Here is a 57,671-nt window from a genome sequence, read left to right as displayed (position 1 = left end):
AGGCTACCCAGACAGCCGATCTCGCCTTCTACTGAAACGCCACATGCATGTGCCATTTGTACAGTACGGCGAGTCACATCAACGTTGTATTCATATGAAGTTGGTGTTTTACCGTCTTCACCCAAAGAACCATCCATCATCACTGATGAGAAGCCTAACTGGATAGAACGTTGACATACGTCAGGGCTGGTACCGTGGTCTTGATGCATTACCACTGGAATGTGTGGCCATTCTTCGATTGCTGCCAAAATCAGATGACGCAAGAACGGTGCACCTGCGTACTTACGTGCACCCGCAGATGCCTGTACGATTACAGGTGAATTTGTTTGGTCTGCTGCCAACATAATGGCACGCATTTGTTCTAAGTTGTTTACGTTAAATGCTGGTACGCCATAAGCATGCTCGCCGGCGTGATCCAAGAGCTGGCGCAATGAAATAAGAGCCATAATATCCTCCCAGTGAATGCCACATATTCTACATGCACAAAGGTTTCAATTCAGCAACAAATAACACTATTTAAAAAAAATCCCTGCATTTGCAGGGATTTTGTCTCACATTGACCTAATTAAGGTGCCACAGCTTCCGAAGTTGCTGCGACTGAATCGTCTGCAGTCGCTGCATCTGCNNGCATCAATCGCTGCTTGCTGTTCTGGCGTTACAGTCTCATCTGCAACGGCTGCCGAAGCTTCTGCTTCAGCTGCTGGGGCATTTTCCTGTTTCGCACATGCAGTCAGTGCCAATGATGCTGCCAATAATGCCGCTAAAGTTAACTGTTTTTTCATCACGTAATCTCGTCATTTGGTGATTTAATGTCTGCATCTTATGACAGATTTATTGCATTTTAATGACGGAGCCATGAATGGTAAGTTTCTGCTGTCAAAAAAATGACATAAAAAAGCTGGCACTTGGCCAGCTTTTTTAGGCTAAAACATGCAATTAAGCGCGTTCTAGGAGTACCGCAACTGCAGGAAGGGTTTTGCCTTCGACAAATTCAAGGAATGCACCGCCACCTGTAGAGATATAGCCAATTTTGTCAGCAACGTCGTATTTATCAATCGCAGCAAGCGTGTCACCACCACCTGCAATCGAGAAACCTTCCGATTCAGCAATCGCTAACGATAGAGTTTTCGTGCCTTCACCGAATTGATCGACTTCAAATACGCCCACTGGACCATTCCAAAGAATCGTTTTAGACGTTTTCAAAATTTCAGCAAATGCTTTTGCAGTTTCTGGACCTACATCAAGGATCATATCGTTGTCAGCAACATCTTCAACTTTTTTCACAACCGCTTTAGCAGCAGCCAATGAACCTAGGAAGTCATCAAAGTTGATTTCAGATGCATCAGCAACCACAACGTCCGTTGGAAGCGGAACAGAAACTTTTGCTGCAATTGCTTTAGCTGTGTCGATCAAATCACTTTCACACAGTGATTTACCTACATTGTAGCCAGCAGCTGCAAGGAACGTGTTTGCGATACCACCACCAACAATCAATTGATCACAGATGTCAGACAATGAAGTCAAAACATCAAGCTTGGTAGAAACTTTAGAACCCGCAACGATCGCAACCATTGGTTTTTCAGGTGTTTTCAATGCACGACCCAATGCATCCAGTTCAGCCGCCAATAAAGGACCTGCTGCTGCTACTTTAGCTAAACGAGCGACACCTTCAGTTGATGCTTCTGCACGGTGTGCAGTACCGAACGCATCCATCACGAATACGTCACAAAGGGCTGCATATTTTGCTGCAAGTTCAGGATTATTTTTCTTTTCACCTATGTTGAAACGGCAATTTTCCAGTAAAACCACTTGACCCGGCTGAACTTCAACACCATTTAGATAGTCTGTGAAAAGTTTTACTTCCTGACCCAATGCTTCAGTCAGATAAGCTGCTACAGGTGCAAGAGACTGTTCAGCCTTCGGCTCACCTTCAACTGGACGACCAAGGTGAGAATACACCATGACAGCCGCGCCCTTTTCTACTGCAGCTTTAATTGTTGGTAATGCAGCACGTAGACGCGCATCGCTAGTGATTACACCATTTTTAACCGGTACATTTAAATCTTCACGGATCAGAACACGTTTACCCATCAGGTCAAGGTCAGTCATACGCTGAAAGTTCATTGTAGAGCTCTCTTTATAGATATTAAAAACGAGGCGATTTTAAATGATTATGCAGAAAAAGGTTAGCATCTTTTGCAGAAAACATTATGAATGCCAAAGTTTTGTTATGATAGAAAAAAGCTTCTTCCAGATTCAGTACCTATGTCGATACATCCTGATCCTAATCTTAACCGTCTCAATGTTCTGGGCGAGCCTTTGGCGAGCTGTTGTTTTGATCCTATTACTGGGTATTTCCGTAATGGCTTTTGCCATACCGCACCTACCGATCTGGGACAGCACACTGTCTGTGCACAGATGACCTCTGAATTTCTGAATTTTTCCCAGAAAGTGGGCAATGACCTGATTACACCATTACCAGAACTGGGATTTCCTGGACTGCAACCTGGTGATTTCTGGTGTATCTGCGTCACACGCTGGGTAGAAGCTTATGAAGCTGGACAAGCACCACCGGTCAAGCTGCAAGCCTGTCACAAAGCTGTCCTTGCTTATGTTCCTCTCCATATTTTAGAAGAATACGCTGTCTAATGAATACCGCAAAAATCATCTTGGCTTCTTCCAGCCAGACCCGTAAAGAACTGATGAACCGTCTACGTCTTGATTACGTATCGGTCGTCCCGGACATAGATGAATCACCCCAAGGTGAAAATCATGCGGATGAATTAGCTAAACGCCTAGCTTTTAAAAAAGCTCGTCATGTCGCTGAGCTACATCCTGATGCGATTGTAATTGGTTCTGATCAGGTAGCTTGGCGTGAAGGCGCACCAGATATCTTTATGGGTAAGCCCTTAACTGCTGAAAAAGCAGTTCGCCAGTTACAGGCCAATTCGGACAAGATTGTGTACTTCAGTACAGCACTCAGCGTTCAGCAGAAATCTACCGGTTTTGAACGTACGCTGGTAGAACATTATAAAGTCAAATTCCGCAAACTGTCTCAAGCAGAAATTGAGCGTTATGTAGAGATCGAACAGCCCCTGCATTGTGCCGGTAGCTTTAAATGTGAAGGTCTTGGGATTAGCCTATTTGAAACCATGATCGGGCAGGATCAAACTACCCTGATGGGTATGCCAATGATTCAGCTATGCAATATTCTGCGTGAGCTAAAGATTTTAGTTCCTTAATCTCCTTTATTTTAGGCTTTATTTATGTCCCTACCTCTAGACGTTTTAGGCGGTATTACCGCTGAACAATTCCTTGCCGAATACTGGCAGAAAAAACCGCTGTTAGTACGTAATGCCATGCCTGAAATCGCAGGTCTGCTAGAGCCTGATGATGTCATGGAGCTGGCACTTGAAGAAAATGTCACTGCACGTCTAATCAAGCAGAAAGATCGTGATCCAAATCAGTGGTCGGTAAAGACATCTCCTTTATTAAAAGCTGATTTCCAGAAGATGCCTAAGCTCTGGACTTTACTGGTTCAAGCTGTGGATCACTATTCGTTCGACCTGTCTGAACTCTGGAAAAAGTTTGCCTTTATCCCTCAATGGCGTCGTGATGACATCATGGTGTCTTATGCGCCTCAAGGCGGTTCAGTCGGTCAACATTTCGACTTTTATGATGTTTTTCTGGTTCAAGGCTATGGTCATCGCCGCTGGCAACTGGGGCAAATGTGTGATGCCGAGACCGAACTTGTACCGGGACAGCCATTAAAATTATTGCCAGAAATGGATGTGAATTTTGATGAAGTCCTTGCTCCTGGTGATTTGCTGTATGTTCCACCCGGCCTTTCCCACTACGGCGTAGCAGAAGATGACTGTCTGACTTTCTCTTTTGGTTTCCGTATGCCAAATGTCAGTGACATGATGGACCGTGTAGGCGATAAATTTTCGGAAAATGAAGTCTTACGCAATCCATTGACTGACATTATTCGTGATCAAATTAGTGCTGCGGGTGAAGTCACAGGCAATGAACTTGAATATCTGAAAGGCAAAATTATGGAGCAGTTGCATAACTCCAATGTGCTTGAAGACGCCATCATGAGCCTGATGTCAGAACCAAAATATGAAGAGAATATCCCAGAAGCCGAAGAAATTGGTACAGGCGATCTGGAAGAAGCACTTGATCAAGGCTATAGCCTGATGCTCGAACCCGCTTCACGCCTGCTCTATACAAAAGAAGACGGTGAAACCTTGTTCTGGGCCAATGGTGAAGGAATCTGTATTTCTGAAGCATTTACCGCAAAACTGAAGCAGATTGCTGATGGTGAGCGTGTCTTACTGGATGAAGATTTCGCTGACGAAGATATGCTGGAGGATGTTGCTGAGCTATTGAATGATTCTGTACTGATGCTAGTGCCACCGGCTGAAGAAGAGTAAGTTTTTATATCTTGGTCATTTAAATCTATAAAAAAAGGAGGATCATATGGTCCTCCTTTTTTATGTCTGGATAATTTTGAGATGATTAAGGCTGATAGAGTTCCATCACCACGTGTACGCAGGTATTACCTTTTACAGACTGAATATCCAGCATTCCACCCATACGTTCAATGCGCATTTTCATACTGCGCATACCAATACTCATGCCGTTTTTCTGCACCATCTCTGGATTAAAACCAACCCCATTGTCCTGAATTTTTAAAGTCAGTTGATGTGGTTGTGTATATTCCATACTCACACTCACTTTTGTGGCCTGACTATGCTTGATAATATTGGTCAGGCTTTCTTCTACCACACGAATCAGGGTCAGACATTGCAAAGCTGTAGGTTCACGCTGCCAGACTTTGGGAAAAGTCCATTCTACGGCGATATCCATTTCTTCCAGCAACTGGGTAAATCGGTAACGTACTGGCGCAATCCAGATCACTGGCGTTTCAGGCACTTTATTGTCAATAGAAGAACCGCTATCGATGATTTGACGCAGGTCATCCCTAAGCAGCTTCAGCATGGATAAAAACTGCCGGTTAGAAATATTTTCGGTACTTTGATCCACCAGAATCATGGAACGTACAATCGAGCCCCCCAGTCCATCATGCAGTTCATGTGATAGATTAATCCGTTCCTGCAAACGCACATTATCCAGTTCCAGCTTATGCTGATCACTCAAGCTTTTATTTAGATCAGCACTGACTTGCCGTACTTTGGATTCTAACTGCGTATTAAATTTTTCGATCTTTTTGATATTACCATTCAGTCGTGTCCCCATAATTAGCACAACAAACAGGATAATAATCGGTGATGTATAAGGTGATAAGGGTGAGAATTCACTAACCGCCCTTTGACCCAGAATGATCAAATCTATAATGACACACAGCAAAATTCCCCACAGACAAAGCATCAGGAACAGATATTCCCCATTGCGGGTTTTAATGGCCCAGTAGCTGACATACATGACGCAACTAATATAAAGCAGCACATATGAGACAAAAGCGACACTGAGCACCGCTTCTAAATACTCTAAAGAACTGGCTATGATGAATACACTGAATAAAGCAGTAACCCCGATAAGTCCCCGCTCCAAACGCTGAAATTTCTGCTTTAAGAACCGAATTAGATACAGACAAAAACAGTGCATATAGAGGATAAAGAAAATCAGATTGGCTTTACTCGCCCAGATACTTGATGAGAAGGGAAAGTTTTCTGTTGTTAACACATTGGAGATAAACAAAATCCATAATAATGAACTCAGCGCGAGCCAGCCAAAAGTGGTTTCTGAACGTCGGAATAGCCAGATAATCAGGCTAATGACTCCAATCGTACCGGATAGAATCATATTGATCTGAAAGAGCGTACGGCGATCCCAGATCTTTTTTGAGTAATGCTGGTCATTGGCAATAACATTATGGAATTCAATTCTGCCAAGCCCTGCACCCTGAAAACTATAACCTCGTACATAAATCAGCAGTTCATTGTCTGTCTGCTTCAAGCCTGCAATAGGCAAAATCCAGTAACGTGATACATTCCAGCTTTTAGACAAAGGCTCTTGCAGATTTTGATCCGACCACAGCAGATCATCATTTAGGAAAACAGCTCCAGCAGAATTCAGATAGTCAATCCCAAAAACAATCGGTTCAGCCAGACGTATATTGTCCCGACAAGACTAACCCCAGCGAATTTTATACCAGGCACCCCCATTATATTTCGGCCAGTTATTTTTCCAGTTATCCGGCAATGTCACAGGTTGCCAGCCTCCCTCCGGAATTTCGAGATGGCTCGACACTTGAACTTTTTGTTGCTGTTCAATGTTCACCTGACAAAGCTCGTTAATCTGAAAATTATTCTGTGCCAGACTGATGCAAGAGAACAGGCTCAGCCAGCTCCCTATCATCAATAGAGCGAAGAACCTTAATCCTTGTCTAAACATCTTGCTAACAGACAGCATTCGCACTAAAGAATACCTAAATGCCGGGCCGTGCTGACTGCTTTGGTCCGCTTGCTGACACAGAGTTTGCGGTAAATATGCTTGATATGACTTTCAACGGTATAACGTGACACACAGAGTTCATCAGCAATTTCACGATTGCTGAGCCCCTGTGCCACCAATGAAAGAATTTCTTTTTCCCGTTGGGTCAGGCTTTCCTGTTCAGGATCAGGTACGATCTGCTCCAAGGAGGAAGATGGCTCTGAACTGGAAATCTGCTTGAGAATTTCACGCGCAATAAAAGGATCAATGGGTGCGCCGCCGCACAAAATACTGCGAATTGCCAGACTCACTTCTGTATCATCGCGTTCCTTGAGTACATAACCAGTTGCTCCTGCTTTAATTGCTTTTAGCAGACTGTCCTGAGTACTCCAAGCGGATACGACGAGTATCAAAGTTTGTGAACCGAGCTCATGTATTTTTTCAATAATGGAAATGCCATTTCCATCTGGCAATCCAAGATCAATCAGTGCTAAACAGAAGGGTTCTTGTTGCAGAAGATATTCGGCTTCCCTGACATTATTGGCGAATAGCAATACCTCATCGCTATACCCTAGATCCTTTAATATGTTCTTTAAACGGCACTGAATGACATATTGGTCTTCAACAATTAATACAGGTACCGGTAGTACGGCGTCTTGTGCTGTCATAAGCACACCCCTTATCGTTATTCTTATTACCCCATTGAAATTAAAATATAAACAAAAAAAGAAGAAAAATCATGAGTTTTTTTAACTTTATTATGAGCAGGCATAAGTATGAATAATTTTGGAAGCAGAGTTCTTGTTCTTGGAAAATTCAAATTTATAAACTATAAAAATGCCATCTATTTTAAGATGGCATTTTTTTGTAGCTTCTAAATATTAAACAGCAGTTTATTTTTTGCTTTTCTTTTCAGAACCGTATTGCTGCTTCAAATACTCCACAATATCTTTAGATTCGAACATCTTGACACCAGTATTTGGATCAACCAGATAAGGAACCTGGATATTATTCCCCATTACTTTTAAGACTTGTTCACGTTTACCCCCTGGTAAGGGTTCATATTTCCCCGGTTTTAAACGCAGTTTTGCTAGACCTTGATCCTGCCAGCGTTCTTTCGCCACATTATGGTAGATATAAGGGATTTCAAGCTCAGACAATACGCCTCGGACAATACGGGTATAAGGACTAGCTTCAAAGCCCCATAGTTCAAGAAGCTGTTCAGGTGCAGAGGTATTCTTCGACAACGGTTTAGCCATGCCACCACGTAGCCCATTCACCATCGTACCTACAATGGCAGCAACCGGCACTTTGGGATAATTTGAATATTTGGCTGGTGTTTTACCCGTCTTGCCATAATGCTTAAACAAGTGATGAATAATATCCTGAGATTCGTATAGCTTATCTCCAGTATTTTCATCTATTAAAAATGGAAACTGAAGCTTGCCACCCTGCTGTTTCACTTCGGGACGAAAGCGTTTACCGCCTCGTGGGCATGGATACACTTCATAATCGAGATTCAGTAAAGTCATGACCTCACGGACACGACGACAAAAAGGTGATCCTTCATATTCATAAAGCTTGAGAGGCTTTTCAGGCTGATTCGGAAATGGTGTACCGGTCGTACCACGTCCACCTTCCAGAAATGCGGATGCCAATGCCTGTGCTACTTTAATCTGATGGCCTAACATATCGTCTGTCCTCTTTATTATTTTCAAACCGTGAAAGCAGCAATCTAAACTGCCTAACTTCCACGGTATAGCTTGTTTTTGTATATTTTCAATAACCGGAATTAGTCCACCAATTGTTCTTTGGACAGGACAATACCATTGTTATCGGCATAAACGTATTCACCCGATTTAAAGGTCACACCACCAAAATAAAGCGGCACATCTACTTCCCCAATACCTTTACGATTGCTCTTCTGTGGAATTGAAGCCAGTGCATGCACACCAAGATCCAGCTCTGCAATCGCATCGACGTCACGCACACAACCGTAGATAATCACGCCATTCCAGTGGTTTTTCACCGCAGATTCAGCAATCAGGTCACCCATCAATGCACAGCGCATAGAAGCACCACCATCTACAACCAAAACCTTGCCGGTACCGTCTGTCGCCAATAACTCTTTTACTCGAGAGTTATCTTCAAAACATTTTACGGTCACAATCTGGCCGCCAAAGCTTTTACGTGCGCCATAACTTCTAAAGAATTTGCCATCCATGCATGGGGCGACTACCTGCAGGTCTTTATCCGGATTATCATCAAGCAGGTCACAAGTTACAAATGGTACGCTGGACATGATTTTTTACCCTCATTTCATTTTTTGTATAGCTAAATTATCATAAATTTCAAATTTCACAGTCTGATTCAGCGCTGCATATACCATAGTATGAGCCACCTGCTCTGCTGTCACTGGCTTGTATTTAAAAGAATCGGGGATAAAATGCGAAAACTTGTCAAACAGGTTCTGTGCCGCGTCTTCCAGTAAACGCTGATGATCCCGCTCACCAATCAACAAAGACGGTCGGAACAAGCTGATACGCTCCAGAGACAAGCTCTGGATATAATCCTCTAATTCACCCTTTACCCGGTTATAAAACAGTCTGGATTTTGAATTGGCACCCATCGCACTAATCAACAGATAATGAGCATCCGTTTGCTGCACCAGTTCGGCAAAATGGGCATTGATGGTGTAATCGGTATTATAAAAAGCTTCTTTGGAGCCGGCTTTCTTTAAGGTAGTACCCAGACAGCTAAAGGCATGGGTATGGCCACTGACATCCTGGTCATTGAGCATTAAAAAGTCCTCAATGACCACCTGTTTGACCTTGTGCCATTGTTCAAATTCTGGTTGATGTTTACGCACGATGACGCTAATACGCTTACAACTTGGTTCATTTGCCAGCTGTTGCACCAAAGTCTTTCCGACCAAGCCTGTAGCGCCAATCACGATAGGATATGTAATGGTTTTAGTCATTTTTTGTACGATCTCCCTGCTTAGATACTAATCTAACGTTTTCTTTAGAATTTTTCTGCAACTAAAATGTTGTCAAAGCATGTCAAGACTTGACTTAAGCCCATAGTTTCCTCAAAATATGGCACTTGTTTACGGGCTGGTGATAGTTCTTCTGATGTGGTTTTCAGTTGAGTTTCAGCCCGCCCAGACCAATCTATTTCAAGGAGTGCACGAGTGGCAAACTCTGCTCAAGCAAAAAAACGTGCTCGTCAAAACGTTAAAGCACGCAAACACAACGCAAGCTTGCGTTCTATGGTTCGTACATATCTTAAACGTACAGTAGCTGCTATTGCTGCTGGCGACTATGCTGTTGCTACTGAAGCTTACAAAAAAGCTGTTCCAGTAATCGACCGTATGGCTGACAAAGGTATCATCCATAAAAATAAAGCAGCTCGTCATAAGAGCCGTTTGAACGCGCAAGTTAAAGCATTAGCTTCTAACTAATCGCAAATCAAAAGAAGCCCTTTTAGGGCTTTTTTTGTGCCTAAAATTTAATACCAAATCAACAATAAAGAATGATGAATACCAGATTATTCCCAATTCTAGTCATAGAAATCTTTTACTTAAATAAAAATAGAATACATTATTCATCCTTATCCATAGAATGAGGTGTTGTGGTCTGATCTTGCTGCGCATTGTCTGTATCACGCTGACAGGCAGTTAATCCCAGCATAACAACCAGACTTAAAATTGTGATTATTTTCATGATGACTCCTATGCTTTCAAAATTGGTTTAAATATCAGCATAGTGATATTTCATCGTTACTCTATTTCACTTTCATACGATAAATGTAAAAAAGCTCAACCTAAATGATTGAGCCTTTGAATTATTTATTTACCTTTAATTCGGCATTCTGAAATTGGGAAATATCCAGCTCATGCACTTTGCCACGCCAAATCCATTTTAGTTTAGATTCCTCAAATACATCGCCTTCAAACCAGACAAATAGACCTTCCATCATTTTCGGCCAGTCTTCACGACTGACTTCCTGATGCCCAGACATCACTGCAATCATCGCTGCCAGAATGGTGTCATGGCTGACCGCCAGACTGAGTCCATACGGCGTTTTCGGATGAGTGTTGTAAATTAATTCAAGCACATCTACTACGCCATTAATTGGATGTTTCATTCCAGGCAAAGCATTATTGACGAAGCTATTGATAAAGCCTAATGCCCCCTGTTTTTTGAAATATGGCCCTGCTTTTTGAATATCCAGTACAAAACTGCCTGGCTCAACCAGCAAACCCTGTTCCACGATTTCAATCTTATGGGTATGCGGTGCTTTATCCGTTGCATCTGCCCCTTCGATCATCAAGGCTGCGGTATCTACACAGCGCTGAATCGGACTCGATATACAATGCTGGATATGCCGATCTGTTTGATTGACCAGATAAGCGCCCCATTCCTGCGCCAGATCACGTCCTTGCGGCGTCAACTGCAAATCATAACCTGCTAGTCCCTGACCAGCGACATCTTCACGCAGAGAATGCCGCGTAAACAGAGTCACAGGTATCTTGGTATCAGGCAATAAATCTATTGCACTGAGCATACTTGGTGGAAGCAGTTTTAATGCCACAATCTTGCCAACTGATCTATCAACGGAATCTTCCTCACTATACCATGAACGGCTATGAGCTTAATCATTGTCTTGCATGTCCGCCAGTGCCTGTAAAGCCAGTGCTTTCATGGCTTCATTCTTATAGGCGATAAACCCGCCATTCAGTAAGGTCTTGCGCTGGTTGTAGATGAATGGCCGACCTTCCAGATCAACCAACCCTCCACCAATCCGCTCAAGCATGCATTGACCGGCACTGGTATCCCACTCAGAGGTTGGATGGAAACGCGGATAAATATCTACCCGGTCTTCAAGGATCATGCAGAATTTATAGGCACTTCCTGCCTTGAACTCGGTGTACGCGCTAAGTTTAGCCAGACTTTGCAGATACTCGACATATTTTGGCTTTTGCTGACTGCTCTGACTCAGACCGACAAAGACATCCTGATGATCAGTAGCTGCCTCATAGTCAAACCATGCCTGATCCTGAATATCGTATTTTAAAGGCATGCCCTGTTCAGGGCAGAAATAGATCAACTGCTGCGCAGGAACCGCCAAAATAGCAAAGGTAGTCAGACTGCCTCTGACCAGACTAAGATTAATCGTAAATTCCGGGCGCTGGTGCAGAAACTCTTTAGTGCCATCCAGAGGATCAAGTAACCAGAAATCTGTCCAGGCATGACGCTGATCCTGCTGCCCCTCTTCTGACAGTAAAGGTAATTCTGAAATTTCTGCCAAAGCCTGGGTTAAATAACTATTCACCCGATAGTCTGCCTGGGTCACAGGAGAATCATCACTTTTCTTGACAATATCAAACGCAGCACCTGAACAATAACGCTGATATTCTTCTCGCAAAATTTCACAGGCCTGTGTCAAAATGGGCACAAACTGCAAAATCATCGGATCTTGTGGTGCTATTGTCGCTTTAAACATAGAAAACCTTATATGTCGAATTGCTCAGAAAAACCGCCTGTCATCTTTGATATGGACGGAACTTTACTTGATCTTGCCTACGATGATTTCATCTGGAACGAGTTATTACCGATCCGTTATGCCGAAACACATGGCTGTAGTCTGAAACAGAGCCGCGAAACGCTTTATGCATTCTATCAGCAACATAATCATACCCTAAACTGGTACTCTTCTCGCTTCTGGACGGCTAAAGTCGAAGTCGATGTTCTGGCCATGCAAATCGAGCATAAAGATAAAGTTAGCTTACGCCCTTATTGCCTCGAATTACTCGATTATCTTAAAAACAATGGCTATCCGATCTGGCTTGCCACCAATGCCGACTGTGCCGGTCTAGCCTTTAAACTGGAACATCTCAATCTCAAAAATTATTTTGATGTCATTGTCAGCTCGGAAAGCATTGGGCATGCCAAAGAATTTGTAGAATTCTGGCAAGGCCTGAATGCCCTGCATTCCTTTGATCCTGAGCAGGTCTATTTTATTGATGATACCGAAAAAGTCCTGAATGGCGCCAAGGCTTATGGCATCCAGAACCTGTTCTGCATCCAGCAACCATCTTCCAGTAAAGTTGCGCGCCAGACTTGCAATTACCCGATGCTGCACCAATTAACAGATTTAATCACTCATTTAAATCAGTCTGAGGTAAACAAGCAATATGCGTAAATCGTCTTTACCCGAAGATGCGGTAGGCATGCGTATAGATAAATGGCTGTGGGCGGCACGTTTTTTTAAAACCCGTTCAATTGCCAAGAATGCTATTGAGGGCGGTAAAGTCCATCATAATGGTGAGCGTGTAAAAGTATCTCGCGAAGTCCGTGTGGGTATGGAGTTGACGATTCAGCAAGGTATCGACAAAAAAACCGTAGTTGTAAAAGAACTTTCTGATGTTCGTGGTCCTGCACCTGTGGCACAGAAACTGTATGAAGAAACTGAAGTCAGTATCGCTCGCCGGGAATTGATTGCATCGCAAAGAAAGTTGCATAATCTAGCGCGTCCCGATCATCGACCAAGCAAAAAAGATCGTCGAGACATCAGTCGATTCAAGAATGAAAATAGTCAGAACTTTGATCAACATTGGTCATATAATGATGATTAAATTCAAGCGTCAGCATGTGTCGTAACATTGCTGGATTTTATAGAACACAAGGGAAATTTCTGTCACTATATTCCTGTGGAACGAAGCTCTAATGTAAGACATCCACTTGAGTACTAAGTTTGTGACATCGTATTGAGGTTGTAAGATGGATGAGAATAAAAACAAGGCGCTCAACGCTGCCTTAAGCCAGATTGAAAAACAGTTTGGTAAAAACACAGTGATGCGTCTTGGTGACAATACCGTGCAAGCAGTTGAAGCTGTATCTACGGGTTCTTTAACGCTTGATATTGCACTCGGTATTGGTGGTTTACCGAAAGGCCGTATTATCGAAATTTATGGTCCTGAATCTTCAGGTAAGACCACAATGACATTACAAGCAATTGCTGAATGTCAAAAAGCTGGCGGTACATGTGCATTCATCGATGCCGAGCACGCACTTGATCCTCAATATGCCCGTAAACTCGGTGTAGATATTGATAACCTGCTGGTTTCTCAGCCAGACAATGGTGAACAGGCACTTGAAATCGCTGACATGCTGGTACGCTCTGGTGCGATTGACCTGATCGTAGTCGACTCTGTTGCTGCATTGACGCCTCGCGCCGAAATTGAAGGCGAAATGGGTGACTCACATATGGGTCTACAAGCACGTTTGATGAGCCAAGCACTGCGTAAAATTACCGGTAATGCCAAGCGTTCAAACTGTATGGTGATTTTCATTAACCAGATCCGTATGAAGATTGGTGTAATGTTCGGTAGCCCGGAAACGACTACTGGTGGTAATGCACTGAAATTCTATGCTTCTGTACGTCTGGATATCCGCCGTATCGGTCAGGTGAAAGAAGGCGACGAGATCGTAGGTTCTGAAACCAAAGTCAAAGTTGTGAAAAACAAAATGGCGCCTCCATTCAGAGAAGCTCTGTTCCAGATTCTGTATGGTAAAGGCGTTAACCATCTTGGTGAACTGATTGACCTTGCAGTACAGCAAGAAATCGTTCAAAAAGCGGGTGCATGGTATTCATATCAAGGCGACAAGATTGGCCAAGGTAAGAACAATACCATCCGTTACTTGGAAGAACACAAAGAGCTGGCGGATACCATTGAAAAACTGATCCGTGAGCAACTGCTTACTACAGGCAAAGTAGTCGAAGATAAAGACGAAGAAGAACCAGCAGACTTTCTGGATGCATAATCCTTAAACATCATAACAGAGCGCCCTAAGGGGCGTTTTTGTTATTATGGAATAGATATTTTAATCGAGATCAATATGTCAGACGCAAAATTCAGCAAACTTTTGGACTATGATGCGATTAAACAGCAGTTTGGTGATGCTGAAGATTCAGTCACTCCTGCACCTGTTGAGTCACAGGCTTTGCCAGAATTTGATCCGGAAGATAGCTTATTTGGTAACTCTAATAAAGAGCAAAAGAAACCCGGTCTAACCGGCTCCCGTTTGCGTTCTTATGCCTTTGCTGTACTGACTCGCAAGGAATACTCCAAAGCTGAACTCATCGAAAAACTGGCACTTTATGCAGAAGATCGCAATGAAGTGGTCACTTTGGTTGAAGAACTATCTAGAGAAAACTATCAAAGTGATCAACGTGTCGCTGAAATCATGTTGTCGAGCCAAAAGCGTAAAGGCAAAGGCCCCAATCAGATTAAAATGAAGCTAAAAAGCAAAAAGATTGATACTGCCCTGATCAGTGAAGAACTCAAAGAAACGGACTGGGTACAACAGGCTTATGAACTGAAGCTTAGAAAATATGGTCCAGAAGTGACGAAAGACCCAAAACTTAAAGCCAAACAGATCCGTTTTCTAATGTATCGTGGTTTTGAAATGGATGCGATCATGAAAGCGATCAGCCGCAAGGCCAAGGCCGAAGCTTAATTCTTTTGTATTTGTGAAAAAATATGCTTAGGCTATTTTTTATTTTCCTCTTTGCCATCCTGCTTAAATAGTTTCCCTTATTACAATTAATCTCAAACAGCAAAAAGCTTTCAAAAGCTCAAATTAAGATAATCTATTTTCATGATTGAATTTTAATGTTCCAAACAATTCAAGTATCCAAGGAAGTGGCATTAGATAGAAATTTAAAAGTAAACATTAAAGAAAGGGAAAATAATGAAGATTAAGATTTAAAAATAAAGAGAGAATAGAGAAATTTTATAATTATAAATCTGGTGGCAACCCTACCAGCAAAGCTCCGGCACATCATAGATCTACTACCGTTGCTACCTTCCGGTCCTGGCGGGGTTCATAGAGTACAATTGCGAAGTAACCGGCAGGGCTACCATTACAGAAACAGAGTATAGAGATTTTTACTGAAGTTGCAAGGGCTGTATTTCAAATTTTCGGCATAAGCTATCCGTTTGATTATTTTAAAAACAATATGCCCCAAGATGCTGGTTTTTTAATATTCTTCACAATTAATTCATGAATATCGAAATTCACATGATCTTTGTAAAACCTTGTTGCAATTTCTAAAAATGCCGTTTTAAATGTGAAGCTATTAAACGGGTTATCTCTTTTAGAATAAATGAGCTGCGGATACATAATCTCGCCAAAAATCATGGAACTTATATGATGTTTAAGAAACAGGTATTGTGTGCCCTCACTGCACTCTGTACAACCTCTCTTTTTGCTGCGATTCCTATCGAATCACGTGGACTCAGCCAAGGTGCTCAATCAAATAATATCAGCTCTCAATCTGCCATTGCTACAGGTGCAGATGCACCTCAGACCAATACCAGTTGGCAGCTCATGCAAAAAAACCAGCAGCTTGAAAATGATCTACGCAGTTTACGTGGAAAAATCGAAGAACAAGAAAATGAGATCGAGAGATTAAAAAGCGAATTAACCAACCGCTATGCCGATCTGGATCAACGTCTTGAACTGTTGCAGCAAAAAATTGAACCTGCTGAAGATACTCCCGCGGAGGATAACCAACAGGATATTTCTCCCAGTTTAAGCTCTAATGCTCCAGTAGCGACTAATCAGACATCCACAACGCAACAGTCGAGTGAGCAGGAAAAAGCGGCTTATACTATTGCACTGGATGCCTATAAAAATGGTGGTGCAGCTAAAGCCATTGCGCCCATGCAGAATTTCATCAAGAATAACCCAAATAGCGTCTATATCAGCAATGCTCACTTCTGGTTAGCCGAATTCAACCTGTCCATTGATCCACCGAATTTTAATGAAGCAAAGAAGAATTATCTGATTGTGGTTGACCGCTATCCGAATTCTGCAAAAGCCTCTACTGCCGTTTATCAGCTTTATAATATTAGTAAGGATGTAGAAAAGAATGCTACTCTTGCTTCGCAATATAAAGCGAAACTACTCAAGAACTATCCGAAAGCTGAAGAAGTTAAATTTCTTAAGTAAAATATAAAGCCTCAAAATAAAAAAGACACCATGCAGGTGTCTTTTTTAATTCCAACTTCACTTCTATAACTTAACGCACAATGCCACGCTTTGATTGTTCAAGTGAATCAATCAGACGTTGGGCTTCAGAAACTTCTGGAAGAATCTCGTTACGGATTTTCTCAATAGCTTCCTGAGTCGTTAAGCCAGATTTATAAATCAGCTTAAAGGATTCACGTAAACCATTAATCACGTCTTTTGACCAGCCTTTACGACGCATGCCTTCAATATTCATGGCAAATGCATGGGCCGGGTTACCCGATACCATCACATAGGCAGGAACATCTTTCAGAATCAGTGAAGCACCACCAATCATGCTGTAAGAGTCAATTTTACAGAACTGGTGAATACCTGAGTTACCACCAATCACGACATAATCGCCTACGTGTACGTGACCCGCCACACCGACATTATTTGCAAAAATGTTATGATCACCAACCATACAGTCATGTGCAATATGCGTATTTACCATTAACAGGTTATGACTGCCAATCTTGGTAATACCTTTGTCCTGAACCGTACCACGGTGCAGACTGCAGTGTTCACGAATCTTATTATAATCACCAATTTCCAGCCAGGTTTCCTCACCTGCATATTTCAGATCTTGGCAGACTTCACCAACACTGGCGAACTGAAAAATTTCATTATGTTCACCAATACGTGTGAAACCACCTACCACGACATGTGAATGCAGTTTGGTACCAGCACCAATCGTGACATTTGGCCCAATAATACAATAAGGGCCAATCTGTACATCTGCAGCAATTACTGCAGATGCGTCAATGATGGCAGTTGGATGAATTAGGGGATTATTGCTCATGCCTGCTCGACTTTCAGATGGGAAACCATAATTTCCGCGGTTGTTGCGACAATGCCATCTACTGTGGCAATACAATTATATTTATAAATGCCACGTTTTTGCATCACTAATTCAGATTTAAGTACTAATTGGTCGCCAGCAACCACTTGTTTTTTAAATCGAACCTTTTCAGCGCCAGCAAAAAGGAATAATGAACCTTCTTTTGGAGTTTCATTATTCATGACAAAACCAAGGATACCTGAGATCTGTGCTAATGCCTCGACAATCAATACGCCTGGCATGATTGGATAGTTCGGAAAATGGCCTTGCAGAAACTCTTCATTAATTGAGACGTTTTTATAACCAACAATGCCATTTTCGGTAATATCGACAACGCGATCTACCAGCAGAAATGGATAGCGATGGGGCAAATATTCACGAATCTTTTGAATATTCATTGGCAATTCAGGCTTCGTGAATGTAGGCAAATTCGACTCTGTCATCATAATTATTTACGCAACTTAAATGTTGATTCAATGGACTCAATTTGAGATTGCATATGATCCAATCGTTTTACCAACTGGGTCAATGGCACATCTGCTAATTGTCTTAAGCGAACCACTGTGCGTTTCCATTGCTGATTTGGCAACAATCCCATGCCTGAAGAATAAGTACCTTCTTCAGTAATGTTATTTGTCACCATTGACATTCCTGTCAAGGTCACATTATCGGTGATATGTAGGTGTCCTGCTACCCCACAGGCCCCCGCGAGAATACAGTTTTTGCCAATCGTGGTACTACCGGCAATCCCGCATTTGGCTGCAATCGCAGTATTTTCACCAATCTTGACGTTATGGGCGATTTGCACAAGATTATCAATAATGACACCTTGTTCCAGAATTGTGTCATCCAGTGCACCCCGGTCAATACTACAGTTTGAGCCGATCCGGACATCATCTGCAATACGGACTGAACCCAACTGGGCAATCCGATGCCATTTACCTTGATAAGGTGCGAAACCAAAACCTTCACTACCAATCACGGTATTGGCATGGATACGAACACGATTACCAATTTTTGTAGCACCTGTTAAAGTCACATGTGCATCAATAAAACAGTCCCGACCAATTTCAACCTGGTCGTCAATCTGAACGTGTGACTGGATAATGGTATTTTCACCCACCACACAATTCTCACCAATGACGGCATAATGGCCAATATAGGCGCTGTCAGCAATGATGGCAGATGGATGAATTTGTGCGGTACTTTCAATTCCCTGAGTCGTATGCTTTTTCTCAAAAACGTGAGTCAGAATTGCAAAAGCCAGATAAGGATTGGCAACGACAATGAAGTTCTGCTGGGAAATTAGCTGCTCTTTTAATTCAGCAGTCACAATTAAAGCACCTGCCTTACTCTGAGCTGCCTGTTCCAGATATTTATCTGCATTGACAAATGCAAGGTCATGAGAGGTTGCATTTTCAAGACTTGCCAAACCTCTCAAACATAAATCCGCCTGACCTACATACTCACCTTGGACAAGACGAGCGAGGTCAGCTAACTGAAGTTTTTGATGATTCATCGATTATTTAATTGCATTAACCTTTTGAATCATTTTATCAGTTAAATCATACTTCGCGTCATAAGCAAGTACGGAATTTTTATTTAAAACCACATCTAGCTTGTTTTCTTGGCGCAATTGTTCAGCAGCACGCTTCAAATTCCCTTCAAAAGCCTTATTTACACTTTGCATGCGCGTTTGTACAGTTGCCTGTACCTGTTGCTGTACACCTGCCAGTTGAGTCGCTTTCCCTTCAAATTCTTTAGCTATTTTTTCACGTTCTGCCTGTGTTTTTGCAGTCTGGCCTTTTTGCTTGATTGCAGCAAGGTCTTTTTGAAACTGTGCAATCTGGGCAGTTTGCGGCTTGATTTCATTTTCCAGAGTGGCATTTTGCTGCTTTAAATAAGTACTGTTTTGTACTACTTTTTCCAGATCAACGATCCCATAATCATCCGCATGTGACAATGAAGTTAAACCCGCTAAAGCAATACCCATTGCCATCATCATTTTTTTCATGTTTTTACCCATTCAAAAAATTTTGCTCACAAAACCTGATGGTTTCATGAGCAAAATTTGTATTTAAGATCAAAGTCTTCTTAGAAAGTACGTCCAATTTCGAACTGAACATTTTGAGTTTCATCACCGTCTTTATCATTCAACGGGTATGCATAGCTCAGTGATAATGGACCAATCATGGTAATCCAGGTGAAACCAGCACCTACGCTATAACGCATATTGCCTGCATCGAAACCAAAGTTATCTTTACAGTACTGTTTACCACTCACCGAGCTGCCATTCACGAAAATATTATCATTAGATACATCACACTGAGTATCAAATACTTGAGCACCTTCAGCAAAGAGTACCGGACGAACCTGACGCGCCCAATCTCCCTTAAATGGAACAGGCAGAACCAACTCAGTACCAAACTGAACTAAAGCATTACCGCCCACTTCTTCTGGGGATGGATCAGTCCGGCCGATGTCAGAGAAATATACGCCTGGATATTTAGGACCTAAGGTACTGTTTTCATAACCACGTACTGAACCATAACCACCGGCATAGAAGTTCTTATAGAAAGGCAAGTCATTACCATAGCCCAACTTACCATATCCACGCAGAACAAAATCTTTGCCTAATGGGAAGAAAGCCTGAGCGTCATAAGTGAGCTTTTGATATTCCACATCGCTACCTGGCAAAGCAATTTCTGCATTGACACGATGTGACATACCTGTGGTCGGGAACATTGGACGGTTCAAAGTATTATAAGACCAACCCAGATTCAGGTTATAGGTCAAGAAATCACCCTTAAACTCTTGACCATATGAAATAGTATCAAGTGGAGCACCATTTGCATCTACACAGTTGCCTGTTGCAGATTCAACCTGACCTGGACAGAAGTCACCACGCTTGGTTTCTTTACCACCATTACGTTCCAAATAGTCAGCCACATATGTAGATACATATGGCCCTGTGGTCACTTCAGTCTGGTCTATATTCAGACCCAGGCTTATACTCTGGTTCTCATCAATTGGATAACCAAAGTTGATACCACCACCCAAGCTGTCTGTAACATAGTTGTTTACGTTATAGTCATCATCCAGCTTGGTTTTACGGTAGTACATATTATAGCCGCGACGTACACCATCAATCGTGAAGTACGGGTCCATTACACTCAAGTTATAATAATCTTGAGTTTCAGAACGTGACAGATCAATCGAAACGCTGTTCCCTGTACCCAGGAAGTTAGTCTGACTTAATCCAGCCTGGAACGTTACACCACCGCTTTGCGAGAAACCAACAGCTAGAGTACTTGTACCTGAATGCTGCTCTTCAACTGCCACATTCAAATCAATTTGATCTGGTGATCCTGGAATACGAACAGGTTTGATATCAACTGTTTTGAAGAAACCAGTACGTTCTAAACGTACTTTAGACAGATCAATCTTCTCATTGCTTGCCAGTGCACTTTCCATCTGGCGCATTTCACGACGCAATACCTCATCGGCAGTTTTAGAATTACCTGTGAAATTGATCCGACGTACAGTCACTTGTTGACCTGGATTAATATAGTAGTTCAGATCAACCTGTTTAGTTTCATTATTGATTTGAGGTACAACATTTACTTCAGCATAATAATAGCCAGCATTACCATATTTACGTAACAATAACTGTTTAACCGCATTCACTCGTTCCTGAGAGTAGGTGTCGCCTTCTTTATACAACTGCAAAGCTTGTAGCTCTTCAGGTTTATAAAGCGCATCACCCAGGAATTTGGTTTGTCCAAACTTAAACTGTTCGCCTTCATTGACTGAAACTTCAATAAAGACATTCTTTTTATCTTCACTCAGGTTCAGACTTGAATTGGTAATATTGAAGTTGATGTAACCACGGTTCAGATACATCGCACGTAAGGCTTCCAGGCTCGCAGCCATTTTTTCACGTGCATAACGGTCATTACGCGAGATGACCGAGCTCCAGCCACTTTCTTTAACAGCGAATGCCTGTTTGATATCTGATTCTTTAAAGACAGTATTGCCTATAATATTGATATCAAAAACTTTAGCGGCTTTACCTTCAACAAAATCGATCAGCACTTCAACACGGTTGTTTGGTCGCGGTGTCGTTGTTACCGTAATATCGGCATCATAACGACCTTGCTGCATATATTGCTGTTCCAGCTCGGTTTCGACTGTTTGCAGTGCAGATTTCTTCAGTACCTCACCTTCAGCCAGACCCATTTTTTTCAGGCCTTCTTCCAGCGCTTCCTTCGGAATCAGCTTATTGCCTTTCAGCTCGATTTTTGAAATTACCGGACGTTCTACCACCTGGAATACCAAGGTATTGCCCTGCTGAACGGCTTTAATGTCATCAAATAGTCCAGATGCATACAAGCTACGAATCGCATTGGCAATGATCGGATCATTCACCCGGTCACCACTGTTGATTGGCACCAAGCCGTACACATTTTCTGGAGTTAAACGTACCAATCCATCAAATTTTATATCTTGTACAATGAAGTCTTCTGCCGCATATACTTGTTGTGCTACTGCCATTGCACTAACGAGTGCCAAAGGCATAAATAAATGTGTGTGCTGCATGCCAGTCTTTTCCGCTGTTAATTATTCCATTTACGTTATTATAAACGCATAAAGTCATTAAATAATGCCAAAAGCATCATACTGCCGAGCAGTACCATACCAATTTTTAATCCAACCAATTGTATTTGTTCAGAAACAGGTTTACCACGAATTAATTCGATAAAATAATAAACCAGATGTCCGCCATCAAGCATTGGGATTGGCAATAAGTTTAATATCCCTAAACTTACACTCATTAGCGCCATAAAGGAAATAAAAGTTTTCCAACCCATTTCCGCGCTTTGTCCCGCCACTTTGGCAATGGTAATCGGGCCAGAAAGATTATCCAGACCAATCAGACCACGTACCATTTTGACGATCGAGTTCAAAATCATTGAAGACAGATGTGCTGTCTTGTCAAAGGCCATCACCATCGCCTCAACAGGCGTATAGTGAATCGTCTGTTTATATTCAGCAGGAATTGTCACCTTGCCCGGATCACTTTGAACTCCGAGCATACCGGTTACATTCCCCATATTGTCACGTTTGCCTTGCGGCATGACTTGAAGATGTACCACCTGGTTACCACGCAATACATCTATCTTAAGTAATTTTTCTGGTGATGCCTGTACAACCTGTACCACATCGAACCAGTCTTTCATCTGTACACCATCAATGGCCAGAATCTTATCGCCTTCTTTAAGACCCTGACGAATGGCTGCACCATCTTCACTCAGTTTGCTCACCACAGCCGGAATTTCCGGACGATATGGCAAGAAACCTAGTGTATCAAGAGGTGACTGACTTTGATCTTTAAGAAAGTCTTGAATTGGTAACTGGAATATCTTGTTTTCACCCGCACGGTCTGCCTGAATCGAGACCACACCAGTTTCACCCACACGATCCACCAAGGCATAACTCAGTTTTTCCCAAGTTTCGACTTGCGCACCATCTACAGCGACAATCTTGTCACCCGGCTGCATCTGTACTGCGGCTGCCGGTGTGTTTGGTAAGACCTTGCCTACGCGAGTATTAAGCTGTTCTTGTGCAGGTAAAAAAAGCACCCAAAACAGGACAACGGCTAAAAGCAGGTTAATGAGAGGACCCGCAGCAACGATGGCAATACGTTTCCAGGGATGCTGACGGTTAAAGGCTTTAGGCAAGTCTTCTTCTGCCACACTGCCTTCACGCTCGTCTAGCATTTTGACATAGCCACCCAAAGGCAAAGCTGAAAGCTGATATTGGATACCGGATTTTTTAGAAGTCCATTTTAGGAGGGTTGGCCCAAAACCAATGGAATAGACCAGTACTTTAACGCCCAGTTTACGTGCCACAATGTAGTGACCAAACTCGTGAATCGCAATTAAGGGACCGAGTAATAGGATTGCGGCTGCAATAATAAACAAGGCGTTCATGTCTTAACTTCCTTTATTCACAACATATTGCTGTGATAAACCTCGTGCTGTGTGATCTGCATGCAGAATAGTATCCAGATCATGTGCTGGTTGATTGTCCATCTGATTCAGGACAGTTTCAACCACCTGAGGAATTTGGGTAAATCTGATTTGCTGATTTAAAAATGCAGCAACTGCAATTTCATTGGCCGCATTCAAAATTGTAGGCGCAATTCCACCACTCTTCATGGCTTGACGTGCTAATTTCAGTGCCGGAAAACGCACCACATCCGGTTCCTGGAAATTCAGCTGTGAATGCTTAAACAAATCCAGAGCCGGGATATGGGTACTGATCCGTTGTGGCCATGCCAAAGCATGTGCAATTGGCGTGCCCATATCCGGGTTACCCATTTGTGCCAATGTCGACCCGTCCACATATTGCACCATGGAATGAATAATACTCTGTGGATGGACAACAACTGTAACAAATTGTTCTTGAACTGCAAACAAATGACACGCTTCGATAAGTTCCAGCCCTTTATTCATTAAAGTAGCTGAATCTACAGAAATCTTTTGCCCCATTGACCAGTTTGGATGTTTGCAGGCTTGAGCAGGCGTCACATCATGCAATTGCTCAAGAGAATGATTCAGGAATGGACCGCCAGAAGCAGTCAGTAAAATCTGATGAACACCGAGCTTAGGTTGACCATTACGTTCGGCATCAAAGTAGTTTTGAGGCAGGCACTGGAAAATCGCATTATGTTCAGAGTCGACTGGCAATAATAATGCACCATAATCTCGCGCAGCTTGCATCATGATGTCGCCGGACATGACCAAGGCTTCTTTATTGGCCAATAGGACACGCTTACCCGCTTTGACTGCAGCCAATGTAGGAAGCAGGCCCGCCGCCCCGACAATTGCTGCCATCACGATATCAACATCCGCATACTCTGCGACTGAAATTAAGCCTGCTTCGTCCTGAAGAATTTCGATATCTGATAAGCCCTGTACTTGTAGCAGCTGAGAAAGCTCATCAACTTTATTTGCAGGCACTACAGCCACTTTAGGACGGTACTGCTGACAGATTTCTGCCAGCTCAGTAATACGACTTTGCGCTGTCACAGCGAAAACCGAGTAAGCTTCAGGATGTTGCTGCAAAATTTTTAAAGTACTTTGACCAATTGAACCTGTAGCACCCAGTATACAAACAGCTTGTGACATTTATAAATCTACGCCAATAAGTTTTAAAACATATATGCCTGTTGCAAAGATAGGAGCTGCAGCAAGCAAAGAATCAATACGATCTAGTACACCACCATGACCCGGCAAAATACGGCCCGAATCCTTGATTCCAGCACGACGCTTGATCATGGATTCAAACAGGTCACCTAGCACTGAACTAAATACGGTAATAACAGAAAGAATCAGGAACAGACATAGCTCTGGCCAGGTCATATCCAGATAAAGTGAAGCGACGGCAACCACGATGAGCATGGAGGTAAGAATACCACCGTATAGACCTTCTACCGACTTGTTTGGGCTGACATTTGGTGCGAGTTTTTTCTTGCCGAATTTGCGTCCAACAAAGTAAGCGCCACTGTCTGCACCCCAAACCAGCAGGAACAGGTACATTAACCACCATGGGGAGTTTAACCAAACCGAGAAGATTGCCGTAACAGCAGCAGAAACCAGTACAATCCCGATGCCATGCAAGCTGACATTGTACCAGCCATCATAATCAGGATAGGTTTTAACCCAGTAGATACTCAGCAACCAGGTCAGAATAGATGCCGACCACAATAATAAGGCCACATCCCAATAGTATAAAGCCAGTGCAGATAGGGCTGCAGTCAGTAGACCATAGCCCCACGCCACTGGCTTGATAACATTTTTACATTTTCGCGGCATGAGTTTAAACCACTCATAGCCTGCCACCCCGGCAGCCACAACCATCAATGCGAACATTGGATATTGTGATTTGGTCGCAAACATACAGCTCAGTACGACTGCAACCAGCACCAATGCGGTTATAATCCGCTCAAACATGTGTATTAATTCTCAAGTCTTTCTTGAAGAATCTGCTCTGATGTTTTACCAAAACGACGTTCGCGCCCACCAAATACAGCAAGTGCATCATCGAATTCCTCTACGGTAAATTCTGGCCATAAGGTCTCAGTAAAATACAGCTCTGCATATGCTGCCTGCCAGAGCAGGAAATTGGACAGGCGGAAATCTCCACCGGTACGAATCAGCAGATCAACAGGCGGCAAGTCACTCAAACTGACATATTGACCGAACACATCAGTATCAATTGCTTCAAGATCTAATTTATTTATTAAAACATCCGCAGCAATCTGCTTCGCAGCTTGTGCCATGTCCCACATTCCACCATAGCTGATTGCAATGGTAAGCGTCATACTATCGAAATTAGCAGTCCTTTGTTCTGCTTGCAACATCAATGCTTGCAATTCAGGAGATAAACGCGACCGATCACCAATAAAACGTAAAGCAATATTAAATTTTTGCATACGTGGTAACTGTTCATGAATCGTGTCTTCCAACAACTTCATGAGCAAGTCGACCTCATATTGGGGACGGTTCCAGTTTTCGCTAGAGAATGCAAAGACCGTTAAAGCCTGGATATTTCTTTTTCTACAATGTTCAACAATCGGGTCTAGAACCGTTTTTCCTTCACGGTGTCCATCGCCTTTCTGCATCTGATTTTTTTTGGCAAAACGATTGTTGCCATCCATGATGATGGCAACATGTTTTGGAAGACGGGAATTTTCTTCAGAAGCGGTCATTGATGAATTAAACCTTCATCAATTCAGCTTCTTTCGCAGCCAAGCGCTTGTCAACTTCAGCAACAAATTTGTCTGTGATTTTCTGAATTTCGTCAGATGCACGACGTTCATCATCTTCAGAAATTTCTTTTTCTTTCAACAATGCTTTGATGTCACCCAATACATCACGACGGATGTTACGAATCGCGACTTTGGCATTTTCAGCTTCGTTTCGTGCAACTTTCTGCATGTCACGACGGGTTTCTTCAGTCAACGCTGCCATTGGTACACGGATCGCGTCAGCAGTAATCGGGTTCAAACCAAGATCAGACTCACGGATCGCCTTATCAATCGCAGCAACCATTGAACGTTCAAATGGTTGAACCAGCAATGTACGTGAATCTTCCACGCCTACGTTTGCAACCTGATTCAATGGCACATCAGAGCCGTAGTAAGGAACCATGACGCCGTTCAAAATTGATGGATGCGCACGTCCGGTACGAACTTTTGCGAAACCATGTTCTAACGAGTCAAGAGACTTGTTCATACGCTCTTCTGCGTCTTTTTTAAGATCGTTAATCATATGATCTTCCTTACTTAATTCTTAAAAGATGTATTTACTAAATTAGGAGGTAGTATAAAGGGCTTTGTAGCTCACGTCATTAATTGGTGACGTGAGTTCCTTCTTTTTCACCCATCACCACTGAAAGCAATGCGCCAGATTTGTTCATGTCAAATACTTGAAGTGGCACATTGTGGTCACGACATAAGCAGATCGCAGTTAAATCCATGACGCCCAACTTCTCGTCCAGCACCTGATCAAATGTCAAGGTATCGTATTTCACGGCATCTTCGTATTTGCTTGGATCTTTGTTGTAAACGCCATCAACCTTAGTAGCTTTCAGGATCAGGTCAGATTCAATCTCGATACCACGCAAACAAGCTGCTGTATCCGTAGTAAAGAACGGATTACCTGTACCCGCAACAAATACGCACACTTCACCTTGAGTCAGATGACGAATCGCATCACGGCTAGAATAAGATTCAACCACTGCACCAATCGGTAATGCAGACATCAAACGGGTTTTGATATTACGGCGTACCAAAGCATCACGTAATGCCAGACCGTTCATGACAGTCGCCAACATACCCATCTGGTCACCGGTTACACGACCAACAAGACCGTCTTTTTGCAACTGGCTACCACGGTACAGGTTACCGCCGCCCACCACGATACCGACTTGTACACCCAAACCCACGAGATGCGCAATAGAAAGTGACATCTGATCGAGCACTTGTGCATCGATACCCATGTCCTTGTTTCCTGCCAGTGCTTCACCAGATAGCTTTAGCAGGATGCGACCAAATCGTGGCTTTTTAGAATCCAACATCATCAAACTCCAAATTATTTAATCTAAATTCTTTTAATTCAAAATCTTAAGCAGACTTGATTGAGATCAGTTTGGCAAATAAATCATATTCATCTGCATCAGTGATTTCGACTTCAAGCAAATCCCCTGCCTTAATCACACTTTTGTCGATATCTTCAACAAAAACATTACCATCAATTTCAGGCGCATCCGCATATGAGCGCGCTACAGCAACCGGGAATTCTTCTTCCAGGTCATCGACTAGCACCGTCATTTTCTGGCCAATACGTTTTTGTAGCTTCGCTGCTGAAATTTCCTGCTGAACCTGCATGAAACGTTCATAACGCTCCTGCTTGATCTCTTCCGGCACATGGTCTGGAAGATCATTCGCCGTCGCACCTTCAACTGGTGAGTAAGTAAAACAGCCCACGCGATCCAGTTGTGCTTCTTTCAGCCAGTCCAGAAGCATCTGGAAATCTTCTTCAGTTTCGCCCGGGAAACCCACCACAAATGTAGAACGGATGACTAGGTCAGGACATTTCTCACGCCAAACTTTTAAACGCTCCAGTGTATTTTCACTGTGAGCAGGTCGTTTCATCAGCTTCAGGATTCTTGGGCTAGCATGCTGGAATGGAATATCCAGATAAGGCAGGATTTTGCCTTGAGCCATCAAATCAATCACGGCATCTACGTGTGGATATGGATAGACATAGTGCAGACGCACCCAGATGCCCAATTGACCCAATGCTTCACACATGTCATAGAATTTGGTTTTAACTGGCTGGCCGTTCCAGAAATCCAGTTTGTATTTGGTGTCGACGCCATAAGCAGAAGTATCTTGGGAGATCACGAGTACTTCTTTGACACCTGAACGTTTCAGTGCTGCAGCTTCTTCAAGCACAGAACCGACTGGACGAGATACCAGATCACCACGCATACTTGGAATGATGCAGAAGGTACAACGATGGTTACAGCCTTCCGAAATTTTCAGGTATGCATAATGTTTAGGGGTTAAACGGATACCCTGCTCAGGCACCAGATCAATAAATGGATTGTGTTTTGGCGGTTCAGGGACATATTCATGTACCGCATCCATCACTTCTTCATATGCTGCTGCACCCGTCACCTTCAGGACATTCGGGTGCATTTGGCGAATTTTATCTTCGTCTTTTCCTAGACAACCTGTTACGATGACACGACCATTCGCGCTCATCGCTTCACCGATGGCATCTAAAGACTCTTGTACTGCAGATTCAATAAAACCACAGGTATTTACTACTACTAAATCAGCACCGTCATAATCCGATGCGACATCATAACCTTCAGTCTTTAACTGAGTTAAAATTCGTTCAGAATCTACCAATGCCTTAGGACAGCCTAAAGATACAAAACCGACTTTGGGGGACTTCATGAATCTGCGCTCCACTAGAATGCGCGTATTGTATGTCTTTTCGCATCATAAAAATAGTTGAAATGGCCACTCTTTGCATCACGCACTAAAATAACGCCATAAAATATTCAATATAAAAGCTAATGCACCAAAATGAATCATTTTAGGTTTACAGCCTCAATTTAATCCGTTATACCTGAGTTTGATTGGGCATCCCCGTCAGATTTCGTGCATTTTTCAGCAAAATTTTAACAAGAGTTCTAAAGTTGGCGTGCATCTTGCTTAATTTGCCTCAAATCTGAACTTTGAAATTGTTATTTTGCTTTATGAAGATGCCATTGCGCCATTTTAATACAGGAAAACCACCGCTAATGGATCAGCCTCATTCCATCGATTATCGCCTTTTGGTGGACAACCTGACCACTGCCATTATGCTGGTTGATAGTCACCTGAATATTTATTACTTAAATACGGCCTGCGAGGCTATGTTTGATGTCAGCCTGTTACGCGCATCAGGCACGCCCGTGTTAAATATTCTGCAAGCGCCAACAGATGAATTCAATACTGAAGAATCTCTATATAACACGTTGCATACTGGCCAACCTTACACTCGCCGTGAGGCGACGATCATCGTCAACTTTAAAGACATTCATGTGGACTATACGGTTTCCCTGCTCAATGCGGGCAAGCCAAATCATCCTTTATTGCTGATCGAGCTGAATCAGCGTGACCGTATGCTGAAAATCTCACGTGAAGAAAACTATATTCAACAGCACCAGGTCGCGCGTCAGTTGATTCGTGGCGTGGCACATGAGATCAAGAATCCACTCGGTGGCATCCGCGGTGCAACACAGCTTCTGGCACGTAGCCTTGAAGATCCAAAATATAAAGAGTTCACTGACATTATTATTAGTGAAGTGGATCGCCTGAGAAATCTGGCAGATAGCATGCTCGGTTCACGCCAGTTACCAAGCTATGAAATGGTCAATGTGCATGAACCCTTAGAACGCGTCCGCTCACTGATTGTAAATCAGACTAAAAAGAAAATTAAAATCACCCGGGACTATGACCTGTCCCTGCCGGAAGTTTTGGCAGACCGCGATCAGCTCATTCAGGTTATGCTAAATATCTGTGTCAATGCCGTTCAGGCGATGACAGAAAATAAAGACTTCTTTATCGAGCATCAACCGGAACTTATTTTAAGAACCCGGATTCAGCGTCTTTATACCATTAGTGGTGTAATTCACCGATCTGTGGTTCGAATTGACATTGAAGATAATGGTCCGGGTGTTCCAGACGATATTATCGAAGCCGTGTTCTACCCGCTTGTGACCAGCCGTGCCAAAGGAACCGGACTAGGTCTTAGCATTGCTCAAAATATTATGCATCAACATAACGGAATGATTGAATGCCAGTCAGTTCCAGGAAAAACCGTATTTAGCTTATTTTTACCTTGGGAGTCAGATCATGTCGCGAAATAAAATATGGGTGATTGATGACGATCGTGCCATGCGTTGGGTACTAGAAAAAACATTCAAAGAAGAAGGTTTCGACGTCACCAGTTTTGAAGAAGCCCAGTCAGCACTTGATCAATTGGGTGTCGATGCACCTGATGTGATCCTGACCGATATCCGTATGCCGGGTATTGATGGTTTGACCTTTTTAGGCAAGGTCAAGAATACCAATCCTGATCTGCCGGTTATTATTATGACGGCGCATTCAGATCTGGAATCAGCGGTATCCAGTTATCAAACGGGTGCTTTTGAATACCTGCCAAAACCATTTGATATTGATGAAGCGTTGGCACTGGTCAATCGTGCGATTTTACATATCACCAAATTACAGCAGCAAGAATCTGCCAAATCTGCACCAACGATTCAGTCAACTGAGATCATTGGTGAATCGCCAGCAATGCAGGAAGTCTTCCGTGCCATTGGTCGTTTGTCTCAGTCCCATATTACCGTGCTGATTAATGGTGAATCCGGCACAGGTAAAGAACTGGTCGCGCATGCGCTACACCGCCATTCACCTCGTAGCAATAAACCGTTTATTGCGCTGAACATGGCCGCGATTCCGAAAGACCTGATTGAGACTGAATTGTTTGGTCATGAAAAAGGCGCTTTTACCGGTGCCAATACTCAACGTCAAGGCCGTTTTGAACAGGCCAACGGCGGTACGCTGTTCCTGGATGAAATTGGCGACATGCCTTTTGAAACACAAACGCGTTTGTTACGTGTCCTAGCTGATGGTGAATTCTATCGCGTTGGTGGTCACATTCCAGTTAAAGTTGATGTACGTATTGTGGCAGCAACGCATCAGGATCTGGAAAAGCTGGTACATGATGGTCGCTTCCGTGAAGACTTATATCACCGTCTAAACGTGATTCGTATTCATATTCCTAAACTGGCGCATCGCTCTGAAGATATTCCGATGCTGGCACAGCACTTCCTGGCGCGTGCAGGTAAAGAACTGGGTGTAAATCCTAAAATCTTGCGTCCTGAAACTCAGGAATATATGCAAAAGCTGCCTTGGCAAGGGAACGTGCGTCAGCTTGAAAATACCTGTCGCTGGCTAACTGTGATGATCACAGGCCGTGAAGTTTATCCAGAAGATCTACCACCTGAATTAAAGCAAATTCCAATTCAGCAGCAGGATCCGGGCACTCCAATTCCCAACCTGAATCAAATTGCACCGCATCACTGGGATGAATTATTAGGTCAATGGGCGATCCAGAAACTGAAAAACGGCGAAATGAAGCTATTAGATGTGGCCACACCAATGTTTGAACGCACTCTGATCAATGCTGCCCTACAACAAACCCGTGGTCGTAAGCGTCATGCAGCCGAACTATTAGGTTGGGGACGTAATACACTCACTCGTAAGCTGAAAGAACTCGGTATGGACAGTGCGGATGACGATGAAGTAGAAGAAGTCGAAGGCCAGGCCTGAAATTAAAAAAGCACCCAAGGGTGCTTTTTTATTGCTTATATATAGTAATGAGATTCTTACACTGTTAAACCGATATAACGCGAATAACCTGCTGCACCCAAATCAGATTTTAAAATCAGATAATTCGGATAAGTACTTGTGGTGATTTCTTCGAACATGTTGACGATGTCATCATTGGCATGCAGCTCATCCACTGTCTTTCGCATAGTTTGCTCAAATTCATCGGTAATGTATTCAAAGCCGATATCCATGGCAATAAATAAGGTATGTTCGCACGGTTGCACGTATTGTTCTTTCTGCCAGTCAATAATGTCTTGATGACAATGTGGGCAGGCAATGTTATCGGTGGCTTGAATATCGAGTTCTACAAGTTGGTAAGGCATCTTAAAATATTCATCAACATAATATGATTATTTTATCCATATTTCTTATTATATATCCTAAAAGCATACTATTTTTTTAATTTTCTTGATATAAACCCCTTAACATAAATATAATTTTTTAATCAATGAAAAAATTACCTCATAAAGTAACTCGAATTTGCTGGAATTCAAATCATTGGATTGCCCCTTCGGGAAATATTGGAAAATCAAAAGATACCAACTCATTCGAAAGCATATACGGTTTTGGCTTCGAAGAATGGAATTTTGACTTCTCCAAAATTATCGATGGCTATATTTATGGCTATATTCCAGCCGCCTCAGCAGGTCGTATATCTAGCGCGACAGAGCCAACGTTCTCTCTTTCTCTCTACTGTATTGAAAATCAAAAAAAATATAATCAAAGATGGTGGCTAGGCACAATCAATCAAGTTGAGCTTGTAGACACTTTAAAATCACAAGAAATTTATGCCATTTATGAAAAAAATGGATGGCTTAAACAAAGATTTGACCAACTAAAAATATTAGGGATCGACTATACTCAATTATTAGATACGTATCCTGAAAATTTTTTTAACATACGCTACAAATTAAAAGATCTTAATCTTTTGGATACCCCTTTAAGCTTTCATCACAAAAATCCAGCCGTTACCTCAAATTATTATAATTTATTAAACTTCACCAAATTTCCTACAGAGACCAAAGATACTATAGTGGAATTGAGTACTGTTGCTCAAAAGGAATACGTTAATAGAAATTCTTACACAATAGAAGCAGCTACTTTCCAAAAAATGCATTCCATAGTGCATAATTTATTAATTAAAAATTTAGAATTAGAGTTCAAAGAGTTAAAAATATATTCTGAATATCATTTGGATAACAATACTCGTGCAGACATTGCAATTCTTGATAAATCAAACAACTTTATACTCTATGAAATCAAAATTGCACGAAATTTACGAGATGCTCTAAGACAATCTATAGGACAACTACTAGAATACTCTTTTACTTTACAACATCAGAATGTTAAAGAAATGAATATCGTATCTATATTTGATATCGATGATCCCCTCCACATTAATGAAAAAGAATTTCTAGAATCATTAAGACAAAATTTTAAAATTCCAATTTCATATCTTTATGTAGACATAAGAAATACTTAAAATAAAAAACCCGCATCTCTGCGGGTTTTTTACTTCAAAATCTTATGCAGATTTTTTCGCTTGAGCATTCTTACGGATGGTGATCATCACCAATTGAACCGCTGCTGGTGTTACACCTGGAATGCGGCTTGCCTGAGCAAGTGTTTCAGGACAAATGTCTTTCAGCTTCAAGGTAATTTCACGAGAAAGACCAGAAACAACATCGTAATTAAAATCAGCAGGAATACGAGTTTCTTCCAGACGTTTCATTTGCGCAACCTCTTGATGCTGACGGTTGATATAACCTTCGTATTTCACTGCAATCTCAATCTGATCACCCACTTGTGGTGAAACTTCAGAACCAGTCAATTCAGCAATTTGAGCAAAGGTAATGTTTGGACGTTTCAGCAAATCAATCGCAGAACATTCTTTAGAAAGATCCGCACCTGTCATCTCAACGAATTTTTTACCCATTGGGTTGTTTGGTGCAGCCCAAAGATGTTGCAAACGACCTGTTTCTTTCTCTACAGCTTCCATTTTTTCACAGTAAGCTGCCCAACGTTCGTCATCAACTAAGCCCATTTCACGGCCGATTGGTGTTAAACGTTGATCCGCATTGTCTTCACGTAGCATCAAACGGTATTCCGCACGAGACGTGAACATACGGTACGGTTCTTTAGTACCTAAAGTGATCAAGTCATCAACCAGTACGCCCATGTATGCTTCATCACGTTTTGGTGTCCATTGCTCCTGATCCCAAGCGCGACGTGCTGCGTTCAAGCCTGCAAGCAGCCCCTGTGCACCCGCTTCTTCATAACCTGTCGTACCGTTGATCTGACCAGCAAAGTACAGGTTATTGATCGCTTTGGTTTCCAAAGTGAATTTCAACGCTTGCGGGTTAAAGTAATCGTATTCAATCGCATAACCCGGACGAAGAATATGTGCATTTTCCATACCACGGATTGAGCGTACCAGTTCAAACTGCACGTCAAATGGTAAAGACGTTGAAATACCGTTTGGATAAAGCTCATGTGTATCCAGGCCTTCAGGCTCAAGGAATACTTGGTGTGAGTCTTTATCCGCGAATTTATGAATTTTATCTTCAATCGATGGGCAGTAACGTGGACCTACACCCTCAATCACACCAGTGTACATTGGTGAACGGTCTAAACCGCCGCGAATGATCTCATGAGTACGTTCATTGGTATGTGTAATATAGCAATTCACCTGTTCAGGGTGCATAGACACATCACCCATAAATGACATGGTCGGAGATGGGAAATCACCCGGCTGTGGAGTCATTACAGAGAAATCAACTGAACGCGCATCAATACGTGGTGGCGTACCCGTTTTTAAACGACCCACAGGTAAATTTAATTCACGTAAACGGTGCGCCAGAGAGATTGACGGCGGATCACCAGCACGACCACCTGAAGCATTGTTTAAACCGATGTGAATCACACCGCCTAAGAATGTACCCGCAGTCAGCACCACAGTTTTCGCATCAAAGCGAATACCCATTTGGGTCACGACACCTTTCACGGTATCGCCTTCAACAATCAGGTCATCTGCTGCTTGCTGGAAGATATCTAGGTTCGCTTGATTTTCTAAAGTCTCACGAATTGCCGCTTTATAACGTACACGGTCAGCCTGCGCACGAGTTGCACGAACTGCTGCACCTTTGCGTGAATTCAGAATACGGAATTGAATACCACCTTTATCGGCAGCCAGTGCCATCGCACCGCCCAAGGCATCAATTTCACGCACTAAATGTGATTTACCGATCCCGCCAATGGCCGGGTTACAGCTCATCTGCCCTAAAGTCTCAATGTTATGAGTTAAGAGTAATGTCTGTCGACCCATACGTGCTGCAGCCAGTGCTGCTTCCGTACCTGCGTGACCGCCACCGATAACAATGACATCGTATACTTTAGGATAGTGCATAGTGGTAAATAGAGAGATAGAAAAAGGATAGCTGAACATTATAGCAAACTTCCTTCCAAAGTTGACAAAATCACTTGAATTTATCCTTCGGAATTTACCCTGCCAGCCAATAAAGCAATGTAATTAAACTTTGCAGACTTACTATATAAATTAAACATCTAAACTCAAAAAGTTACCCGACTCATATTGTTTAATATTGATTAGTTTTTAATCTATAAAGTGGTCACATTACAAACAAAGGTATACATGATGAATAAGAATATTTTCCTAGCAACAGCGCTCTGCGGTCTATGTTTCGCTCCATTTGCAGCCTCAGCAAATGATAAAGTCGAGAAGGTTTATAATGCCCAAAAATACCAGCAAGTTTGTAAAGGTAAATCAGAGGGTGCTCCTGTAAGTTTTGCTTACCGCGGTATTATCTGGAATGGTACCTGTCAGCAACAGTTCTTCCCTTCATCATCAACCAATATCAAAGGCGATGAACCCGAACTTTATACATCTTGTAGTTCAGGCGGCGAAACTTCTGCAACCATTAATGGCACTCAGATCAATGGTAAATGTGCATTAGGCTTTACCCCTCCACGTCCACAGTCACAAATGCAGTCTCAGCCACGGATGTAACAAGATATGCAGTCTCAACCGCAAATGCAAACTCAGCCTCAAACCCCATCTCACTCAGGGATGTAAATCACTATATAGCTGATTAAATATATTTTTAATCATAAACTTAACGGGTAAAATGCATAAATTTTACCCGTTTTTATATTGCTTATTTATTCATCTACGCTAAACTCAAAACATACCTAAAAAATGAATAATAAAAAGGAAACTTCATGGATTCGGGGTTTTTTAGCTTGTTTTTGCCGATTACTTTGGCAATAACAATGATGGGGTTAGGGCTACAGTTAACAATCAAGGATTTTCTACATGTTAGCCGTTATCCTAAGGTGATTTTTATTGTCTTATTCTCACAACTGGTAATTTTAACCGGTTTAACCTTTTTAATCTGTCTGGTACTTGATCTGCCGCCATTGCTTGCTGTAGGCATGATGCTGCTGGCTGCCTCTCCAGGAGGAGCTACTGCCAATCTGCTAAGTTATCTTTATAAAGGTGATGTTGCGCTTAATATCACGTTAACCGGCATCAATACGATTATTTCTATTTTTACCTTACCTTTTATTATGAACCTGTCCCTGTACTATTTTATAGGACAGGATACCGGCATCGGCTTACCGCTTGAAAAAATGGCTCAGGTTTTTCTGATTACGATTATTCCGGTTGTGATCGGCATGCTGATGCGGGCAAAATTTCCAAAGCTTTCAGATATTGTACATATGCCAATGCGGCTGCTATCTATCGCTTTTTTAAGCATGCTCTTGATCTATGCCATTTTCCAAGAGCGCTTTAACATCATCGAATATTTTGCCAGCATTGGGATTGCTACCTCTATATTATGTTTTTCCAGCCTGTTTCTCGGTTATTGCCTGCCTTTATTAATGGATATTCCAGACAAGATGGCACGTGCCTGTACCTTTGAAGTCGGCATTCATAACACAACTGTTTCAATGACAATTGCGATTTCTGCCCTGAATAATGTCACCATTGCCATCCCTGCGGGTATTTATTCAATTGTCATGTACGTTTTTGCTGGGATTTTTGGTTTTATGATCAGCCAGCAGAAACTCAGCTATAGTACCAAGAGTCGTTTATCAGATTTGTAACTTTCTAAGTCAATTGCCTGCTTAAGCTGTATGCTTTTTTATAGAAAATGTAAAACTATTAAAATAAATTTCTATAAGGAGCATGCAGATGGACTCTGACATCATAACAATATTCCTCCCCCTCGCACTCGCCATCATCATGGTGGGATTAGGACTCGAACTCACACTCAAAGATTTTGCGCGGGTAAGTCAGCACCCTAAAGCAGTGCTGGTTGCCTTGTTTTGTCAATTAATTCTGCTGGTAAGCATTGCTTTCATTCTATGTAAAGTTCTGGCTTTACCACCTTTACTCGCTGTTGGTCTGATGTTGCTGGCCGCATCGCCAGGTGGTAGCACCGCAAATCTGTTCAGCTATCTATTTAAAGGTGATTTGGCGCTTAATATTACCTTGACTGCGATCAATTCGGTGGTTGCTGCATTTACATTACCTTTAATCATGAATTTCTCGATCATGCATTTTATGCAGGACAGTCAGCAGATCAGCTTGCAGTTCGGAAAGATCCTGCAAGTGTTTGGTATCATTATTATACCAGTCGCGATTGGTATGTTGATTCGTCATTATGCCCCAGCACTCACTGTAAAGCTGAATAAGCCTCTTCGCATTTTTGCAGTCCTCTTTCTGGTGCTGATTATTGCAGGAGCAATTTATAGTGAACGCGCCAATATTGCCGAATATCTGACTCAGGTGGGTTTAGCAACCGCCCTGTTCTGTCTCTTCAGCTTAATGATTGGCTATTTTGTTCCACGCCTGATGAATATCAATTCCGCTCAGGCACGTGCCAGTGCCTTCGAGATCGGTATTCATAACAGCACACTCGCCATGACTATTGCACTTACTGTCATGTCCAGCACTGTGGTTGCCATGCCTGCTGCGGTCTATTCCATCTTCATGTATATCTTCGCGGCTATTTTTGGATTATTACTGAATCGCTTTGCTCCAGTAGCTGCACGCCCTACCATCTCTCCCACTCAAGAAAATGCGTTTTAACCGGTTTTCATAAAAAGGGTGCGTAAGCATCCTTTTTATTTGACTCCGTCTCAAGAAGATCACACCTTCAAGCTGAACTTCCGTTACAATAGCTTTTTGAAAAAATGTATAAAGGTTATTTCTGTGAAGTGGTTACAAATTCATATTACAGTTGATCAAGCTCAGGTAGATTTTACTGAAACATTACTTAGCTCACTGGGCGCCGTAAGTGTCACTCTGGATGATGCTGAAAACCAGGATTTACTGGAACCACTTCCAGGTGAAACACCGCTCTGGAATAAAGTGATCGTGACTGGCATCTATGCTCAAGAAGATGACGAAGAAGAAATCGATGTAGCTGCTTTGGAAACCTTTATTCGCGCACAACTACCTGAAGCACCGATCCGCCATGAATTCCTGGAAGATCAAGCTTGGGAACGCACCTGGATGGATGCCTACGAGCCAATCCAGATTTCTGAAAAATTCTGGATTGTTCCAGAATGGATGGAAGCGCCTGAAGCAGATGCAGTGAATATCAAGCTTGATCCAGGTTTAGCTTTTGGTACAGGTAACCATGCATCTACTTTCCTTTGCCTGCAATGGTTGGGTAAAACTGATGTAAAAGACAAGATCGTGATCGATTATGGCTGTGGTTCAGGTATTCTGGCTGTCGCTGCATTGTTACTCGGTGCCAAATATGCGTATGCAACTGATATTGACCCACAAGCTGTTTTGGCCACCAAACAGAATGCTGAACTGAATGGTGTATTGGATCGACTTTATGTTGGTTTACCAGAGGAGTTCAATGCAGAGCTTGGCGAGCAGAAAGCAGATGTATTTGTTGCTAATATTCTGGCTGGCCCACTCATGATGCTTGAGCCTGAGTTCGCAGAATTGGTCAAACCTGAGGCAGAGTTCGCACTCGCAGGTGTTATTGAAGAGCAAGTTGCTGATGTTACTAGCATTTACTCAAAACATTTTGATATATTAGAAGTAGAAAAACGCGATGAACACTGGTGCCGTATTTCGGGGAAACGCCATAAGAATTAAAGAGTCTATAAAACATTTATGAGTGACAAGCGAACCCACTGCCCGACCTGCTCTACAACCTATAAAGTTACGGTTGCGCAATTAACCATTGCCCAAGGCATGGTTTGCTGCCCAAAATGTAGTACGACCTTTAATGCTTTATCGCATCTGGTGACCGAAGCACAGAATTCGGTCGCCCTTACCCATACGCCAAGTCATGTTTCTTATATTAATAGAAGCCTCGCCGAATCTACTTGTTCAGCCAATTCTTCAGATCAGCACTATTTACTCAACATCTTTGATGAAAAAGTTGAAAACTCAAATATTGATCTGAAAACATATCTGAACAACCTGAATTATTTCAGTACCGAACCGATTGCAATCCTCCCTAGCATGAACTGGGATGATCAGGCTGATAAACAGCACAATAAAGGCCCGCTTTATTATTTAGGCTGGACCAGCCTAAACCTGTTCTTATTTGGCTTACTTTTATTTCAATTCTTCTGGTTTAATCCACACTATATTAAGAATAGTCATGTGATGAGTGTGGCTTTTAACAATATCTGTGAAGTGTTCAACTGTTCCAATCTCGAAGAACATTACAATCTGATCAATACCAATAAGGTCAAAGCCAAAGCAATTGCTACAGATAAAACCCAGTTTAGCGGTGAACTGATCAATTTCCATAAGCGTAGTCTGGAAATGCCAAATTTGAGAGTCCACCTTAAAGATCAGGGTGTGGTCTTGGCGACTTATAATTTAAAACCTCAGGAATACCTGATCGAAAGCTTGGTCAAGATTCAACGTATTCCCCAAAACAGCCCATTTAAATTTGAATTTGTGCTTCCTGTCGACCGTAAAGACTTCGATAATTACAGTTTGGAAATAATTCGACCTTAATATTGATAAAAACTATTAAAAAACGAAAAAAAAGTTAAAAAAAATGCAGTTTTCTTGCTCACTTTTCCCGAGACAATGGTATTATACGCGCCACGAAAGCTATGTGCTGCAAACTCCTCGCTACTTTTTCACAACAAATACAGTCTTGCCTAATGCGCTCTAAAACTTATTGCGTATCTAGCAGATTTTTTTGTTTTGATTTTGGTCAGTAACAAAACTTTAACTATTGTTACGCTTATTTTTCGACCAAATCGTCGAGATGTGGCAAGCTACAAGCTCAATGTAATGACCAAGTTTTAGAACTCCAGTTTTAGGATCTAAAATGGAGTTCATTTCAATTTCTAGACCACTTTTATATATCGCTTTACCCAAGTGATATTTGATTTTTCGGATTAATTCGCATGAATAGCAAATCTCCTATTTTTACTGCACAATCTGATGTCGCTCTTCGTATTCACGTAGATCGCGCAGTTCGCCACTACTTTGCACAACTGCAAGGCGAGCAACCTTCTCAGGTGTACGACATGGTGCTGGCAGAAATGGAGAAGCCTTTATTATCTGTCGTTCTAGAATATACGCGTGGTAATCAGACACGCGCTGCCGAGATTCTCGGACTAAACCGCGGTACTTTACGCAAAAAGTTAAAAGCTCACGGTTTAATGAGTGAATAAATGATAAAATGCTTGCGGCTACCGCAGGCATTTTTTTTTGACTGTTAATTAGCTATTTAGATTTAATCTGTTCCTTGGTAACTGTGACGAAGATCATGACTATTAAACGCGCTTTAATCTCTGTTTCCGATAAAACCGGTATTGTGGAATTTGCACAAGACCTTGCTGCTCTTGGGGTAGAAATTTTATCTACAGGTGGTACATACAAATTGTTGAAAGACAATAATGTCGCTGTAGTAGAAGTTTCGGAGCACACTGGTTTCCCAGAGATGATGGAGGGCCGTGTAAAAACACTACATCCGAAAATTCATGGTGGCATTTTGGCTCGTCGTGGTCTAGACGAAGCTGTGATGGCTGAACACAACATCGATGCGATCGATCTTGTCGTTGTTAACCTGTATCCATTTGCTGCAACTGTAGCGAAACCAAACTGTTCACTGGCTGATGCGATTGAAAATATCGACATCGGTGGTCCAACAATGGTTCGTGCTGCTGCGAAAAACCACGCATCTGTTGGTATCGTGGTAAATGCTGCTGACTATACGACTGTGATTGCTGAGCTTAAAGCTGAGGGTGCTTTATCTTATGCAACGCGTTTTGACCTTGCTGTTAAAGCATTCGAACACACTGCTCAATATGACGGTATGATCGCATCTTACCTAGGCGCTCGCGTAGGTAAAGAAGAAGGTCAGGCAGATAAATTTGCGCGTACTTTCAATACTCAATTAAACAAAGCTCAAGACTTACGTTACGGTGAAAACCCGCACCAGTCTGCTGCGTTCTATGTTGACCCTGCTGCGAAAGAAGCTTCTGTTGCGACTGCTAAGCAGTTACAAGGTAAAGAACTCTCATATAACAACATCGCGGATACTGATGCTGCACTTGAATGCGTTAAATCATTCGCGAAACCTGCTTGTGTGATCGTAAAACACGCGAACCCATGTGGTGTTGCAGTATCTCTAGACGGCATCAAAGCCGCTTATGATCTTGCTTATGCAACTGACCCAGAATCTGCATTTGGCGGCATCATTGCGTTCAACCGTGAATTAGACGTTGCAACTGCGCAAGCAATTGTGGATCGTCAATTCGTTGAAGTGATCATTGCACCAAGTATCGCTGACGGCGTACTTGAAGTGACTGACGCGAAGAAAAACGTACGTGTACTCGTATGTGGCGAACTTCCAGCGATTAATGAACGTGCTCCACAGCTTGACTACAAACGTGTAAACGGTGGTTTACTGGTTCAAGATCAAGACTTGGGCATGATCACGAAAGATGACCTTAAAGTAGTGACTAAGCGTGCTCCAACTGAACAAGAAATCGATGACATGATCTTTGCTTGGAAAGTTGCGAAATACGTGAAATCAAACGCGATTGTTTATGCGAAAAACCGTCAAACTATTGGTGTGGGCGCAGGTCAAATGAGCCGTGTAAACTCAGCTCGTATTGCTGCGATCAAAGCTGAACACGCTGGTTTAGTGGTTGAAGGTGCAGTTATGGCATCTGATGCCTTTTTCCCATTCCGTGACGGTATCGACAACGCGGCTAAAGCCGGCATCAAATGCATTATCCAACCAGGTGGTTCAATGCGTGACGAAGAAACAATTGCTGCAGCGGATGAAGCTGGTATTGCAATGGTATTCACTGGCATGCGTCATTTCCGCCACTAATTTTTAAGTATTAAATTCCAGACCCTCCTTTTCGTAAGGAGGGTTTGTTACATCAGTAGATTATTTAATATCTTGCTATAAGATGTTAAAAGATTTTTAAACCTCATTGGGTTTGTGGAATTTCATTTTCGAGGGAATTTTCTAAAGATGAACATTTTAGTTTTAGGTAGTGGCGGCCGTGAACATGCGCTTGCATGGAAAATCGCACAAGACGATCAAGTGGCAAAAGTATTTGTTGCACCGGGCAATGCAGGCACCGCAACTGAAAATAAATGTGAAAATGTCGCTTTGGACATTCTCGACAATCCTGCCATCATTGATTTTGCGAAAAATAATGCAGTTGAAATGATTATTGTGGGTCCTGAAGCACCGCTTGTGAATGGTGTGGTTGATGCTTGTCGCGAAGCAGGCGTGAAAATTTGGGGTCCAACTCAATTTGCTGCTCAGCTGGAAGGCTCTAAAGCATTCGCTAAGCACTTCTTAAAACGCCATAACATTCCAACAGCTTTCTACGATGTATTTACCGAAGTAGATGCAGCGAAAGCCTTTGTAGAGAAAAATGGTGCACCAATCGTGATCAAAGCGGATGGTCTTGCAGCAGGTAAAGGTGTAATTGTTGCCATGACCAATCAAGAAGCATTTGATGCGATTGATGACATGCTGGCTGGCAACAAATTTGGCGATGCCGGTTCTCGCGTAGTCATTGAAGAATTCCTTGCTGGTGAAGAAGCCTCTTTCATTTGTATGATTGATGGTGACAACATCCTGCCAATGGCGACATCTCAAGATCATAAACGTATTTTTGAAGGCGACCAAGGTCCAAATACTGGCGGTATGGGTGCTTACTCTCCTGCGCCTGTTGTAACAGCTGACGTTTTTGAAAAAACCATGAATGAAGTGATGCGTCCTACCGTTGAAGGTATGAAAAAAGACGGTCACGTTTATACAGGTTTCTTATACGCAGGCTTGATGATTGACGACAAAGGTCAACCAAAAGTGATCGAGTTTAACTGTCGTTTTGGCGACCCTGAAACTCAACCGATCATGATGCGTTTAAAATCATCTTTAGTTGATTTGGTTGAAGCTGGTATTGCGGGTAACTTACCTGCGGAAGCAGAGTGGGATGAGCGTAAAACTGTGGGTATCGTTTTAGCATCTAAAGGCTACCCTGAAACTTCAAGCAATGGCGATGTGATTTCAGGTCTAGATACTGAGATGACTGATGCCAAAGTATTCCATGCAGGCACCAAAGCCAATGAAAATGGTGATATTGTCACTGCTGGCGGTCGTGTACTTTGTGTGACTGCTTTGGGTAATACCATTGGTGAAGCACAAGCGAAAGCATTAGAGCTTTGTGAAAAAGTAACATTCGACGGCGTTCAATACCGTAAAGATATTGGTTACCGTGCAATTGCGCGTGAAAATGCTTAATCTATATTTAGATTAAATAAAAACCCCGCTGAATGCGGGGTTTTTATTATTTGCTGTATATACGCTTAATATATGTAGCTACTTTTTCAATTTCAGGAAAAATTGTAGCTTCAGTAATACCTAAAATTTCAAGCTGTCCAATAATTCTTGCTTTATCACTATGAGGAATAATAATTTTTTTATCTTTTGTCAAAATTAGACTATCACTTAATTTTGCTGGTTTATCTTTCTTAAAATTATCAATACCAAATAAGAAAAATGCACTATCTTGTCTAATCACACGTTGATTATCCATTCTAGGCTTAACACATAAAACACTAGAAAGAACATCTGGTTCTATACGTGGCTCGAAATGAGGTTTTTCGCTTTGTATTTCATAGACTAATTTTTTAATTGATTGCTGAGTATTAAATTCCTCACACATTTCATCAAAGCCATCGTCAAGAAAAAATAAACTGGTATCTATACTTTTAGGTATCTGAAAATTACATGGGATGCGACTTAGATTAGATAAAATACTCACTGTGTCACTATCGTAATATTTGATCGATGATTTTGGTACTTTAAAAATGATAAGCTCAGCATCATTTTTGACTTAGATTGACATGCAAAATATAAAGCAATTAATGGGTTTGTTGTTATATCTAATAATCTCGTAGGCAATGAGTAATGTTGCATTTTGACTAGAAATTCAAATGTAGTCTTGCAATGTTCAAAATCCTGTGGGCATCTAAGCAACAGTTCTTTAAAAATAATATGCTCATTTTTTATGATGTCATTACGGTAAATATACGGTTCAAGCTTATAGCTCTTATTTGAATGCCCCCTAAAAAAGATTGCATGGTCATTTGATATCAAATCATATTCATTTAATTTTTTTAAAATTTCTGCAATCCCTAATTGCTGTTTTGGCATATAAATCTCAATAAAAAAAATATTTTTAATCGTGTAATTTTATAATATAGACGAGCTATCTACTTTTTAGAATTAAATTTTCTATGAATATTAAAATTAAAACCCCTCGCCTAATCTTTCGCCAATGGCAAGACTCCGACACTGCCCCATTTATCCAAATGTGTGCAAATGACGAAGTTATGCGATATTTTCCTAAAAAGCTCGACGCAACAGAAGCAACAGCCTTTCTAGAACGTATCCGCTCAGACATTGAAAAACGTGGTTGGGGCTTATTTGCTGTAGAACTCAAAGCGACTGGCGAATTTATTGGCTTTATAGGTTTACACGTTCATCCGCCTGAGTTTGAACTAGCCGATGCCCCTGAAATTGGTTGGCGATTATTACCTCAATATTGGCATCAAGGCTATGCGACCGAAGGCGCAAAAGCAGTTCTTAAATATGCCTTTAGAAATCTAAGATTAGACAAAGTCATTTCATTTACAGCATGTATGAATACGCCATCAGAACGTGTCATGCAAAGCATTGGCTTAGAAAAGGTAGGAGAATTTGATCATCCGCTTGTTCCTGCCGATCATACCTTGTGTAGACACGTACTCTATGAAAAACAGCGTTCGGATTATATGCATATTCCCTTCTGTTAAAACATTCTTGCAGTCATGAACTAAGAAAACCAAGATCAGATCCTGCATCGCCTATTGAACATGAAGGAAAGATTTATCTCGTTAAGATAGAATTTTCTTAATTTCCCAAGAATCAGATATTTTTTTATGTTTATCTATATGCATTTTTATGCTTAATATCAGCAAAAATATTATAAAGCTCACTATTTAATCAAATATAATATTAAAATCAATTAAAGTAAAAATAATATATTGTAATTACTAATATTTTTTTCAAAACTACTATTCATTTAATCAGATAAGCAACCACTTTTTATTCACTATATCGAATAAATAATAATTGCTATGATTGCGCCCATTCAGAGTACCAAATTTGACTATATCTTTTATAAAATCTCTATTTACTCTCTCCAAATAGAAAACCGATATAGTGGTTTGGTGAACTCTGACCCGATCGAATTAACGTGAACTGTTGCAGTACATTTGCATTTTCCCTGCCGGAGCCACATGCGACATCGATCTAGGGTCAGATGAAAGTGTAATAAAACTCCACTTTAACATGACCTTAAAATGCATATACTTTAGGCAACACGAGAATTAGGACATCTTTATGAAAAAGCTACTTGGCGTTTTACTCAGTGCATCTGTATTAACACTAACTGCATGCGGAAAACAAGAAGCGCCTGCAACGGACGCAGCACAAAACAAAGACTCAGGTGAACTTCAAACAGTTACTATGGCATCCACTGGTTCAGATGCTGACGTATGGCGCTACATTTCAACTTTGCCTGAAACTAAACAAGCCGGCATCAAACTTGATGTGAAAAACTTCACTGATTATGTTGCGATGAACACTGCGGTTGCCAACAAAGAAATTGATGTTAACGCATTCCAATCTTATGCCTATATGGTGGCTTATAACGACGCCAATACTCAAAAGATCGCTCCACTTTCTACGACTTATCTTGAGCCAATGGGGATTTACTCAAGCAAAGTGAAAAAAGTTGAAGAGTTTAAGCAAGGTGCGACAATTGCTATTCCTAACGATGGCGCGAATGAATCACGTGCATTGTTACTTTTACAATCTGCGGGTCTGGTAAAACTTAAACCAAACTTTGACCTGGTAAAAGGTACGCCTGCTGACATCACTGAAAATGCGAAACAGATTGTCATCAAGCCAATTCAAATGGCGACTGCAGTCCGTGTGAAAGATGAAGTAGATGCGATTGTTCTAGGTAATACTTTGGCAATGGAAGGTGGTCTGAACGTATTGAAAGATGCGATCTATTACGAAGCGATTGATCAAAGTACTAAAATGAATGTTAACATTTTAGCTGTCGCTGCTGACCGTCAAAATGATCCTGTACTTCAAAAAGTTGGCCAGTTGTATCATACTCCTGCTGTGAAAGCCTATGTTGATGAACACTTCGGTGGTACTAAAGTTGCTGTAAATAAACCAGTGACTTATTTAACCGAAGAAAAGTAATACAATAATCAATATTCAGAACAGGCAAGATTTCTTGCCTGTTTTTTTATTCGTGATGCAGTATTTGACACTATGATTGAATTTAAAGACATCTCCAAACAGTATGAGCTCAAGGGTCAAACCTTACGTGCCTTGAATCGGATTAATTTACAGATTCCAACCGGCAGTATCTTTGGCATTATTGGCTATAGTGGTGCCGGTAAAAGTACCCTGATCCGCCTAATTAATCTGCTTGAACGCCCTACTTCTGGTCAGGTGATTATCAATGGCACGGACTTTACTGCTTTGGATGCCAAATCATTGCGTCAGGAACGTACCCAGATCGGCATGATTTTCCAGCATTTTAACTTAATGCAGACTAAAACAGTGGCTGCCAATATCGAAATGCCAATGAAATTGCTTGGCTGGAGTAAAGCTGAACGGGAAAAACGTCTCGAAGAACTGCTGGATTTTATTGATTTAAAACATAAGCGTCATGCTTTCCCGGATGAACTGTCTGGTGGTCAGAAACAGCGTGTTGGTATCGCTCGTGCCCTAGCGAATCATCCAAAAATTTTGCTCTGTGACGAAGCGACTTCTGCTCTTGATCCGCAAACCACCAAGTCTGTACTGCAACTTCTGAAACGTATTAATCAGGAACAAGGCATTACCATTGTCATGGTCACCCATGAAATGGATGTGATCGAAACTGTGTGTGATTATGTTGCAGTCATGGAAAAAGGTGATGTGATTGAGACCGGTTCTACCCTGCAGATCTTTAGTCAGCCGCAGCATCCAACGACGAAAAACTTCATTCAAACTGTACTCCAGCAGAACTTGCCAGTAAATATTCTGGCGAATCTGGAAAATCAGAATCATCACAGTATTTATTGTTTAAAATTCCTGGGCAGCTCAGCGCAGGAAACCGTGATTCAGGGTGTGATCAAACAGTTTGATATCAGCTTGAATATCCTGTTTGCCAATATGACAGAAATTAATGGGTCAGTGATTGGCCAGATGTTTATTCAGCTCTTAGGCGATCCAGCGCAAATCACAGCAGCGATGCAATATCTGAGAGATAACGGCGTACAAGTAGATCAGGCAGGAGTACAAGAATGAGAGACTTAATTGTACAGTGGTTGACCACTATTACTGCGCCATTCTGGAAAAGCTCGCTATCGATGGATCAGTTTGTTACAGCACTGCAAGAAACCTTCCATATGGTGTTCTTTGCGATGTTGTTTGGCTGTATCTGGGGCTTCATTCAGGCGATCATTTTACTCGTCACTCGTCCAAACGGGATTCTGCCAAACCGTGTGATTTACCATGCTCTAAACCCGATTGTGAATGCACTGCGTTCCCTGCCATTTATTATTTTGCTAATTGCGGTGATTCCACTAACCAAGTTTTTGGTCGGAACATCAATTGGTACTTGGGCAGCGATTGTACCTCTAACTATTTATGTCGGTCCTTATATCGGCCGTCTGGTAGAAACCTCTCTGCTGGAAGTGAATGAAGGCATTATCGAATCTGCTCAGGCGATGGGTGCAACACCAATGCAGATTATCTTTAAGTTTATTCTGCCGGAAGCGCGTAGCTCACTCATTCTTAACCTCACTACTGCAACCATCAGTCTGATTGGTGCAACAGCGATGGCTGGAGCAGTTGGTGCTGGTGGTATTGGTGACTTAGCGATCTCTTATGGTTATCAGCGTTTTGATACCTCTGTCGTGATCATGACTGTAATTGTCTTGTTGATTCTGGTGCAGATTGTACAAAGTGTCGGTGACTGGTTATCTCGACTTCGTTAAGCTAAATTCCTAAGTAAATAAAGCCCTCTTTTTGAAGGTTTTATTCTTGTATAAAAATCTATAACACCATAATAAATCTATTAACTATCGAGGTTGGCGACATGGATGTCGCCCGTTGGCTTATCTTACGTTCACTTTAAAGCAGTGCTTAAAGCTTACTCAGGACATATCAACAAGCTAACAGAAGATTTTTGTTACCTTGCACAGCAGTGCTGCTCATCTTTCAAAAGTAAAGTAAGAGATTTAGTGTACTCGCTCATGAATTATAGAAATCATTTATTTTTGAAATTTCAATTCTTCTGAATTTATGAGCTGTCTATTAAAATTATTACTAAATATTATTTTGCTTTTGATCTTAGGATAACCAACCTTACCTTTAAAAGTTTCCTCTTACTTTTGACGGGGCATGAGAAGCATAGCTTCGCAAGACAAAACCCCTTTGTTGATCTGATGGCACTTCCTTTTGCCACAGATCAACTAGCGACATCCATGTCGCTGGGCTATAGATTTAATTTCCGGGAAATTATCCTTGTTTAAGTAGAATAATCACTCCAAAGCCCACTTTAAATTAAGATCTAAAAGTTCACCATTTCCCCTCAATTTCAAACTGAAACAATAAATCCCGTGCTAAACTATCGAGTGGTTTTTGCAGGGACTCATTTATGCACTTTGTTCATCTTGGTATTCATACAGAATTTTCGATTACTGAATCCATCGTACGTATACCTGACTTGGTCAAAGCTGCTGCGAATGACGAGATGCCAGCACTCGCGCTGACTGATTTATCCAATCTACATGCTGCTGTTAAATTCTATAAAAAATGTTTGGATAAAGGCATCAAACCGATTCTTGGCTCTGAAATTCGTCTGAATGATGCTGAGCATCGGGTTACCCTGCTTTCCATGACCAACAAAGGCTGGCGCAACCTGACCGAACTGGTGTCTGAAGGTTATATCAGCGGCCAGCAACTGGATATTCCTTGCGTACAAAAAGATTGGATCTTGAATCAGCACGATGACATGATCGTATTGCTCGGTATGCAGTCCGATGTCGGCAAAATGCTGATTACTTCAAATCCCGATAAAGCTGAACCGCTACTGCAAGAATGGGTAGAGAAATTTGGAAATCGTGTTTATCTCGCCCTCACCCGCACTGGCCGTGCTAATGAAGATACTTTCATTGAAGAAGCGGTAAAGCTCGCAAAGAAATATAATATTGGTGTAGTTGCACATAATGATGTGCATTTTATTGCACGCGAAGACTTTGAAGCACATGAAGCGCGTGTCTGTATCGCAGATGGTTATGTGCTTGGTGATAATCGCCGTCCTAAAACCTATAGCCCTGAGCAATATTTTAAAAGCTCAATAGAAATGGCGGAACTGTTTAGCGATATTCCAACCGCGATTGAAAACACCTTCCATATCGCAAAACGTTGTAATGTCACCCTACGTTTAGGTTTCAACGATCTACCAGATTATCCAATTCCTGAAGGCCATACTATTGACACCTACTTCGCACATTTATGTGAAGAAGGTTTAGAAGAACGCCTGAACTTCCTGTACCCACCAGAAAAACGTGAAGAAGATTGGCCTATAATCCGTCAGCCTTATGATGAACGTCTGGCCTTTGAGATCAAGATTATTCTGGATATGGGCTTCCCAGGGTACTTCTTGATCGTCATGGACTTCATTCAATGGTCCAAAGGAAATGGCGTACCGGTAGGTCCGGGCCGTGGTTCAGGTGCGGGTTCCCTCGTAGCCTATAGTTTGAAAATTACCGATCTTGATCCTCTGCGCTATGACCTGCTGTTCGAACGTTTCTTGAACCCGGAACGTGTTTCGATGCCCGACTTTGACGTCGATTTCTGTATCGCTGGTCGTGACCGCGTAATTGACTATGTGGCACAGACTTATGGTCGTGATGCGGTATCGCAAATTGCGACTTTCGGTACCATGGCAGCGAAAGGTGCGATTCGAGATGTAGCCCGTGTCCTCGGTAAATCTTATGGTCTGGCTGATCGTATTTCCAAACTGATTCCCACCAAGCCTTTGGGTTTAAGCCTGGAAGAATCATTGGAAGCTGAACCTCAACTGAAAGATATCGTCACCAATCCATCGAATCCAGATTATGACGATGCTTCGGAAATCTGGGAAATGGCATTGAAACTGGAAGGCATTACTCGTAATACCGGTAAACATGCCGGTGGTGTAGTCATTGCCCCTACCAAGCTGACCGACTATTCGGCCGTGATGTGTGATGCTGATGGTACTGCACGCGTTGCCCAGTTCGATAAGGACGATGTCGAAGCTGCCGGTCTAGTGAAATTCGACTTCTTAGGTCTACGTAACCTGACCGTTATTGAAGATGCCATCAAGCACATCAATGCACGCCCAGACGTGACCGAACCGGTGAATATTTCCTATATTCCGCTGGATGACAAGCCAGCCTATAACATCTTCGCGACGGCGAATACCACCGCGGTATTCCAGTTTGAATCCGTCGGCATGAAGAAGATGCTCAAGGAGGCGCGTCCAAGCAAGTTCGAAGAAATTATCGCCTTCGTATCGTTATATCGTCCGGGTCCAATGGATCTGATTCCTGACTTTATCCATCGTATGCATGGTGGCGAGTTTGAATACCTGCATCCATTACTGGAAAAGGTATTAGAGCCGACTTACGGGATCATGGTCTACCAAGAACAGGTAATGCAGTCGGCACAGTTCTGTGCCGGCTATAGCTTGGGTGGTGCGGACTTACTTCGTCGTGCGATGGGTAAGAAAAAACCTGAAGAAATGATCAAGCAGCGTAAGATCTTCATTGAAGGTGCTGCGAAAAAAGATATCGATGAAGCAACGGCGAACCATATCTTCGACTATATGGAAAAATTCGCAGGCTATGGCTTTAACAAATCGCATGCTGCAGCCTATGCACTTGTCGCCTATCAAACAGCTTGGTTGAAAGCGCATTATCCTGCTGAATTCATGTCAGCGGTGATGACCTCGGAAATGCAGAACACTGATAACGTGGTGTTCCTGATTGATGATTGCCGTCATAACGGACTGGAAGTATTACCACCATCGGTGAATATGTCGATTTACCAGTTCCATGCCAGTGATCCAAAAACTATTGTGTATGGTTTAGGTGCGATTAAAGGCGTGGGTGAAGCGGCAATGCAGTCAGTGATTGAATCACGTCAGAAAGAAGGTCCTTATAAAGACCTGTTTGACTTCTGTCACCGTATCGACCTGAAAAAAATCAATAAACGTACGCTCGAAGCCTTGATCCGTGCTGGTGCACTGGATTGCTTGGGCATTGAACGCGCTGATTTAATGGCACAGCTTCCTGAAGCAGTACAGGCTGCAGATCAGGCCCGTCAGAACCGTGAAACCGGGATCATGGATCTATTTGGTGAAGTTGAAGAAGTTCAGCGTAAACCGGCCAAACCGGTGAAACCTTGGTCTGATGAAGTCCGTCTCAAAGGTGAAAAAGATACACTCGGCCTATATCTAACGGGTCACCCAATTGATGTATATCGTAATGAGCTAAAAGCATTCGTACCTTGTCAGATCAATGAATTAACCCCGACCCGCCGTGGTGTAACGACTGTGTTTGCTGGTCTGGTAGTCGATGTCGCTAACTTCCCGAACCGGATGATGGTGACATTAGATGATGGTACGGCACGTATCGAAATCTCCACCAACCATGAACGCTTCCAGCGCTTTAAAGACATCGTTCAGGTTGATAAAGTCGTGGTGATTGAAGGTGAAATTTACGAGCGTGAAGGTTTTGATCGCCCACTCGGTCGTTTGACCAAAGCCTTTAGCCTGAATGAAATCCGTCAGAAACGTGCTAACAGCATCAAGATTACCTTGCAAGCTGAACATTACAGCAAAACCCTCAGCCGTGACTTGCAGCAAATTCTGATGCCATATACCAATGTGGATATGAGCACGCATATTCCAGTGATTCTGTATCTGGATTATGGCTATGCCACAGCTGAACTGCATCTGGGCTTAAGCTGGAAAGTTGCACCACTGGATGATCTTCTCGCCAAGCTGCGTGACTATTTTGGCAAGACCGCGCTCTATATCGAGTATCAGGTGAAGTCTAAAGCTGCACGTGCTGTATCTTATGAAGAAGCTAAGCCAGTTGAGGTTCCGCCTCCGCCTGCTGACATGAGCATGGACGATGCCTTGGCACAATATGAAGCTGAATCTCAGCTGCAGTATTCATAAATCTCCCATTTTAATATATCCAAACTGGAATCATCATGAGTCAAATTGACAATGCTGCTGTTTCAGCACATCTCTCCCATGTGCGTATTGTCATGGTTAATACCACCCTGCCTGCCAATATTGGTAGTGCCTTACGTGCCATGAAAACCATGGGCCTGTGCAAACTGGTCTTGGTTGCACCAAAAACCTACCCGCATCCAGATATTGATGCGCTGGCTGCAGGTGCAACCGATCTGATCGAACAGATTGAAATCGTAGAAACGCTAGAAGAAGCCATTAAAGATTGCCAGATCGTCTTTGGTACCAGTGCGCGTAGTCGCACTATTCCATGGCCTTTACTAGATGTCCGTCCAGCGGCAGAAAAAGCACTTTCTGCTGTGGTGCAAGAAAAACAGGAAATTGCGATTCTGTTTGGCCGTGAAGACCGTGGTCTGACCAATGAAGAACTGGCGATGGCGAATTATCACTTAACTATTCCTGTGAATACGGATTACGGCGTATTGAATGTCGCTCAAGCCATTCAGGTGATCTGCTATGAGTTACGTATGGCTGCACTGGATCAGGTTGAACACCCACGTGATCCAAAAGCCACCATGCAAGTCATTGATGGCATTGAAATGGAGTGGGATGAACCGCTGGTGACCCATGAACAGATGGAACAGTTCTACCCGCATCTGGAAAAAATGCTGGCAGAAATTGAATTTATGGACCCAAAAAACCCACGATTACTTCCTTTACGCTTGCGTCGCCTTTTCGGACGTATACAATTAGATCGTATGGAATATCACTTACTTCGTGGTATTTTCACTCGTGTTCAGGCACTGAATAACGGCACCTGGAAAAAATCTTCCCATACATCACAACAGGATGAGGATCAAAACTAATGCTAAAACAGCTCAAAGAAGATATCCAAGCTGTCTTTGCGCGCGATCCTGCAGCACGCAATACCTTAGAAGTCTTAACCACCTACCCTGGCATCCATGCACTAATTATGCATCGCATGGCACATGAGCTATGGAAAAAAGACTGTAAAGGTACAGCGCGTGTTTTGTCCTCTTTTAGCCGTTTTACAACAGGTATCGAAATTCATCCGGGCGCCAAGATTGGTAAACGTTTTTTCATTGATCACGGCATGGGCGTTGTGATTGGTGAAACTGCGGAAATTGGCGATGATGTCACCCTGTATCATGGTGTGACTTTAGGTGGTACAACCTGGAATAAAGGCAAACGTCACCCGACTCTGGAAGATGGCGTTGTTGTTGGTGCAGGTGCCAAAATCCTGGGTCCATTCACGGTAGGTAAAAATGCCAAGGTCGGTTCCAATGCTGTGGTTACCAAAGCAGTTCCGCCGAATACCACAGCGGTTGGCAACCCAGCGCGCTTTATCACCAAAGATCAGCCAAAAGATGATGCTGAAGCACGTCGTCGTGATTATGCCGAAAGTATTGGCTTCCAGCCATATGCAACCACACAAGACCAGTCTGATCCGATTATTGAAGGCATGCGTGTTCTACTTGACCGTATTCAACAAAATGAAAAACGCATGAATACGCTGTGCAACCGCCTGTCTTTGCTTGACCCGACTTTCAAGAAAAACCAGTTAAATGAACAGCCATTTAGCAAAGAAGAACTTAAAATTCTGGAAGATGCGCGCCGTGAGTGCGAAGCACAAACCAGTCAGTCCAAGGCCTGACTGTAAATCGTAATTCTTTTGTAACACGCATTTGCTTGCATGATCGCAGCACTTTTCATAGACTGACGATCATGCATTTTTTTGAATAGATGTTTTAAAAAATAACATAAATGGACGGATATTATGACCTTGAAGCCCTTAGCAATTTCTTGCTTAGCTTTTACCATGACGGCGTGCTCTATGGCACCGACATCAAGCAAACAAGAACAGAAACCAGCTGATCAGGTAGTTTTTGTTGAACCTGAAATTACTCCGCCATTTTATGCTTTAAACCCGTTTAACTATAACGAACCACCTCCATTTGAAGTTCATTTGCAAAAGGCCGCTGCGCAGCCAGTGACAAAAATGGTGGTGACTGATCCTAAAGATCCGTCTAAACAGTTAACCCTAGATGTAAACAAGCTGATTATCCCGATGGTGGATAGCAATACACGCAGTATGCGTTATGCAGCACTTGCCAATGAAAATGAAATCGACATTACCGAAATCGATGATTTCTTGCAGATGGTAGAAGGTAAAGCGCGTCATTATCCACCTCGTTTTAGCGACCGTCAGGAACGCCGTGGTTTTGAAGCAAAGCTTCGCGAAGTTTCTCAACAACTGGATACTTTAGCTTCACGTCCAAATGCTTCATTTGATGTATTAATGCGTGCATTTAAGGCCAGCGTGATGGCACGTAATCTTGATTTAGGTTCTATCTATACCACCAAGTCAATGACCTATGCACAGCGCATTCTTCGTATCAACCAGGATGATGCTGAAGCAAACTTCTGGTTTGGCTTTGGTCTGTCTGAAGGTGGCGGTCATCGTGAAGCGATTCAGTATTTGGACAAGGCAATGCAGGCGGGTGTTCAGGAAGCTTATTTATCTGCGGCAAATAACTACATTGCCATGGAGAATAAAAAGAATGCTGTTCAGGTTCTGAATAATTACAAAATTAAATATCCTCAAGAAGCTGAAGTCGCTGATCGTCTGATTCAGGAAATTGAAAAACAGGGTCGCTGGAACGTATGGCAAGTCATGCAAACAGCCGCTCCTGCACCAACAACCTCGGCGCCTACACCAGCACGATAAGCTATATTTCAGATTCATAATATTACAAATAGACCGCTCCGGCGGTCTATTTTTATGGGAAAAAATTAGTAAAATACAAAGCATTATCAAGCTTTATAATTTTAAATGAGTGTTCAAAGTCTTTATGCACGAGAAAATAAATAAGATAGCATTACTTTGCACTGTACTCATGACAGCTATATTGAGTGGCTGTCAGGTGGTGAGTGTTAAAGAGCAGGCTATTAATGTCACCATCAATAATGAACGCGATAGCATTCTTACACGCGATAAGTTGAGTGAAGCCAGTCTGAATGTCCTGTCCATGACCGGACGTGAAGCACAAGTCTGTGAAAATAATCCAGAAGAATGTGTGAAAGAGCTACAAGAAATTCCACAGATTCTGGATGAGCAATTACTTTCAACATCAAGTGAATTATATCTAGCTAAATCACTACAGCTGGGTAAATCGGCTGAATGTAAAACCAGTGCTCTGGCTAAAACCCGATCTGAAGAAAAACAGCAACTGCAAACCCAGAACCTGCAAAAATGTCAGGAACAGCAGTTACAAATGCTGGATAAAAGTATCCGCTACAGTTATGCCTATCTGTTCCAGACCGAACGTGCGCCACAAGACCGGATTTTCGACAACCGACAAGTTCAGATTCGTGACTTTTATAACCTGGCGATTGCTCATTTAATCCAGATCTACGCGGAACGTTATAAAACCAAAGAAGCCGGACAACGTCTACAGGTTGGCAACAGTGTCTATACCATTAATCTGGACAATTTCCCCCAGCTCAAGAATCAGTCGATTGAACAGTTAATGTCGACCTATAATATGAACTTCTCTGGTCTGCGCTCGATTACCCGTCGTGACGGTTTCGGCTCTGAGTTTCTGGTGGTTTTGCCGGAAGAAAAAATTTCCAAAAAAGATAAAAAATATCTGGTTGATCCACTACATTACCAATATCAAAATGGCGTAAATCCTTTTATTCATTCAGCACGTTATCTGGCAACCACAATTACTGCCATTCCAGAATCAGCGAACTCTGTAGAACAGATCCTAAATAACAGCAACTTCCATTTAAAACTTTATGACCCGTATAAATATGACAAGATTGAAGTTGCTAATAAGGAATATGCTTTAGCGGCAAACTTTTCAGCGCCTTATGGGCTATGGCTGGCAGAAAACAATCTGGGACGCGCAGCTTATCTAACACTGATCAATCGTGACGATAATCTGGTCATGCCGCATCTGTTTATGCTGGAACCTTATAATCCAAATAAAAAGGTTTTGGTGCTGATTCATGGTTTGGCCAGCAGCCCGGAAGCCTGGATTCGTTTAACGAATGATATTATGGGTGATCCGGTCTTAAGAGAAAATTTCCAGGTGTGGCAGGTCTTCTACTCAACCAACATGCCTATTCTGGAAAGCCGTTTCCAGATTAATGCGCTGCTTCAACAAGGTTTCGCGCGTATTAGCAATAATGCACCAGCCAAAAAAGAAGCTGTCCTCGTCGGACACAGTATGGGCGGTGTCATTGCTCGTCTATTGGTAAGTGATGCAGATATTACCGAGCCCGCTTTTAATATTGTAAAAAATTCAAAGCTGACCAAATTCCGGGATAATCCACTCTTTAAAGCGCGTTTAAAAATGCAGCCTGTTCCGAATTTTAGTCGCGCTATTTTCCTGGCAGCACCGCATAAAGGCACCGATTATGCAGATCGCTGGCATACCAAACTGGCACGTAAAATTATTCGTGTTCCGAGTGCCTTTTTGGATGCATTTGCTGACACTGTCCAAGGTGAAATTGGCTTAAGTGATTTTCTGCATGAAGTTGGTCGTGACCTGATTCAAAATGGGCCGAGTGATCTTAGTAAGAAATCAAAATTCACGGCACTGACCAAAGATATCAATCCTGCACCGGGATTCAAATTTCACTCGATTATTGGCAACAATACAGATAGCGATGATGAAAACATCATGACTGATGATGTCGTTGCTTATCAGAGTGCATATCTTGAAGGAGCGGCTTCCAATAAAATTATCAAAGGTGGACATTCTGTTCAGGAAACGCCTGAGGCTGTACTGGAACTCCGTCGTCTTCTCAGATTACATCTGGTTGATCTGGGGTTGTATGCCCCTGATTAAATCTTGATTGTCTTGTCCTGAAATAGATT

At 42.3% G+C, this 57,671-nt stretch carries 54 protein-coding genes, 1 other RNA gene and 2 pseudogenes (1 of these 57 running past the window's edge); 29 read left to right on the top strand and 28 right to left on the bottom strand.

All coding sequences use genetic code 11. The features are described 5' to 3' along the window. The 3 genes and pseudogenes from fba to B3J29_RS08260 form a co-directional block, all read right to left on the bottom strand. Positions 1–446, bottom strand: the 5' portion of a protein-coding gene (gene fba / locus B3J29_RS08270) for a class II fructose-bisphosphate aldolase (protein ID WP_004786117.1). 592 nt of this gene lie to the left of the window's left edge; the window shows 446 of its 1,038 coding nt (coding positions 1–446); it begins with the start codon at positions 444–446; its stop codon lies beyond the left edge, outside the window. Positions 447–565: 119 nt separating this feature from the next. Further along, positions 566–782 (bottom strand): annotated as a pseudogene (locus B3J29_RS08265) (hypothetical protein). Between the two features lie 154 nt (positions 783–936). Next, entirely contained in the window at positions 937–2,124 is a 1,188-nt protein-coding gene (locus B3J29_RS08260; protein WP_034170329.1) for a phosphoglycerate kinase, read from the bottom strand. A gap of 141 nt (positions 2,125–2,265) precedes the next feature. On the opposite strand from B3J29_RS08260, the gene B3J29_RS08255 reads away from it, so the two are divergent. From B3J29_RS08255 to B3J29_RS08245, 3 genes are read left to right on the top strand one after another with little or no spacing between them, the layout of a single operon-like run. Next, on the top strand, positions 2,266–2,649 hold the full coding sequence (locus tag B3J29_RS08255) for a DUF2237 family protein (protein ID WP_175967465.1): 384 nt from the start codon (positions 2,266–2,268) through the stop codon (positions 2,647–2,649). Continuing rightward, positions 2,649–3,242: a Maf family protein gene (locus B3J29_RS08250; protein ID WP_175967463.1), complete on the top strand. Its 594-nt coding sequence runs from the start codon at positions 2,649–2,651 to the stop codon at positions 3,240–3,242. Before B3J29_RS08255 ends, B3J29_RS08250 begins: the two co-directional genes overlap by 1 nt. A 24-nt stretch (positions 3,243–3,266) precedes the next feature. After that, positions 3,267–4,436 carry a cupin domain-containing protein gene (locus B3J29_RS08245; protein ID WP_175967461.1) on the top strand — a complete coding sequence of 390 codons (1,170 nt, stop codon included), beginning with the start codon at positions 3,267–3,269 and terminating at the stop codon, positions 4,434–4,436. A gap of 85 nt (positions 4,437–4,521) precedes the next feature. On the opposite strand, the pseudogene B3J29_RS08240 reads toward B3J29_RS08245, so the two are convergent. The 5 genes and pseudogenes from B3J29_RS08240 to B3J29_RS08215 all read right to left on the bottom strand — a co-directional run bounded on the left by B3J29_RS08240 (position 4,522) and on the right by B3J29_RS08215 (position 9,439). After that, positions 4,522–6,384, bottom strand: a pseudogene (locus B3J29_RS08240) (sensor histidine kinase). A gap of 59 nt (positions 6,385–6,443) precedes the next feature. Beyond that, positions 6,444–7,127 (bottom strand): response regulator, encoded by a 684-nt coding sequence (locus tag B3J29_RS08230; RefSeq protein ID WP_175967457.1) that lies wholly within the window; start codon positions 7,125–7,127, stop codon positions 6,444–6,446. Between the two features lie 225 nt (positions 7,128–7,352). Next, positions 7,353–8,150, bottom strand: a complete 798-nt coding sequence (locus tag B3J29_RS08225; RefSeq protein ID WP_175967455.1) for a glutathione S-transferase N-terminal domain-containing protein — start codon at positions 8,148–8,150, stop codon at positions 7,353–7,355. Between the two features lie 101 nt (positions 8,151–8,251). Continuing rightward, a complete protein-coding gene (gene rraA, locus B3J29_RS08220) occupies positions 8,252–8,761 on the bottom strand; it encodes a ribonuclease E activity regulator RraA (protein ID WP_175967453.1) in 510 nt (169 codons plus the stop codon). Positions 8,762–8,773: 12 nt separating this feature from the next. Beyond that, entirely contained in the window at positions 8,774–9,439 is a 666-nt protein-coding gene (locus B3J29_RS08215; protein WP_175967451.1) for an NAD-dependent epimerase/dehydratase family protein, read from the bottom strand. A gap of 213 nt (positions 9,440–9,652) precedes the next feature. Between B3J29_RS08215 and rpsT the strand changes: the two genes are divergently transcribed. Beyond that, on the top strand, positions 9,653–9,922 hold the full coding sequence (gene rpsT, locus B3J29_RS08210) for a 30S ribosomal protein S20 (RefSeq protein ID WP_004786139.1): 270 nt from the start codon (positions 9,653–9,655) through the stop codon (positions 9,920–9,922). A 139-nt stretch (positions 9,923–10,061) separates the two neighbouring features. Here the strand turns inward: rpsT and B3J29_RS08205 are convergent, their stop codons facing one another. The 3 genes from B3J29_RS08205 to B3J29_RS08195 all read right to left on the bottom strand — a co-directional run bounded on the left by B3J29_RS08205 (position 10,062) and on the right by B3J29_RS08195 (position 11,967). Beyond that, entirely contained in the window at positions 10,062–10,184 is a 123-nt protein-coding gene (locus B3J29_RS08205; protein ID WP_004786141.1) for a hypothetical protein, read from the bottom strand. A gap of 121 nt (positions 10,185–10,305) precedes the next feature. Further along, positions 10,306–11,055 carry a histidine phosphatase family protein gene (locus B3J29_RS08200; RefSeq protein ID WP_175967449.1) on the bottom strand — a complete coding sequence of 250 codons (750 nt, stop codon included), beginning with the start codon at positions 11,053–11,055 and terminating at the stop codon, positions 10,306–10,308. A gap of 60 nt (positions 11,056–11,115) precedes the next feature. Continuing rightward, positions 11,116–11,967 carry a 3'(2'),5'-bisphosphate nucleotidase CysQ family protein gene (locus B3J29_RS08195; RefSeq protein ID WP_261634867.1) on the bottom strand — a complete coding sequence of 284 codons (852 nt, stop codon included), beginning with the start codon at positions 11,965–11,967 and terminating at the stop codon, positions 11,116–11,118. Positions 11,968–11,979: 12 nt separating this feature from the next. Between B3J29_RS08195 and B3J29_RS08190 the strand changes: the two genes are divergently transcribed. The 4 genes from B3J29_RS08190 to B3J29_RS08175 all read left to right on the top strand — a co-directional run bounded on the left by B3J29_RS08190 (position 11,980) and on the right by B3J29_RS08175 (position 14,984). After that, positions 11,980–12,666 (top strand): HAD-IA family hydrolase, encoded by a 687-nt coding sequence (locus tag B3J29_RS08190; protein WP_175967446.1) that lies wholly within the window; start codon positions 11,980–11,982, stop codon positions 12,664–12,666. After that, a complete protein-coding gene (locus B3J29_RS08185; RefSeq protein ID WP_004786147.1) occupies positions 12,659–13,099 on the top strand; it encodes an RNA-binding S4 domain-containing protein in 441 nt (146 codons plus the stop codon). Before B3J29_RS08190 ends, B3J29_RS08185 begins: the two co-directional genes overlap by 8 nt. 145 nt (positions 13,100–13,244) lie before the next feature. Next, positions 13,245–14,288, top strand: a complete 1,044-nt coding sequence (gene recA / locus B3J29_RS08180) for a recombinase RecA (RefSeq protein WP_004786150.1) — start codon at positions 13,245–13,247, stop codon at positions 14,286–14,288. A gap of 75 nt (positions 14,289–14,363) precedes the next feature. Further along, on the top strand, positions 14,364–14,984 hold the full coding sequence (locus tag B3J29_RS08175; RefSeq protein WP_175967444.1) for a regulatory protein RecX: 621 nt from the start codon (positions 14,364–14,366) through the stop codon (positions 14,982–14,984). A 300-nt stretch (positions 14,985–15,284) separates the two neighbouring features. On the opposite strand, the gene ffs is transcribed toward B3J29_RS08175, so the two are convergent. Then, positions 15,285–15,381: signal recognition particle sRNA small type (gene ffs / locus B3J29_RS08170), an RNA gene on the bottom strand. A gap of 296 nt (positions 15,382–15,677) precedes the next feature. Between ffs and B3J29_RS08165 the strand changes: the two genes are divergently transcribed. Next, the gene (locus B3J29_RS08165; protein ID WP_286964952.1) at positions 15,678–16,481 is read left to right on the top strand and encodes a YbgF trimerization domain-containing protein; all 804 of its coding nucleotides are present in this window, start codon (positions 15,678–15,680) and stop codon (positions 16,479–16,481) included. 70 nt (positions 16,482–16,551) lie between these two features. Here B3J29_RS08165 and lpxA read toward each other — a convergent pair whose 3' ends face one another. From lpxA to rimO, 12 genes are all read right to left on the bottom strand, one after another. Continuing rightward, positions 16,552–17,340, bottom strand: a complete 789-nt coding sequence (gene lpxA, locus B3J29_RS08160) for an acyl-ACP--UDP-N-acetylglucosamine O-acyltransferase (protein ID WP_005235299.1) — start codon at positions 17,338–17,340, stop codon at positions 16,552–16,554. Next, positions 17,337–17,822 carry a 3-hydroxyacyl-ACP dehydratase FabZ gene (gene fabZ, locus B3J29_RS08155; protein WP_171064833.1) on the bottom strand — a complete coding sequence of 162 codons (486 nt, stop codon included), beginning with the start codon at positions 17,820–17,822 and terminating at the stop codon, positions 17,337–17,339. The genes lpxA and fabZ overlap by 4 nt, the downstream gene beginning before the upstream one ends. A 5-nt stretch (positions 17,823–17,827) precedes the next feature. Next, on the bottom strand, positions 17,828–18,898 hold the full coding sequence (gene lpxD, locus B3J29_RS08150) for a UDP-3-O-(3-hydroxymyristoyl)glucosamine N-acyltransferase (protein ID WP_005235295.1): 1,071 nt from the start codon (positions 18,896–18,898) through the stop codon (positions 17,828–17,830). Between the two features lie 3 nt (positions 18,899–18,901). Next, on the bottom strand, positions 18,902–19,393 hold the full coding sequence (locus B3J29_RS08145) for an OmpH family outer membrane protein (RefSeq protein ID WP_034581159.1): 492 nt from the start codon (positions 19,391–19,393) through the stop codon (positions 18,902–18,904). 80 nt (positions 19,394–19,473) lie between these two features. After that, a complete protein-coding gene (gene bamA / locus B3J29_RS08140; protein ID WP_414632201.1) occupies positions 19,474–21,933 on the bottom strand; it encodes an outer membrane protein assembly factor BamA in 2,460 nt (819 codons plus the stop codon). A gap of 83 nt (positions 21,934–22,016) precedes the next feature. Further along, positions 22,017–23,372, bottom strand: a complete 1,356-nt coding sequence (gene rseP / locus B3J29_RS08135) for an RIP metalloprotease RseP (RefSeq protein ID WP_005235289.1) — start codon at positions 23,370–23,372, stop codon at positions 22,017–22,019. 3 nt (positions 23,373–23,375) lie between these two features. Continuing rightward, the gene (gene ispC, locus B3J29_RS08130) at positions 23,376–24,572 is read right to left on the bottom strand and encodes a 1-deoxy-D-xylulose-5-phosphate reductoisomerase (RefSeq protein ID WP_005235287.1); all 1,197 of its coding nucleotides are present in this window, start codon (positions 24,570–24,572) and stop codon (positions 23,376–23,378) included. Further along, positions 24,573–25,397 (bottom strand): phosphatidate cytidylyltransferase, encoded by an 825-nt coding sequence (locus B3J29_RS08125; RefSeq protein ID WP_004786167.1) that lies wholly within the window; start codon positions 25,395–25,397, stop codon positions 24,573–24,575. A 5-nt stretch (positions 25,398–25,402) separates the two neighbouring features. Beyond that, on the bottom strand, positions 25,403–26,155 hold the full coding sequence (uppS, locus tag B3J29_RS08120) for a polyprenyl diphosphate synthase (RefSeq protein ID WP_005235285.1): 753 nt from the start codon (positions 26,153–26,155) through the stop codon (positions 25,403–25,405). A 7-nt stretch (positions 26,156–26,162) separates the two neighbouring features. Further along, a complete protein-coding gene (gene frr / locus B3J29_RS08115; RefSeq protein WP_005235283.1) occupies positions 26,163–26,717 on the bottom strand; it encodes a ribosome recycling factor in 555 nt (184 codons plus the stop codon). 79 nt (positions 26,718–26,796) lie between these two features. Beyond that, positions 26,797–27,525 (bottom strand): UMP kinase, encoded by a 729-nt coding sequence (pyrH, locus tag B3J29_RS08110; protein WP_004786170.1) that lies wholly within the window; start codon positions 27,523–27,525, stop codon positions 26,797–26,799. Positions 27,526–27,571: 46 nt separating this feature from the next. Further along, on the bottom strand, positions 27,572–28,915 hold the full coding sequence (rimO, locus tag B3J29_RS08105; RefSeq protein WP_004786172.1) for a 30S ribosomal protein S12 methylthiotransferase RimO: 1,344 nt from the start codon (positions 28,913–28,915) through the stop codon (positions 27,572–27,574). Positions 28,916–29,265: 350 nt separating this feature from the next. Between rimO and glnL the strand changes: the two genes are divergently transcribed. Both glnL and glnG read left to right on the top strand, forming a co-directional pair. Continuing rightward, the gene (glnL, locus tag B3J29_RS08100; RefSeq protein WP_166136571.1) at positions 29,266–30,375 is read left to right on the top strand and encodes a nitrogen regulation protein NR(II); all 1,110 of its coding nucleotides are present in this window, start codon (positions 29,266–29,268) and stop codon (positions 30,373–30,375) included. Continuing rightward, positions 30,362–31,843 carry a nitrogen regulation protein NR(I) gene (gene glnG, locus B3J29_RS08095; protein ID WP_175967439.1) on the top strand — a complete coding sequence of 494 codons (1,482 nt, stop codon included), beginning with the start codon at positions 30,362–30,364 and terminating at the stop codon, positions 31,841–31,843. The genes glnL and glnG overlap by 14 nt, the downstream gene beginning before the upstream one ends. 56 nt (positions 31,844–31,899) lie before the next feature. On the opposite strand, the gene B3J29_RS08090 is transcribed toward glnG, so the two are convergent. Continuing rightward, the gene (locus tag B3J29_RS08090; protein WP_175967437.1) at positions 31,900–32,226 is read right to left on the bottom strand and encodes a hypothetical protein; all 327 of its coding nucleotides are present in this window, start codon (positions 32,224–32,226) and stop codon (positions 31,900–31,902) included. A 125-nt stretch (positions 32,227–32,351) separates the two neighbouring features. Here B3J29_RS08090 and B3J29_RS08085 point away from each other — a divergent pair, with 125 nt between their 5' ends. Then, the gene (locus tag B3J29_RS08085) at positions 32,352–33,386 is read left to right on the top strand and encodes a hypothetical protein (protein WP_175967435.1); all 1,035 of its coding nucleotides are present in this window, start codon (positions 32,352–32,354) and stop codon (positions 33,384–33,386) included. A gap of 42 nt (positions 33,387–33,428) precedes the next feature. On the opposite strand, the gene mnmG is transcribed toward B3J29_RS08085, so the two are convergent. Continuing rightward, a complete protein-coding gene (gene mnmG / locus B3J29_RS08080; protein ID WP_175968209.1) occupies positions 33,429–35,309 on the bottom strand; it encodes a tRNA uridine-5-carboxymethylaminomethyl(34) synthesis enzyme MnmG in 1,881 nt (626 codons plus the stop codon). Positions 35,310–35,558: 249 nt separating this feature from the next. On the opposite strand from mnmG, the gene B3J29_RS08075 reads away from it, so the two are divergent. From B3J29_RS08075 to purD, 8 genes are all read left to right on the top strand, one after another. After that, a complete protein-coding gene (locus tag B3J29_RS08075) occupies positions 35,559–35,930 on the top strand; it encodes a hypothetical protein (RefSeq protein WP_175967433.1) in 372 nt (123 codons plus the stop codon). A gap of 212 nt (positions 35,931–36,142) precedes the next feature. Then, on the top strand, positions 36,143–37,030 hold the full coding sequence (locus tag B3J29_RS08070; protein ID WP_286964949.1) for a bile acid:sodium symporter family protein: 888 nt from the start codon (positions 36,143–36,145) through the stop codon (positions 37,028–37,030). An 88-nt stretch (positions 37,031–37,118) separates the two neighbouring features. Further along, positions 37,119–38,018, top strand: a complete 900-nt coding sequence (locus B3J29_RS08065; RefSeq protein ID WP_175967430.1) for a bile acid:sodium symporter family protein — start codon at positions 37,119–37,121, stop codon at positions 38,016–38,018. A 123-nt stretch (positions 38,019–38,141) separates the two neighbouring features. Next, the gene (gene prmA, locus B3J29_RS08060) at positions 38,142–39,047 is read left to right on the top strand and encodes a 50S ribosomal protein L11 methyltransferase (protein ID WP_034170373.1); all 906 of its coding nucleotides are present in this window, start codon (positions 38,142–38,144) and stop codon (positions 39,045–39,047) included. An 18-nt stretch (positions 39,048–39,065) separates the two neighbouring features. Next, positions 39,066–39,926, top strand: coding sequence for a DUF3426 domain-containing protein (locus tag B3J29_RS08055; protein ID WP_005235262.1), 861 nt, complete (start codon positions 39,066–39,068; stop codon positions 39,924–39,926). 401 nt (positions 39,927–40,327) lie between these two features. Next, entirely contained in the window at positions 40,328–40,597 is a 270-nt protein-coding gene (fis, locus tag B3J29_RS08050; protein ID WP_001086304.1) for a DNA-binding transcriptional regulator Fis, read from the top strand. A 95-nt stretch (positions 40,598–40,692) separates the two neighbouring features. Continuing rightward, on the top strand, positions 40,693–42,267 hold the full coding sequence (gene purH / locus B3J29_RS08045; protein ID WP_175967426.1) for a bifunctional phosphoribosylaminoimidazolecarboxamide formyltransferase/IMP cyclohydrolase: 1,575 nt from the start codon (positions 40,693–40,695) through the stop codon (positions 42,265–42,267). A 147-nt stretch (positions 42,268–42,414) separates the two neighbouring features. Next, positions 42,415–43,698, top strand: a complete 1,284-nt coding sequence (gene purD, locus B3J29_RS08040) for a phosphoribosylamine--glycine ligase (RefSeq protein ID WP_175967424.1) — start codon at positions 42,415–42,417, stop codon at positions 43,696–43,698. A gap of 46 nt (positions 43,699–43,744) precedes the next feature. Here the strand turns inward: purD and B3J29_RS08035 are convergent, their stop codons facing one another. Then, positions 43,745–44,221, bottom strand: coding sequence for a hypothetical protein (locus B3J29_RS08035; RefSeq protein WP_286964943.1), 477 nt, complete (start codon positions 44,219–44,221; stop codon positions 43,745–43,747). After that, positions 44,218–44,613: an FRG domain-containing protein gene (locus tag B3J29_RS08030; protein WP_286964940.1), complete on the bottom strand. Its 396-nt coding sequence runs from the start codon at positions 44,611–44,613 to the stop codon at positions 44,218–44,220. Before B3J29_RS08030 ends, B3J29_RS08035 begins: the two co-directional genes overlap by 4 nt. An 83-nt stretch (positions 44,614–44,696) precedes the next feature. Between B3J29_RS08030 and B3J29_RS08025 the strand changes: the two genes are divergently transcribed. From B3J29_RS08025 to B3J29_RS07985, 9 genes are all read left to right on the top strand, one after another. Then, positions 44,697–45,254 carry a GNAT family N-acetyltransferase gene (locus tag B3J29_RS08025; RefSeq protein ID WP_175967420.1) on the top strand — a complete coding sequence of 186 codons (558 nt, stop codon included), beginning with the start codon at positions 44,697–44,699 and terminating at the stop codon, positions 45,252–45,254. 589 nt (positions 45,255–45,843) lie between these two features. Then, on the top strand, positions 45,844–46,719 hold the full coding sequence (locus B3J29_RS08020) for a MetQ/NlpA family ABC transporter substrate-binding protein (RefSeq protein ID WP_005235248.1): 876 nt from the start codon (positions 45,844–45,846) through the stop codon (positions 46,717–46,719). A 72-nt stretch (positions 46,720–46,791) separates the two neighbouring features. After that, complete coding sequence (locus tag B3J29_RS08015) at positions 46,792–47,817, top strand: methionine ABC transporter ATP-binding protein (RefSeq protein WP_034170305.1); 1,026 nt, start codon at positions 46,792–46,794, stop codon at positions 47,815–47,817. Beyond that, a complete protein-coding gene (locus tag B3J29_RS08010) occupies positions 47,814–48,509 on the top strand; it encodes a methionine ABC transporter permease (RefSeq protein WP_004786199.1) in 696 nt (231 codons plus the stop codon). The genes B3J29_RS08015 and B3J29_RS08010 overlap by 4 nt, the downstream gene beginning before the upstream one ends. A 662-nt stretch (positions 48,510–49,171) precedes the next feature. After that, positions 49,172–52,744, top strand: coding sequence for a DNA polymerase III subunit alpha (gene dnaE / locus B3J29_RS08005; RefSeq protein ID WP_175967418.1), 3,573 nt, complete (start codon positions 49,172–49,174; stop codon positions 52,742–52,744). Positions 52,745–52,779: 35 nt separating this feature from the next. Continuing rightward, positions 52,780–53,628 (top strand): RNA methyltransferase, encoded by an 849-nt coding sequence (locus tag B3J29_RS08000; protein ID WP_034703830.1) that lies wholly within the window; start codon positions 52,780–52,782, stop codon positions 53,626–53,628. Next, on the top strand, positions 53,628–54,437 hold the full coding sequence (cysE, locus tag B3J29_RS07995) for a serine O-acetyltransferase (protein ID WP_175967416.1): 810 nt from the start codon (positions 53,628–53,630) through the stop codon (positions 54,435–54,437). Before B3J29_RS08000 ends, cysE begins: the two co-directional genes overlap by 1 nt. Before the next feature lie 123 nt (positions 54,438–54,560). Then, the gene (locus B3J29_RS07990; RefSeq protein WP_175967414.1) at positions 54,561–55,511 is read left to right on the top strand and encodes an ABUW_2363 family tetratricopeptide repeat lipoprotein; all 951 of its coding nucleotides are present in this window, start codon (positions 54,561–54,563) and stop codon (positions 55,509–55,511) included. 124 nt (positions 55,512–55,635) lie between these two features. Then, the gene (locus B3J29_RS07985) at positions 55,636–57,642 is read left to right on the top strand and encodes an esterase/lipase family protein (RefSeq protein WP_286964934.1); all 2,007 of its coding nucleotides are present in this window, start codon (positions 55,636–55,638) and stop codon (positions 57,640–57,642) included. Positions 57,643–57,671: the final 29 nt, after the last annotated feature.

This window comes from Acinetobacter sp. UBA5984 (genome assembly GCF_002429925.1).
Taxonomy (GTDB): Bacteria; Pseudomonadota; Gammaproteobacteria; order Pseudomonadales; family Moraxellaceae; genus Acinetobacter; species Acinetobacter variabilis.
The sequence above is the reverse complement of the archived record's forward strand: the minus strand, read 5'-3'. Positions and strand labels throughout refer to the sequence as shown.

What these genes read in the sequence shown, in the direction of transcription:
- B3J29_RS08260 (WP_034170329.1), bottom strand. Translation starts at nt 2,124, where the DNA reads ATGAACTTTCAGCGTATGACTGACCTTGACCTGATGGGTAAACGTGTT.
- B3J29_RS08255 (WP_175967465.1), top strand. Translation starts at nt 2,266, where the DNA reads ATGTCGATACATCCTGATCCTAATCTTAACCGTCTCAATGTTCTGGGC.
- B3J29_RS08250 (WP_175967463.1), top strand. Translation starts at nt 2,649, where the DNA reads ATGAATACCGCAAAAATCATCTTGGCTTCTTCCAGCCAGACCCGTAAA.
- B3J29_RS08245 (WP_175967461.1), top strand. Translation starts at nt 3,267, where the DNA reads ATGTCCCTACCTCTAGACGTTTTAGGCGGTATTACCGCTGAACAATTC.
- B3J29_RS08230 (WP_175967457.1), bottom strand. Translation starts at nt 7,127, where the DNA reads ATGACAGCACAAGACGCCGTACTACCGGTACCTGTATTAATTGTTGAA.
- B3J29_RS08225 (WP_175967455.1), bottom strand. Translation starts at nt 8,150, where the DNA reads ATGTTAGGCCATCAGATTAAAGTAGCACAGGCATTGGCATCCGCATTT.
- rraA (WP_175967453.1), bottom strand. Translation starts at nt 8,761, where the DNA reads ATGTCCAGCGTACCATTTGTAACTTGTGACCTGCTTGATGATAATCCG.
- B3J29_RS08215 (WP_175967451.1), bottom strand. Translation starts at nt 9,439, where the DNA reads ATGACTAAAACCATTACATATCCTATCGTGATTGGCGCTACAGGCTTG.
- B3J29_RS08205 (WP_004786141.1), bottom strand. Translation starts at nt 10,184, where the DNA reads ATGAAAATAATCACAATTTTAAGTCTGGTTGTTATGCTGGGATTAACT.
- B3J29_RS08195 (WP_261634867.1), bottom strand. Translation starts at nt 11,967, where the DNA reads ATGTTTAAAGCGACAATAGCACCACAAGATCCGATGATTTTGCAGTTT.
- B3J29_RS08190 (WP_175967446.1), top strand. Translation starts at nt 11,980, where the DNA reads ATGTCGAATTGCTCAGAAAAACCGCCTGTCATCTTTGATATGGACGGA.
- B3J29_RS08185 (WP_004786147.1), top strand. Translation starts at nt 12,659, where the DNA reads ATGCGTAAATCGTCTTTACCCGAAGATGCGGTAGGCATGCGTATAGAT.
- recA (WP_004786150.1), top strand. Translation starts at nt 13,245, where the DNA reads ATGGATGAGAATAAAAACAAGGCGCTCAACGCTGCCTTAAGCCAGATT.
- B3J29_RS08175 (WP_175967444.1), top strand. Translation starts at nt 14,364, where the DNA reads ATGTCAGACGCAAAATTCAGCAAACTTTTGGACTATGATGCGATTAAA.
- B3J29_RS08165 (WP_286964952.1), top strand. Translation starts at nt 15,678, where the DNA reads ATGATGTTTAAGAAACAGGTATTGTGTGCCCTCACTGCACTCTGTACA.
- lpxA (WP_005235299.1), bottom strand. Translation starts at nt 17,340, where the DNA reads ATGAGCAATAATCCCCTAATTCATCCAACTGCCATCATTGACGCATCT.
- fabZ (WP_171064833.1), bottom strand. Translation starts at nt 17,822, where the DNA reads ATGACAGAGTCGAATTTGCCTACATTCACGAAGCCTGAATTGCCAATG.
- lpxD (WP_005235295.1), bottom strand. Translation starts at nt 18,898, where the DNA reads ATGAATCATCAAAAACTTCAGTTAGCTGACCTCGCTCGTCTTGTCCAA.
- B3J29_RS08145 (WP_034581159.1), bottom strand. Translation starts at nt 19,393, where the DNA reads ATGAAAAAAATGATGATGGCAATGGGTATTGCTTTAGCGGGTTTAACT.
- bamA (WP_414632201.1), bottom strand. Translation starts at nt 21,933, where the DNA reads ATGGCAGTAGCACAACAAGTATATGCGGCAGAAGACTTCATTGTACAA.
- rseP (WP_005235289.1), bottom strand. Translation starts at nt 23,372, where the DNA reads ATGAACGCCTTGTTTATTATTGCAGCCGCAATCCTATTACTCGGTCCC.
- ispC (WP_005235287.1), bottom strand. Translation starts at nt 24,572, where the DNA reads ATGTCACAAGCTGTTTGTATACTGGGTGCTACAGGTTCAATTGGTCAA.
- B3J29_RS08125 (WP_004786167.1), bottom strand. Translation starts at nt 25,397, where the DNA reads ATGTTTGAGCGGATTATAACCGCATTGGTGCTGGTTGCAGTCGTACTG.
- uppS (WP_005235285.1), bottom strand. Translation starts at nt 26,155, where the DNA reads ATGACCGCTTCTGAAGAAAATTCCCGTCTTCCAAAACATGTTGCCATC.
- frr (WP_005235283.1), bottom strand. Translation starts at nt 26,717, where the DNA reads ATGATTAACGATCTTAAAAAAGACGCAGAAGAGCGTATGAACAAGTCT.
- pyrH (WP_004786170.1), bottom strand. Translation starts at nt 27,525, where the DNA reads ATGTTGGATTCTAAAAAGCCACGATTTGGTCGCATCCTGCTAAAGCTA.
- rimO (WP_004786172.1), bottom strand. Translation starts at nt 28,915, where the DNA reads ATGAAGTCCCCCAAAGTCGGTTTTGTATCTTTAGGCTGTCCTAAGGCA.
- glnL (WP_166136571.1), top strand. Translation starts at nt 29,266, where the DNA reads ATGGATCAGCCTCATTCCATCGATTATCGCCTTTTGGTGGACAACCTG.
- glnG (WP_175967439.1), top strand. Translation starts at nt 30,362, where the DNA reads ATGTCGCGAAATAAAATATGGGTGATTGATGACGATCGTGCCATGCGT.
- B3J29_RS08090 (WP_175967437.1), bottom strand. Translation starts at nt 32,226, where the DNA reads ATGCCTTACCAACTTGTAGAACTCGATATTCAAGCCACCGATAACATT.
- B3J29_RS08085 (WP_175967435.1), top strand. Translation starts at nt 32,352, where the DNA reads ATGAAAAAATTACCTCATAAAGTAACTCGAATTTGCTGGAATTCAAAT.
- mnmG (WP_175968209.1), bottom strand. Translation starts at nt 35,309, where the DNA reads ATGCACTATCCTAAAGTATACGATGTCATTGTTATCGGTGGCGGTCAC.
- B3J29_RS08075 (WP_175967433.1), top strand. Translation starts at nt 35,559, where the DNA reads ATGAATAAGAATATTTTCCTAGCAACAGCGCTCTGCGGTCTATGTTTC.
- B3J29_RS08070 (WP_286964949.1), top strand. Translation starts at nt 36,143, where the DNA reads ATGGATTCGGGGTTTTTTAGCTTGTTTTTGCCGATTACTTTGGCAATA.
- B3J29_RS08065 (WP_175967430.1), top strand. Translation starts at nt 37,119, where the DNA reads ATGGACTCTGACATCATAACAATATTCCTCCCCCTCGCACTCGCCATC.
- B3J29_RS08055 (WP_005235262.1), top strand. Translation starts at nt 39,066, where the DNA reads ATGAGTGACAAGCGAACCCACTGCCCGACCTGCTCTACAACCTATAAA.
- fis (WP_001086304.1), top strand. Translation starts at nt 40,328, where the DNA reads ATGAATAGCAAATCTCCTATTTTTACTGCACAATCTGATGTCGCTCTT.
- purH (WP_175967426.1), top strand. Translation starts at nt 40,693, where the DNA reads ATGACTATTAAACGCGCTTTAATCTCTGTTTCCGATAAAACCGGTATT.
- purD (WP_175967424.1), top strand. Translation starts at nt 42,415, where the DNA reads ATGAACATTTTAGTTTTAGGTAGTGGCGGCCGTGAACATGCGCTTGCA.
- B3J29_RS08030 (WP_286964940.1), bottom strand. Translation starts at nt 44,613, where the DNA reads ATGCCAAAACAGCAATTAGGGATTGCAGAAATTTTAAAAAAATTAAAT.
- B3J29_RS08025 (WP_175967420.1), top strand. Translation starts at nt 44,697, where the DNA reads ATGAATATTAAAATTAAAACCCCTCGCCTAATCTTTCGCCAATGGCAA.
- B3J29_RS08020 (WP_005235248.1), top strand. Translation starts at nt 45,844, where the DNA reads ATGAAAAAGCTACTTGGCGTTTTACTCAGTGCATCTGTATTAACACTA.
- B3J29_RS08015 (WP_034170305.1), top strand. Translation starts at nt 46,792, where the DNA reads ATGATTGAATTTAAAGACATCTCCAAACAGTATGAGCTCAAGGGTCAA.
- B3J29_RS08010 (WP_004786199.1), top strand. Translation starts at nt 47,814, where the DNA reads ATGAGAGACTTAATTGTACAGTGGTTGACCACTATTACTGCGCCATTC.
- dnaE (WP_175967418.1), top strand. Translation starts at nt 49,172, where the DNA reads ATGCACTTTGTTCATCTTGGTATTCATACAGAATTTTCGATTACTGAA.
- B3J29_RS08000 (WP_034703830.1), top strand. Translation starts at nt 52,780, where the DNA reads ATGAGTCAAATTGACAATGCTGCTGTTTCAGCACATCTCTCCCATGTG.
- cysE (WP_175967416.1), top strand. Translation starts at nt 53,628, where the DNA reads ATGCTAAAACAGCTCAAAGAAGATATCCAAGCTGTCTTTGCGCGCGAT.
- B3J29_RS07990 (WP_175967414.1), top strand. Translation starts at nt 54,561, where the DNA reads ATGACCTTGAAGCCCTTAGCAATTTCTTGCTTAGCTTTTACCATGACG.
- B3J29_RS07985 (WP_286964934.1), top strand. Translation starts at nt 55,636, where the DNA reads ATGCACGAGAAAATAAATAAGATAGCATTACTTTGCACTGTACTCATG.